A 56,795-nucleotide genomic window follows, 5' to 3' on the forward strand; every position below is an offset into this window, starting at 1 on the left:
GGTCTGACCAGTTTTTTTTCAACAATTCTCTAAAAGCCTCTTGACAAAAGACTTACAGTCTTAACTTGTCACCAATGCATAATTACAATTTGTCCCACTTGTTTAAAGTCGCGAAGCAATCTCCATTCTTCGGGATTGGTTCACTCTACTCCGGTGCATTTGCAATGACCGAAAGCATCCAGAATACAAGCCCCTAGATTCATTCCTTCGGAGACTCAGAACCCAGAGATAAAAAACCTGTATCCGATGAAACTTTCCCCCCTAATTTATCTCGCGCAAGTCAGTCGATTTTAGATTTTAGATTTTAGATTTTAGATTTTAGATTTTAGATTTACCCCACAGATAAATCTGGGAGCTTGAACTAGGGTCTAAAATTTTTATCTTTCCACGACTTAAGTCGGGAGCTTGTATCCGTTTTTGGGCCTTGTCAATGCTTCAATTCTAAAATCTAAAATCTAAAATCTAAAATCGATTGACGCCTGATACTGAAATTAGCCTCCAAACGATCGCCCTTCCAACCGCCAAAACCGATAAGAAGTGTTAAGTTAGTAGTTAGTTGTGTCGATCGCACAGAAAAAAAATGCCTGAACTACAAACCGATACATACCAAGACCTCGACCCGCAAGTCCTCTCAAAGCCCGTTGTTGTCGGTCTGGAAGAGGTAACAAAGGTTTACGGGATTGGCGACCTGGAAGTTCGCGCTTTAAACGGCGTCAGCTTGACGGTAAGACAAGGAGAATATTGCTCGATTATGGGCGCGTCGGGTTCCGGCAAATCTACAGCTATGAATATTATCGGCTGTCTCGATCGACCTACGAGCGGCAGTTACTACTTAGACGGCGTAGATGTCGCCCAAATGCCCGAATCAGAATTAGCCGGAATTCGCAATCTAAAATTAGGTTTTGTCTTCCAACAATTTCACCTGTTGCCTCAATTGACAGCATTAGAAAATGTCATGTTACCGATGGTTTATGCCGGCATTCCCGCAGCAGAAAGACGCGAACGCGGAGTAGATGCTTTAACCAAAGTAGGCCTGGAAAGTCGGCTGCAAAACAGACCGAATCAACTATCAGGAGGACAGCAGCAGCGGGTTGCCATTGCTAGGGCTATTGTCAACCGTCCCGTGTTGTTGCTGGCTGACGAACCGACTGGTGCATTGGATACAAAAACTACTCAAGAAGTAATGGATATTTTTACCGAATTCAACGAAAACGGCATGACTGTTGTTATGGTAACGCACGAACCGGAAGTGGCCCGCCAAACTCGTCGCGTTGTCTGGTTCCGCGACGGTAAAGTTATTCACAATAATCTTAATCCCGCAGAGCTTTCACACGCTGTATTTTAGTATAATAGTCCGCGAAAAGTGAAAAGAAAATTAGGCGATTGAAATCGCTTCTAGACAAACGAAGTCCGCCTACGCGGACTGAAGAATCAAGAGGGTATGAGTCTTATGCAAGAGGACTTTAGCTATTAGACAGGGGTTTTCAACCCCTGGCGGACTAATAGACAAAACGCCTGATATGTGATTAATGAAAAGCACTCGGAAAAGCTTCCCAAACTCGATCAACAAAATCTCTAAGTTGCCGAGATGCGATCGCACCATCCTTTTTCTCAGCATCCAGAGAGTGCAACTCAGTCAAAAGCGAAATTACCTCAGTATCTAAAGCCGCCCGAAACAAGCTCAGCGGCCAAAGCAAATCAGCACCATCTCGCAAATCGGATAAAGTGTATTCTGCCGATAAATCCTTCCCCGACGCCGATACAACTAACATCAAAGGGCGCACCCAACAAATTTGACGTGCCTCAACCACTTGGATCACCTCTGAATGCAGGCACGCATCTCCACATTCTAAACTGACAATTTGACCCGGCTTAAAGTTCAAAGCACAATCCATTAATGCTCACACTTAATACAGACAAGACAAAGCAGCGAAATAAGTGCTGTATCTCTCTACAGCACCCGAAAACATTATATCATAATTTCTTTTTCTTTCTTCCTTCTTCCTTCTTCCTTCTTCCTTCTTCCTTCTTCCTTCTTCTCAACTTTCATCAAGCTTTTTAAGATCCATTTCGAGCTGGGCACTCAACAATCGTGCTTCTTTTTTACCACCGCCACCATTGGCATAATCCGCCACGGAAATCGGAGAACCGATCGCAATTTTTACCTGAGCACCCCATTGAGGAATCCGCGGGCGATAGCGGATACTCATCGGTACAATTTTCACGCCCAAACCCGGTTTGCTCAACTCTGCTTGCATTGCCAAACGCGCCAATCCCGGCTTAATCGGATGAACTTCGCCATCCTGAAAAATGCCGCCTTCGGGAAAAATCACCAACATTTCCTTGTCGAGGAGTAGTTCCACCCCATAACGGAGACTGCCAATTGCCGGATGCTTGAGATCCACAGCAAACCCCCCCAAATGTCTGATGAACCAACCTTGCAGTCCTTTGACCTCATCAGCAGTTACCATAAACCGCAAATCGCGTCCAGTCACCTTCTGTCCAGTTGAATAGGGCATCATCAGGGCATCCCACCGGGAGCGGTGCGTAGGGGCTAAGATGACAGGCCCGTCTTTCGGCAAGTGCTCCTGTCCGGTTATCTCAATCTTGCCAAAATGAAACGGTAGGACAACATAGTGACCTAGCGGATAGAGCAAGGAGGTTAACCAAGGAGAAACGCGAGAGGTATTAGATGCTACCTTGGCAGGCATTGGCTTCACTAGAGATGATTTACTGGACTCAACGGCGATCGTGGCGGTGTGGGGCATAGCAATTAAGCTGCTTGATCGAGATCTAAAGTCTAAAGTAAGGTGTTGGCCAAATCTTTAGTTTTTGGATCGGGACACTTTTGCTATTGGCCTTGTGCCGATCGAGCGATCGCGCCCGCAAGAGATAATCTCTAACAGGTAAAACCTCAACCAACCGGACAGCAATAATGCAGAGCAGTCTGCCACCTCGAAAGCTTGAGCGGGCCATTACGGATCTATTATTTCAGTTAAAGGATCAATTTCGATTAAACATCGCCCCCAAGAAAGTAAAAAATTTTACCTGTTAATTTTTCCGGCGCGCTTCAAACCAAGAAAGCAACTGATCGCGGCAAACAGACTCCATAATACCGCCGAGCACCTCTAAGCGGTGACACGAATGCGCGCTATCGGGAATATTAGCCGCAGTCCGAATCGTGCCTGTTTTCGGGTCATCTGCTCCGTATACCAGCAAACCAATCCGAGCTTGGACGATCGCACCCGCGCACATCGGGCAAGGCTCCAGCGTTACGTAGAGCGTGCATTGGTTGAGATGCCAGTCTTGCAAAACTTTGCCGGCCGCCCGCAAAGCCAAGATTTCAGCGTGAGCAGTCGGATCGCAATCTCGCTCTCGCCGATTTTGCGCTTCGGCAATCAATTTGCCAGTACCGTCAACAATGGCAGCACCCACAGGTACTTCACCAGCATCACCCGCTGCTTGCGCCAGTTCCACAGCCCTAGTCATCCAGCGTTTGTGAATAAAATAAGTAGTCTCACTAATAGCCAACGGCTCAGCTTTATAATTCACGTCATACCTAAGTAACAGAAAAACTTAAGATCGATATAGAAAGTTACATTACAGCTTAATCGAGAGTCTTTAATTATGGACACCACTACGATTACCACTGAAATTGTTGAGCTGTTGTGCCGCATTAGTCGGCAAAAGCTGCGCGAACAAGATATCACTCCTTTGGTAGTGTTTCTGACGGCTCTAATTTCCATCCTGCGCGGAGTGATGATTATTGACAGGACGATCGCAGTTGAAGAAGAAGAACGCCTGCAAAAGACTCTCAAAGCCTTTGCCAGCGGCGACCGCGATCGGGTAGAACTAATTCAGCGCCTTGTCAAAGGAGTATCGAAACAGCAGGTTTACTTCAACCCCACGGAATTGCTAACCCTGACAGCTTTGTTCTCAGAATCAGAAAAACTGTTGCTCATCGGTTCCGGCTACGAAATGTCAGCGGCCGACGGACACATCGACCTGCGGGAGCAAATGTACCTACAGTCGATCGCCAATCGGCTCGGCCTCGACTCCAGACACATTGCAGTCATAGACACTTTATTTACGAAAGAAGGAACCCTCGACTCACAAGCTTTTGCCGAAGTTCAAGCTTTACTCGATCCCAGCGAATTCGAGTCCCGCGATCCCGTATTTGGCAAAGCAGCAAAGCACTTGCTGAGTATTTTACTCCGCAAATAATCCACCACATATAAATTTTGGAGCAGTAAAAGTCCTGAGAAGAGTTCGAGGATTTGACTCTGTGTCCATTTGAGATGGGAAGTGGGCGCTCTTACCCTCAAAAACCGAGTTGTTTTACCCCTAGCAAGAGCGCTGCACCGAGTATGTTGGTGAAAAACCAGGTTTCTGCCTAAGTCGCGCTTTATTTTTTTGGCAAGAGTCGATCGACCCTTGTATCCCATTGAACCGAATCAATCTAAAATCTAAAAGCGACTTGTCGCTGCCTTGATAGACCCAGCTTGGTGTCAAATCTAAAATTGATTGATTATGCAAATTGAATGGCAAACCGCCAAAACCTACGAAGACATTCTCTATCACAAAAGTGGTGGCACCGCCAAAATTACCATCAATCGACCTCACAAACGGAACGCTTTCCGTCCCAAAACAGTTCTGGAACTGTGCGATGCCTTTACTGATGCCCGCGAAGACACAAAAATCGGCGTTGTCCTGTTCACCGGTGCGGGACCTCATACAGACGGCAAATACGCCTTTTGCGCCGGCGGCGACCAAAGCGTGCGGGGTTCGGCGGGATATGTAGACGAAGGTGGCATACCCCGGTTGAACGTGCTCGACTTGCAGAAGTTAATTCGATCGATGCCCAAAGTTGTAATTGCTTTAGTTGCAGGCTACGCAATTGGAGGGGGTCACGTTCTGCACTTAATTTGCGACTTGACGATCGCTGCTGACAATGCTATTTTCGGACAGACCGGCCCCAAAGTCGGCAGTTTCGACGGTGGTTTCGGAGCTAGCTATCTCGCCAGAGTTGTCGGTCAGAAAAAAGCCAGAGAAATTTGGTTTTTGTGTCGCCAGTACAGCGCGCAGCAAGCCCTAGAAATGGGTTTAGTCAACTGCGTCGTGCCCGTCGAACAACTAGAAATAGAAGGGATTCAGTGGGCTGCGGAAATTCTCGAAAAAAGTCCGATCGCGATTCGCTGCTTGAAATCCGCTTTTAATGCCGACTGCGACGGTCAAGCCGGTTTGCAAGAACTGGCGGGAAATGCCACTTTGCTGTACTATATGACGCAGGAAGGCGCAGAAGGCAAACAAGCCTTTTTAGAAAAACGGCAACCTGATTTTAGTCAATATCCTTGGCTGCCATAGCTGGATGGAGAAATCAGTTTTTTTTATCAACGAAATGGGGTCTAAAACCCTGTCCTTCTAGGACGGCTTTAATTTCTTAAATCCCTTCCTAAAAGTGAGGCAATTTCTAGTATACTAGAGTAGTCAAGGTTAAACTCCTTCGCCATCGTGTATAAAAACAGTTAACGACACACTTTGGCGCGTAAACCGGGGGACAAAGAGCGGCGAAAACTCTATAAACAGCTAGGGGCTTAACACAGTTCCTTTAACCAGAGAAACAAACTATTTAGTCTTGTTAAGTAGGGTAGGGCATACCCGAACTCTAGGTGAATATCCTAGTACGCTTTTGGAGATAGACCCTCTGGGGTGACTGCGAATCGGGCTCGTTAATTGGTAGGCTTTCTACGGTTAAAAAGTTTGAGTATTGCCGAAAGGACGCAACATTTTAAGGTCAGTCGCTGAATTAAGAATCCCTGTCCTTTAGGTCAGGGAGTGTCAAGCGCTCATATTAAAGTAGATGCTGCTGATTTTTATGAGTTAGTAAAGCCAAATGCACGCGATCGTCCAAAAGTGTCAGTATGGATACCAGTTCCCAAAAAGAATGAAACTGCTTTGCCAGATCCAAACCATGATAGTCATCAGTGATTCCCCAATCGAAAATCGAAAATCGAAAATGGTATGAGCAGCAGGGCAGCCGACGAACTAAACTGAGACTGCTGCAGCGGATTTTTCAGTTAAGGTTGTGCCTGTAAGCTGGCCGGCATGGCGAGCGGAAAGAGTGACGGTGGCATCCTGCAGCGTCAGAGTCGATTCTTGCCACAGTCCAATTTCTTCTATGTTTTCCCAAGATGACCTAAAAGGCGAAACCGCTAAAGCACAAGCTTTCCACTGACTTTGAACCGGGCCGCCTAGTAAAGCGCAAACACCCCCGCGTCTGCCTTCAGGGGTATAGTGACGGCAGTGACCACAAGCTGAAGTTAAAGGTGAAGTTAAGGAGGTTTGCATAAAAGTTCTTAGGGAAATCATTTTCATCTCTAATTCTCCTTTGTAGAGCTAGCAGGTTTTAGAGCATCCCAACCTTTATGCTGTCTGGGTTTTAGCGATCCCCGAACCAGAATTAAATTTTATAATTTATTTATAATCTCGTTATATATAGAAACAATTAGCTCGGTCGTTGCTCATTGTATAGGTAAAAACATAGGTTAAAAGTTTATAAAGCCGTTAGGGATCAAGAAAAAGTACAAATGCCCAACGAGTATGAGAGGTTACAAACAAGCGGTAGCTCAGGATACAAAAATTGGCTGAGAGTGTCGGTAAGCACCCTCCGGGAAAGAGCAAGAATTAAGTTTTCCAATGAAAATGAAAAATAGCTGCCGGCGATCGGGCCCCTGTTGCATTGACGCCAAAAGTAGCTAATCATAAAATAGGCAAGTTTTCAACCTTCATGTTTATCTCTACAATCAACATATTAAAATTAATTCAGAGGCGGTAGGAGTTTTGCTAATGAGTAAGCGTTCTTCGGTTGAATCCCCAAATCATCAATCCTCTTCAACCCCAATCAACCCTGCTTTGCAAGCAGTCCTGGGGAGTCTAGATGTAAACCTAGAAGCAGAACTGACAACATACAGAAGGCACAGGAGGCGCGCCGAACAGTGGGTGTCGCCCTCAGTTCGTACCGGCAAGCAAACAGCCACAACCGAGCAACAGCTAGCCCAAAATTTGGCGCCGGAGACTGCGGAAGAAACCCAGCAGCCGCTATCGCTGCCCCTATCCCTTGCCGGCACTCAGGGCGATGCCCCGCTAGCAACTACCAGGGGTGGCACAAAATTATCTAGCAGTGCCTTCGCACCCAACAAGTATCTCGAATCAAGCGAAAAACTGATCGAAAGTTTGGACGAGTCAAAAGCTGAGCCTACGGTAGAACGCAGTTTAGCCGCCAGTTTGTTAACTCCCTTGGGACTGAGTTCGATGCTGCTGTTTTTGCTGTCATGCACAGCTTTGGGCTACGCAGTCATGTACCCGTCAAATCTAGTTAAGATTGCCGGCCTGAACCGTTTGCTCGATCGCACCTCACCCTCTCCCAGCAACAGTCGCGCCTCTACTGCCATCTCTGATACCAGCACCAAGGAACTGCCGAAAGCTCCAAATCTGGTATCCAAAGAATTTGTCGAGCTAGATTTGAGCACTCTCAGCAATGTCCAGCCGACAGTCAGCCCGATTCCTTCCCCGTCACCAAAAGCATCAATCCCGCCAACTCCGCCAGCGCCTCCGGGCCCTGGCGCGGCTGTGCCGATTCCTACAGAAGACGGCAACCCCGCCAGAGGTAGGGAACAAGGACTCAACAATCTGAGTACGGCTTTGCTTCCCACTCCCAGCCCCAGCGCCGCCCAGCCAGTGCCGACACTGCCGACACTGCCTCCAACACCCTCCCCAGCCCAGCCAGCCGCCGCATCCCCAGCCGCCGCATCCCCAGCCGCCGCATCCCCAGCCGCCGCATCCCCAGCCGCCACACCCCCGCTGGGAAGACCTGCACGGGCCGCCGACGGTTTCTATTACGTTGTCACCGATTACACCGACGAAAAATCGCTGCTGCAAGCCAGAACCGCTGTTCCCGATGCCTACGTGCGAAACTTCTCAAAGGGTGTCAAGATCCAAATGGGGGCTTTGAACGATGCTGCCTCAGCAGAACGTTTGGTGAAAGAACTCCAAGAAAAAGGGGTGAAGCCACAATACTATCAACCATAAATTAGGTAAAGGGTGAAAAACTTTAACTAAATTGTTAGACAAAGCTAGACAATGATGAATGTTTTGTCTAACACAAAATTGGTTTTGTAATTGTCAATTCCCTGTCCTAAATCTAAAATTTAATAAAATCGGGAGACGGGCAAAATGGGATTATTCGATCGCCTATGGCGAGTGATTCGAGCCAATATTAACAGTTTGGTCGGGGCTGCCGAAGACCCAGAAAAAATTCTGGAACAGGCTGTAATGGATATGCAGGAAGATTTAGTGCAGCTTAGACAAGCTGTGGCAGGAGCGATTGCAGCTCAAAAACGCACTGAACGCCAGTGCTCCCAAGCTGAGTCTACAGCAGCAGAATGGCATCAGCGGGCGCAGCTAGCTTTGCAAAAAGGCGAGGAAAATTTGGCGCGGGAAGCTCTGACGCGCAAGAAATCTTATCAAGAAACGGCAACGGCGATGAAAGCCAGTCTCGGACAACAGAACGCTGTTGTGACTAAACTTAAAGAAAATATGCGGACGCTCGAAAGTAAAATTTCCGAGGCAAAATCTAAAAAAGATATGTACATTGCCAGAGCTCGATCGGCTGCATCGTCGGAAAGGCTTCAAGAAATGATGGGCAATCTCAGTACCGGCAGCGCTTTGAGCGCGTTTGAACGGATGGAAGAGAAAGTCATGCAGCTAGAAGCTCGCTCCGAAGCAATCGCAGAACTCGGAACTAATGATTTAGAAAAGAAGTTTCTCTCTCTCGAAGGCGCCGACGATGTGGATACCGAGTTGGCCGCGATGAAAGCACAACTGCTTCCGGGCAAGAATACACCCAAATTGCCGTCGAGGGAGCCGCCCGCATCCTGAACCCCGGCAACAGAACAAGAGTCGGGACGAGCAAAAACTTCTCAACAGCCTAGCTAGAGATGGCTCGAAGCCTGTTGGGGAATTCCCGGATCGAAGTTAAACTCAAGAGGTAGGTGCATGAATAAGCTTGCCTGCATCACATTACTCGATCGCTTTAAACTGGATTTATCTGTCTGCAAAAATTGCCAAAAACTAAATCGCACTAAAAATCTGACCAGAGTGAATTTCACAACTGCGGGCTAGGGCTATCAAGCCTTCTTGCCGCCTACTTCGTACACCTCACCCAGGAAAAATAGCATTATGGGATTATTTGACCGCATTAGCCGAGTCGTCAAAGCCAATCTTAACGATCTGGTAAACAAAGCTGAAGACCCGGAAAAGATTTTAGAACAGTCTGTCACGGATATGCAGGAAGACTTGGTGCAGTTGCGTCAGGCCGTTGCCAGCGCGATCGCCACTCAAAAGCGTACCCAGACTCAGTACAATCAAGCTGAATCTCAGTCTAACCAGTGGCAGCAGCGCGCTCAGCTAGCCCTGCAAAAAGGAGACGAGACTTTGGCCAGGGAAGCGCTAGTTCGCAAAAAGTCTCACGCTGAAACGGCGGCTACGCTGAAAGCCAGTCTGGATCAGCAATCGGCTCAGGTGGAAAGTCTCAAGCGCAACTTGATCGGTTTGGAGAGCAAAATTTCCGAAGCTAAGACTAAGAAGGATATGCTCAAAGCGAGGATATCCGCTGCTAAAGCTCAGGAACAGCTCAACAATTCCATTGGCTCCCTGAATACTGGCAGTTCAATGGCGGCTTTCGATCGCATGGAAGAAAAAGTTTTGCAGATTGAAGCTCGCGCGGGGGCTTCGGCAGAACTGGCGGCCGGCGGCAGCAATTTAGAGGAACAGTTCCGCTTGCTCGAAAGCGGCGGCGATGTTGACGACGAGTTGGCTCAGATGAAAGCTCAACTTACCGGGGGTTCTGTGTCTCAAGGTCAATTGCCTGCAGCGGGTAAAACGGCAGCAGCTAGTAGCTCGGAGTCGAGCCCGGTGATTGATGCTGAGTTGGAAGAATTGCGATCGCAGCTCAATAAAATGTAGTAATCTCTATCAAAATTTACTTATTTCTCAGATCGCAGGTTTGATAGAATGCTCCGCCGACCTACAGGACTAGCTTGGGAGGTCGGAGTTTTTTTGACAAATTCTCCTATGCACAGATTATGAATTATGTCAACTATATTTATATTGATTTAAGGAATTAAGTGTTTAAAAAGTGATAGAGTAATTTTATTCCTTGCAAGAGGGCTAGCTTGGGAGGTCAATCGATTTTAGATTTTAGATTTTAGATTTTAGATTTTAGATTTTAGATTTTAGATTTTAGAATTGGCCCCACGGATAAATTCCGGGGGCAAGTTTCATCGGATACAGGTTTTTTATTTCTGGACGGATGAATCACGTGGCGGGTATCCTGGATGCTTTCGGTTAGAGTTTTTTCAGTAATTGTGAAGTACACAAACTAGAGTTGCTGTCAACTATCTTTATATTGAGTTAAGGAATTAATTGTTTAAAAAGTGATAGAGTAATTTTATTCCTTGCAATTGCGTCGGCTGCGCCCGATCGTAAGTGTAAATAACTATCAAATATGGCTAATCTGTCATGCCCGTGCAATTTTCTAGAGGCTTTTGTAAAATCAAGTTTTTCAAGGCATTAGCACTTGGTTTTTCAATTGCAGCTATTTGCCCCGCACTGCTATCAGCTCTAAGTCTTGGCGCGTCGATGGTTGCTACCGACTCAGGGGTGCAAGCGCCAATTGTGCAGGAGAATTTACCGTCTCAATTCAAACTAGATCAAGAAACAGCAGACGATCGCGATCGGCTTCGTGATTTATACTCAGGTTCAGAATTAAATAGAGACAGTAAAGAGCAAGAAAATAGCATCCCGGAGTTCGATCAATTGACCCAAAGTGAGGCCCCAGAAACTCTCCCTCAATTGCCGAACCGAGGAGAAAACAGACACGAATTGCCGATTCCCAACCCGCGGCTGCCAAATCCGCCTCGTCTCCCGTAACCCGCGCCACCAGCGCTCTTGCTTTCAACCGAACAGCTTTTGCCGCCTGCTGTTCCCGCGCCGACACAGCCTCCAGAATTGCTAAGATTCCGGGTACGATAAAAGTCGATCGATTTGAAGTAGTTGGCAGTTGACTTACCGCGAGCCGATCGTGCAAAATCCGAGAAGAGAAATCGCGATCGGTATTGGTACCCGCAGCCGAGAAAGCGATACATCTTTGCTGGGAAAGGATTTTCCGCTGTCGCCGGAAGCAGATAATCGGGGCAGAAATCGGGTTGCGGTGCTGAGGCTGTTTCAGGATTTTACTCAAAGGGGAGAGAGATGTCTTGGCGGCGCGATCGCAGTTCTGTCAGGGAGTGGCAGCATTTGGCGCTACGGTGAGCAGCAGCAGCCCTGACAGTCGATTTTTGATTTGGCGGGGTCAATTGCAGTACGTGCGGTTGTTGGTTCCTGAGAGGCTGCTGGTGGTGCGATCGGATGTGAAATTGGCTGGGGCAGAGCTTTTGTCGATCGAACCATTCGGTATAGGGGACTCAGACACATTGCGGGGCTACCGTCAGGAGGCTTTGCTGGCCGATAGCGGGATTTGTGATTCAGCCGAGTTGCGGTATCCGATGCAAGCGCACCCGCGACAACCAAGGAGTTTTGCAGGTGACGGCGTTTGTGGATTTGGGCAATGTTTGGAATCCCAGGGAAAGCGCGGTTTTGGAAGCGAATACTTTGCTGTCAGCGGGATTGCGGCTGCGGTGACTGTACGGCGAAAGGTGGAATGCTCGCAGAGGCTGGGGAATTCCTTTGATTGATATTAAGTCGAGTAACAGGAGTTTACAAGAGCGCGGGCTGTATTTTGCTCTATAATTCAAACCTTTTTAGGAAAGCAGTCGTTTTGCCCTTGGCGGAACTGAGCAATTCCGCTATATAGTAATAAGTATCATTTGGCACTCCTCTGTAGATGCCAAGAGTGTATTTTACTGATAATCTTTAAATTAAACTATGTCTAAGGTGCGGTTGCTACTTTTAAGTTCTTTTGCTTCCGGTTTTGGGCTTTGCTCAATCATTTTGGCGATGTTTACGATGACTTCCCGGCTGTCGTTTATGTCGTTTTTTACATTTGTTTTAACTTTGGTGTTTTTTGGAATTAATCTGCTTTTTGCTTTGCATTATTATACATCGCTTACTAAGCAATTGAGTGTTAAAAATAAAAGGAAAGCGAGAATTTAGCGGTTGTGAAGCAGAAGCAGAAAAAGGGATGGAGAGTTTTTTATGGAATTTGAAGGTAATCCAGAAAACGCCTCTGGGTTGAGACAATTATCTAGCTGTCAGCCATAATTATTTAAAGTCTAATTATTTAGGAGGTGCGATCGTGGTTATAACTCAAACCAACCCGCCAAATCTTCCAGATGGGACAAAGACTCGCTTGACTCCAGATGAATACCGGGCGATCGAGGAAACAGCCGAAGAACGTCACGAATACTGTAACGGAGAGATTATCGCTAGGCCAGGAGGTTCAGAAGTCCACAGCGCGATCGCCTGTAACTTGTTAATTTACTTGGGTTTTTTGTTGAGAGACACCGATTTTCGCTTGTATAACAGCGATTTGCGGGTTTGGATTCCAGAACATCGGTGCGGAACCTATGCTGATTTGATGGTCATTAATGGTGAACCGGAATTCAAGGGCGATCGCACGGATGAAATTCTCAATCCTTTATTGATTGTTGAGGTTCTTTCGCCCTCTACTGAAGGCTACGATCGAGGTGAAAAGTTCCGAAAATATCGCTCTCTTGCTAGTTTTTGTGAATATTTGCTGGTTAGTCAAGCTGAACCCTACATTGAACAATATTATAATGGCGATCGCCCAAGTAGCGATCGTTGGCAATGGCAAGTTTGCGATCGGCTCGATCGGGCGATCGTCCTGCACAGTTTAAATATAGAACTTCCGATGTCTGAAGTCTACCGCCGCATTAGTTTTCAAGGGCGATCGGGTGACACTTCTAATGAAAGTTAACAATGCTTGTGCTGCACTCTTCTCAATTTCTACATCAATTGCATAAAAGAATTCACCGCATCATATTGATCGGCTATTGGCGAATACCACTCTAGCGATAGCACATCTAGGGCTGGCAATTAATCAGCTAGTAATATAGAGATAACTTCTAGGAGGCTATAAAGATGACAAGCATACCTAACGAACAAACAGCTATCATCCGTACAGAAAGAGGACTAGCGATCGCAGGTACGCGCATCACTATCTACGACATCATGGACTATGTGACGGCTCAATATTCGCCTAAGTTTATCAGAGGATTGTTCGATCTTACAGAGGAACAAATTAACGCAGCTTTAGCTTATATTGAGGCAAATCGCGCTGATGTTGAAGCTGAGTATCAAATGGTTCTTAAGGAAGCTGAAGAACTGCGGCTGTACTACGAAGAAAAAAATCGCGATCTCATTGCTCGAATTGCCGCCCAGCCACCAAGACCCGGAACGGAAGCTGCTTGGGAAAAACTGCGAGCGGCTAAGGCCAAGTTTAAGTCGGAGCTATAGTTTTTAATACTAAAGTATGATAGAGTTAATGTATCATAAAATCCTTAAATACTATGCTCAATATAGTGTTTTAAAAGTGATATCCATGTTAAAAGAATTAAAAACCATTACTCTGGCAACTTGTCTGGTATTAGGAACAGCTAAACTGGGTTCTACTGCACCTCTACCAATTCCTAATAATCAAGGGGATTATACGGGAAGATATTATCATACTTATTGGGAAGTAGTAGACCCAGACCCAAAGGGGTTAAATTGTCGTATGAACTCTTCTTTTGAAGAATTTATGCGTGTTGACAACCGCACTCCCTTTGATGTTTTTAATTGGTCTGTAGTTGTTGTTTTAAAACAGGGACAGCGTTTTGAAAGCTTTCCTGGTAATGCTGGTGTTACTTTCCTTGATACCAGGGGTTTACCGTGGCTTTTTGTAGGAAAAAACTACACTGCTGGTGGGGCGCAAGGTTGTTTTATTCGCGCTAATAGTCAATTTGTCAAACCAATACAGATGTCACCGACTCGCGTACAACCTCAAGCGAGTCAACCGCTCACAAGTTCCACGGCACTACCGATGAAGCTTGGTTTTGACGAAGGATTTGGATCGATTGTAGTACCAGAAAATGATACCACAGCATCGGCCTATGGAGGACGCTTAAGGCGATATGATGTTCACATTGCTAAAATGTTTGAAGTCACTCACTTTATGTGTCAGGAGGGGACTTTAACACCCGGTATTACATGGAATTACGAGGCTGGAGGTGGCACGATTAATATGGGAAGTTTTGAAATAACCTGCCGACTTGCTAATCAAATAGTTAGTGCCTATGGTTTAGGTAAATCGGAACCTACGAATGTGAGTTTTTCGGGTGGTGAAGTCGGTCGCCCCGCTGTCAGAAGTTTCAACATTCCCATCCTAGATATTACAGGTGATAAAGTACCACGCTGGGTGAGTTTTGTGCAGGGATTTCAGCCAGTGAGGAGGTAGGGCAATTTTATCAAAGCTGACCCTAGTAACTTGGATTTCAGCGGGTTAGACTGGAATAAAGTTGACTTCAGCCAGCAAGACGTACAGAAGCTAGTCAATTCTAAGCTAAATCAGCATGATTTAATTAACTTAATCAAAAGCGCTCCTAATCAGGTAAATCTTAGTAAGGACCAATTACTAGGGTTAATTCAGCTACATCTAAATAACAGCGCTTTATGGCGAAGTTCCACCCTAAATAGTCAAGACTTACTAAATTTACTAGCAAACAAGTTGAGTGCAGTAGACTTAAGTGGGGTTGACTTACAAAAAGCAAACTTTACTGGTAGCAACCTACAGCAAGCTAACCTGAGTGGTGCAGACTTGAGGCAAGCAAATCTTAACGGTGCAAAAATGCCTGATGGAACTCTCTATCGACGTTAGTTTTACCTAGTAGAGCGCGTCACCTGCTATAATCGCTCTGTTTGTTTTATCGAAAATTAATCTAAAGGTGACGCATCGTACTAATACTGGTTATTCCTTACTCTTCACTATTTCAGGAGAAAGAGGTGGAGAAACAGTGCAACCACCGCCTAAAGGATTTAAGGGGGAATTTAAAAGTATTCAATTAGCTGGCGGGACAAAAGGTTTTTTTTAGAATGGTTGTGGTGCTTATTATACGGTTTGAGTTGAAGGGCAGTATCCAGTTATGTTCTTTGAATAAACACATATTTTGGGTACTTCACTTATCTAATAAGTCTTGTATTTTGTTGTATTTACCTAACACCTCATACAGTTCATAATTAAACTGGATTTGAGAAAATCTAGTTTAATCCTCATATGTCTTAATTAATTCACCCGTTAAGAAAGAATAAATTAGGCCACATATCAAACCTATCATAAGAAAAAACCAAATTACACTAAATATCATAAATCCACAGACAGCTAAAACTACTATAGATAAGTAAATTTGGATCATGCCGGGAATAGCTAAAGAAACTAAAAATAGTATTAAAATACCAAATAGAGTTAGACAGCTATCTAGGAAGTTTTTCAAAGCTAATTCTCTCCAGAATTCCAAATTTGATTGTTTTGTTTCCCTAATTATATTGGGTGATATTAATATTTAACAACTTAAAACGGTCGGATTTAGCACCCAAGTTTTCTAACTATCCTTAACCAATTTAGTAGAAGTTGGTATAATTCAGTTGACAAAGTAGGATTTAGTAGGATATAGTACACTCAACCTCACTCAACGCTGACCCATGAATGTTGAAGATGTTGTACAATGGGCGAATAATTCGATTTTTGATAAAACAGGAGAACATCTTACACCCCTAGAGGAAGCAATAGTGACGGGTGTTTGGCAAAGACAGAAATATCCTCAAATAGCTAAAGAGTTTAATTGTAGTGAATCTCACGTTAAAAAAGAAGCGGCTAAGTTATGGGAAAAGTTGCGTGAGGAATTAGGAGAAGATCTTAATAAATTTAACTTTCGTTCCAAGTTAGAGAAAAAATATCGTGTTTCTCAAGTTGCCCATAGGGGAGATTGTTTACAAATTGATAATGTTAATATTTGCGGTGAATTTATACAAACTATCAAAGATACACAAACCCGATCGCCCAATCCCCCAGATTCTCCCCAAAATCAAGCCCGATCGCCCATAATCGATTTAACAGACGCACCCGAACTCCCTTACTTTTACGATCGCACCTCAGAACTCTCCACCCTCAAACAATGGATTTTGCAAGTCCACACCCGCTTAATCACCATCTACGGCTTAAGCGGAATTGGCAAAAGCGCGATCGCCCTCAAACTGATCGAACAAGTTCAAACCGAATTTGATTATATTATTTGGTTAAGTCTCACTAACACACCCACACTTTCAACCGTCCAAACCGAACTCAAGCAATTTTTTGGGCGATCGCAACAACCCCCATTACCCACAATCATCGATTATTTTCGATCTTCTCGCTGTTTAGTAATCCTTGATGACGTACAAAATATTTTTAAAAGCAGTCAATTAGCAGGTCAATATTTAGCAGGCTATGAAGATTATGGCAAATTTTTCAAACAAATTGCCACATCCTCTCATCAAAGTTGTTTAATCCTCCTCAGTTGGGAAAAACCCAGAGAAATTACTGCTTTAGAAGCAGTAAACCTCTCGACGCAAACCTTAAACCTCAAAGGGTTAGGAGAACAAGCGGCAGAAATTCTCAGAGAAAAAGAATTAGGAGATGAGGAAAAATGGTCAGACTTGATCGGCATTTATCAAGGACATCCTTCCTGGCTAAATATCATCGCTGCTACAATTTTGGAATTATTTAACGGTAGCGTTTCCCTATTTTTAGCAGATGGAACAGCAGATTTATTTTTAGGTGACTTAGAACCCCTTTTAGAATCTCACCTAGAGCGTTTATCAGACTCAGAAAAAAAGGCGTTATACTGGTTAGCCAGTCAAAATGAAGCTGTAGATATTTCGCGACAACCTGCTGATAGTGAATTATCCCAATCAGAATTTTGGCAAGCCATACAATCCTTAGCCCGACGCGGCTTAGTGGAAAAAGTGTTAGTCGGAGGGCGATCGATGTTTTTTCTCAATCCCGTATTCAAATCATACATTCATTGCAAGTTAAATATTATATAACCTATGGGTAATTTCACCCGATCGCAAAGCAATTAAACCAGAGAATTACTCTTTTCTATTTTACATCGATCGCATAAAAGCATTCACCGCATCATATTGGTCTGCCATCCGCGAATAAAACTCGATCGATCGCAAATCCAAATCCGGCAACAGTTCACTCTTACTCACCAACTCATATCCCGTTGGACGCAAACAATGAACCGAAATTACCCCATCCTCCCAAAACCAAACCTCCTGCACACCCACCCGACGATAGATTTCCAGCGTATCAATTCCACCACTCGTCACTGTTATTTCGATCGCCAAATCTGGAACTGACTTGCGCGTACCCAAACAATAAGACTCATCTGGTTCCTTCCGTGCACCCAACTCCTTCATCCCGATGGTTGTACTACCACGCGCATAAAAACGAATGTCTTTCGTCCGCATATAACTTTCTAAAAGTTGACCTAAAGTTTTTTTAGGTTCTTCATGTTCTTCAGATAAAGGAGCCATAATTTCTAAACACCCATCCAAATAAGTTAAACGCGCCCCAGTGTCCGCCAAATCAGCATCCAATTTTTCCAGAGTCTCCCATGTCACGTTTGACAGGAAAGCCGCACCTGTACCCAATCTTGCTTTAGAAATTGCGACAACCATCTGACTTACCTTTTACGATCGCTCTTCCATAATATACGACTTCAAAAACTTGCAGTCTATCGTCATACTAAATCCGGCTGTAATATTCTATTCTTTAGCCCGCGAAGGCGGAATTCGCTTGTGTAGTAACGATTTCAACCGCCGAGTCTGATTGTTACCAAAAATATTTTTCCCCAAAAAAAAGCGCCTTTATTTCTAGGAGCGCTTGCATGTCAATCAAAAGCTAAAACTTAGCCATTGATAGAAGGAGCAACCATTGCTACTGGGTGGTTTCACCAGCAGCCAAATCAAGCGGGAAGTTGTGAGCATTGCGCTCGTGCATCACTTACATACCCAAGTTAGTGCGGTTAATCACATCAGCCCAAGTATTGATCGCACGACCTTGAGAGTCGATAATCGATTGGTTGAAGTTGAAGTTGCTAGGTCGATCGAGATGACAGCTTAATTATGCCCGCACCAACTCCAACCGATATCGATACAAAGCCACAGGATGCCCCCCAGCCGCAAAATAATCCGGGTCTTGCGGCGACAAATAAATCGCTGTCACCTGATCCGCCTCAATTCTTTTACTCGCAGAATCGCCATTTTTCCCGCCTCCAACAACTCGATAAGCCGTTGTTGTTTCCACCTCGTTTAAATAAATATCAGACTCTCCCCGAAAAATCTGCTGAGAAATCTCTGTAGACACAAACTCGCGAGGATTCGGCGTCTCAGTTCCCCGACTGGTAACAATCGAAATTAGTTGGCGTTCCCCTTTCAAAACAGTAATTTGGCGGTTGGGATTCGTCGGATCGACTTTCACCGAAACTACGCCACGATCGCCTAAATAAGCCTTAGCAATATTCAAACCGTTAAAAGTGCGATCGGCTACAATCTTTTGAGCCTTTTTAAGTGTATAATTAGAAATTAACCCAAGATTTTTTTCAGGTTGAAATCGCACTTTAAATAATATCGGCTGCTGCAAATACTGGCGGTTGCTTTCAAACCCAGGCGTGACAATATTTGGCGCTAAAGGAGCGGCTAAATCTACCAAAGTGCTAGCAACATTCCAATTCCCCGCCATCCAGTCGGGATATACCAAATCTCCCTTAGCTACAGCGATAGGAGGCTTGCTTTCCCAATTCGGAAAACTTGATATGCGATCGCCCAAAACCCCCGCCCTCGCACCGCCACCCCACAGCAACACCAGCAAAACCAGACAAAAACCCCAAATTACCTTCATACCCAATTACATTCAAACAACTAATTTTCTGTCTCTCTTTCTCTTCTTTATCTCTTCTCTGCGTTCTCTGCGCCCTCTGCGGTTCATTAATTCAAAAATTAGACAACAAACGACTTAAACATCATATTTTATACCATTTTCATAAACACGCAAGATGCCTGTTGCACAAAAATAAAAGTTCTGCTTGTGGGGAGTAGGGGTTGGGCATCCTACCCGCCCCCAATATGCAATTCAAAGGTGGAAAAGCCGATTTTTTAAAGCGCCTCAACAGGTGCAGGTTCCCAAACCTCCCCGTATTTTTCCTTCAATTCGTGCCAGTTTTCCACCTGTCCGGGTTCGTATTCCCCCGGCTTTCCCCACTGCAAAAACGCGCTCAAAGCAGCCTCATTTTGTTCGTCCAGAAAACGAATTGCATAAGTAGTGAAATTGCCTCTTTTCGCCTCACCCGTTTCAAACTTCACCTGTTTGATTTTGTCCATATTTAGGTGAAACTCAAATATTTCGGCGTGCATATTGGCATACTTTCCCTTCGGCAACTCCGCATAAAACAGCTTGTGAATTGAACCGCGCACTTCCAGCACAGCCGCGCTGCTAGTCACGATTAAACGCAGCGTGCCCAATTGTTCGCAAGCTTCCAAGAATTCTTTCAGATTAGGCATAATTTAATTTGGGAATTGGGTATTGGGAATTGGGCATTGGGCCGAAGAGCCTTGGGCATTGATTATTGGTAATGAAAAATAACAATAACTAACAACCAACAACAACTGACTAATGACTAATGACCAATGACTACTGACTACTGACTACTGACTAATGACTATGTTTCGTGCAGTTCGTAAGCAGCGACTATCCGCTGCACTAGAGGATGTCGCACCACATCCGCCTGAGAGAATTCGCAGAAAGCAATGCCCTCAACGTTGCGTAGAATGTTTTGGGCGACTGACAATCCCGACTGTTGGTTTGGCGGCAAATCTGTTTGAGTGATATCCCCTGTTACTACCATTCTCGATCGAAAGCCCAGACGAGTCAACACCATTTTCATCTGAGCCGGCGTCGTATTTTGAGCTTCGTCCAAAATTACGAAAGCATTGCTGAGAGTGCGCCCCCGCATATAAGCTAAAGGAGCTACTTCGATCAAGCCTCTTTCCATTAAATCGGCCATTTTTTCAGGGTCGATCATTTCTTGCAGGGCGTCGTAAAGCGGGCGCAAATATGGATCGACTTTTTGCTGCAAATCTCCCGGCAAAAACCCTAATTTTTCGCCAGCTTCCACGGCTGGTCTTGTTAAAATCAGCCGTTCGTACTGCTTGCTCAAAAGCGCTTGCACGGCGAAAATAGCAGCTAGAAATGTTTTGCCAGTACCAGCGGGGCCAATGCAAAATGTCAGGTCGTGCGTGCGTACTGCTTGGACGTATTGCCGCTGCTTGAAGGTTTTGGCTCTAATTTCTTCGCCGCGGCGGGTTCTGGCGAGAACATCTCGCTGCAAGTCTTGTAAATCGCCTTGGCGGTTGGTATCCAAAGCTTGGCGCGCCGTCTGGATTTCAACTCCGGTAATATTTTTGCCGGATTTCCAATAGTCGGAGAGCGATCGCACTAATTTATGACACAATTCTACTTGAGTTTTTGTGCCCGAAATCAGCAGTTCTTGCCCTCGCATTACCAGGGTAGCACCGGTTTGCTTAGAGATCATTTTCAGGTTTTCTTCTTGATTACCGGCCAGCGACATTGCACTTTGGGTGCTCGGTAACTCTATTGTTAGTTTTTCATTCATGCCAACATAATCTCCTCCAAATAAGCAATTAAAAGTTAACAACTAAACGTTCAACCAGTCACTATTTGCAAACAAAAAGACGCCCGTTACTAGGCTTTACCTAGTATCTAAAGCGTCTTTTAGATTTAGCTCCCAAATGAGTTTGGTGCTTGAGGCACAAATCAAATCTCCCTTCTATTAAGTCAGGCAATTTTAGATTTTAGATGTGAAATTTTAGATTTTAGATGAACCTGATGCCGCTGACATTTGAAATTTAAAATTTTACATTTGTTTCCGATCGCAAAACCGGCAATTTCAAACCAAACGGGGCTTGTAATACAAACTCTACAACAGGCAATCTAAAATCTAAAATTCTTTCTGGGTTCTGCAGTTAGTTAATAACCGGGAGTATTTCTGCTCGTTCTAAACGTAGGTGTGTTAGTACGGCGAGGTTGTTCTCTCGGAGTTCTGCTAGCCAAGGGACTCGGCGACGGAGGCGGCGTCCGGGGTCGGAAGTCGCCTCGCGGCTCGCGCGAGCCACGATCTGGGCGATCCCGATCCGGGCGATCCCGATCCGGGCGATCCCGATCGCCCCTGGGCGGGCCAGATCCACGATCGCCCGCTTCGCCATCGTATATATCTAAGTAGAGGGACTGACCAGCCGTCTGCGCCACCGCTTCGAGCGTAGTTCTAATCGCCTGAATATTGCGTCCGCCCCTACCGTAAACCCGGCCTTTGTCGGGATCTTCAAAAGCCAGCCTAACCCAGACCCGCGATTGGCGCGGGTGCAGTTCGCAATCAACCCGCAAAGAGCCGGGGGTCTCTAAAAAAGGCCCAATTAAAAACTTAACCAGTCCAGCATAGTTGGGACTAGCTGACTGTTGCTGTGCTGGATTCAACGTTAGCTCCGGCTCCGACTTGTTCAAATACATGGGCTTTTCTCAAGATGTCACGCACGGTGTCAGTTGGCTGAGCGCCTTCTTGCAGGCGCTTGACAATCGCTGGAACATCCAGCCGGGTTTCGTTATTTCTGGGGTTGTAATAGCCGAGCTCTTCTAGGGGACGGCCGTCGCGGCGAGTAGAACTGTTCATCGCTACAATTCGGTAGCTGGTCTCGCGTTTTTTCCCGTATCTCTTCAATCGCAGTTTGATCATCTTCTTGCACAATAGTCTTGTTCCAATTCTAAGCTATTTTGTCAGTGCTCCTTCCCCGAACCCCAACTCAACCCCTATTTCTTAACCTCCGACCAAAATATCGCTACGATTTGCTGCCCCCAAGGCAGGTCTGGCGCCGTCAATGTGCGGTGTAATTGCTACTGGCAAAATCGATGCAGTTCCCCACTGCTGCACCAATTTTTGCAAAAATATATCTTGCTGCTCTCTCAAAGAGTCCCAATCGGTGCCGCGATTAATAATTGCAAACCAAACTAAACCCCGATCGCGCGTGGGTATGGCTCCCGCCAAAGCAATCACCGTGTCCAAAGTACCAGTTTTCACCACAGCCGATCGCGGAATGTGTCGGTATTCCAAAGTTCCTTTATCGCGCCCGGACACCGGAAACAAGTCAGCAACTGTCAGCCCAGTCGTCTGAAGGTTGCGCGCGATCGCCTGCATCATCCCACAAGCCGCCCTCGGAGACATCTGATTTTCCACTCCCAATCCCGAACCATTAACTAATTGAAGTTCCTCCTCCGGCACCCCCGCGGCCCAAGTCGCTTGCTGCTGCACTATTTTTGCCCCGCCCAAATCGTCGGTCAGCATCTGAGCCATTTCATTGTCGCTGTGGACGTTCATCTGCTTGAGAATTTCGGCTAAAGGGAGCGATCGGCGCTTCAGCAGCAAACGCCCCGAAGTCATAAATTTCTCAGCAATGACGCTGCCGGCAACCGTTACTTGCGGCTTTCTAGTTCCCGGAGCCATCTTAGAATACATTGCCACCACGTCCGCAGGCCAATTACTACCCTCAAGAGCTTGCCGCAGTATCTCCCCCGCCACCAAAGGATCGGACTGATAATTCATGCGGAAATTGCCTGTCACCACCAAATTCCCCGCCACACGATTGATACCCATTTGATTGAGAGCATTGCCCACGGCGATCGCCTCCTCCCACACAAACAGCGGATCGCCCCCGCCGCTGACCACCAAATCCCCCTGCAATACACCATTCCTAATCGGCCCCGTTCCCCGGAACCGCGTTTCAAACTGATAATCCGCGCCCCAAGTTTCCAGCGACGCTAGAGAAGTCGCAATCTTAGTCAGCGAAGCCCCAGGCATCAGCGTCTTGCCCTGCTGACTTACCAGCGGCATCATTCCCGCTTGCACCCAAATTCCCTGATTGCCCTCAATCAAGTTCTTGTCTTTCAACTCTTTTAAATATTCCCGCACTGTCGCTTCTGCTGGCAAGTCGGGATTTGCCGCATTTATTCGCCCAAAAGCCAAATCTTCGGCCACCACTAACCCGGGTATCCCTCCCCGCCAAGCCAGCACTGACGCAGCATTAGGCGCGGCACTGCCTACTCCAGCCATGTCCAGCCACAGAGACATCATCCCTGAGCTAAATAAATCCAGCATTTTTTACTCCTAAAGTCAATCGATATTAGATTTTAGATTTGAGATTAAAGAATTGAAGAAAGCGCTCCCACTGATAAATCCGGGGGCAAGTGATGAGGATGGGGAGCTTTTTTTTCGCTCCACGGATGAATCCGGGGTTTCCGGACTAAAGTGCTTGCGGTCATGTAAACTATTTCATTGATTTTTTCAAGATGCCGTCAAAAATAGTAAAGTAGTGACAAAACAAGTTCTATCAGAGTAGTCGGAAATAAGAATTGTCCGATCGCCCTAGCGAGCGGATTTTAGTTCTTTATTCAGACTTGTGGATTCAAGATCCTGACCGAAAGACGAGACGCAAGCCCCGGGCTACCGACATGGGGATAAGTCGGTAGCGGTTTCAACCGCCGTGTATAATCAGCACAAGCGAAAAGTGAGTAGGAATAACATAAGAGCGCATTGAAGTACCCTAGTATGGAGCAATCCCAGCAACGGACAGATCCAACTAGATTTGGAATAGTTAAAGGGCAAATAATGGCAGGGTATGGAGCGTTCAAACTTAAACATACGAAGGCCTCAGAAAGTATACGCAATCTCAGCTTTAAGCTGTTTGAGTGAGTAGAGGGATACTTGAATGTCCCGTTGTCGCCTTGATTGGTGGGCAAGAATCCCCCGGCTTTAGACGTGGGGAGGTTCAATTCCTGGTAGAATTTTTAGTGTTTCTCAAACATTGGTCAATGGGATCGACACGCGCAAGAATTGCAATAGACGCTATGGGTGGGGATCATGCCCCCGCCGAAGTTGTAGCTGGAGCGCTTAAGGCACAAGAAGAATTAGGCGTAGAGATTTTGCTTGTGGGCGACCCACAGCAAATAGAAGACTCGCTCCGGCAACAAGACGCGATCGGCCGCGTCTGTACAGGTCAGCTAGAAATCGTTCCTTCTGAAGGAACGGTGGAAATGCACGAAGAACCTTTGAGTGCCCTCAAACGCAAGCCCAACGCTTCGATTAACGTAGCGATGAACTTGGTAAAGCAGCAGCAAGCTGATGCTGTGGTGTCCGCCGGTCACTCCGGCGCGGCAATGGCTGCTGCCCTGCTCAGGTTGGGTCGGCTCCCCGGAATCGATCGCCCTGCGATCGGTGCGGTTTTGCCGACAATGATACCGGGCAGCTCTGTACTCATTCTCGATGTTGGCGCTAATGTGGACTGCCGCCCCAAATTTTTGGAGCAGTTCGCTCTTATGGGAACTATTTACAGCCAGTGTGTGCTGGGTGTCGCCGAACCTAAAATCGGCCTGCTCAACATTGGCGAAGAACCTTCTAAAGGCAACGACGCAGCCGTGCGAACTCACCAGTTATTGGTGGACAACCCGAACATTCCTTTTGTGGGCAATGCCGAAGGCCGCGACGTGCTGTCTGGGAAGTTCGACGTGATTGTCTGCGACGGGTTTGTCGGCAACGTGTTGTTGAAGTTTGCCGAAGCGGTGGGCGAAGTCGTAGTCCAAGTGCTTAAGGAAGAGTTGGTCAAAGGACTCCAACATCAAATTAACGACCCTATGCTGCAAAAAAGCTTGCAAGGATTCAAGCAGCGGGTAGACCACGTTGAACACGGCGGCGGTTTGCTGTTGGGCGTTGCTGGAGTTTGCATTATCAGCCACGGTTCGTCTCAAGCTGCTTCAATTTTCAATGCCATTCGTTTGGCGAAGGAGGCTGTTGACAACCAAGTGCTGGAGCGAATTCGATCGTCCAATAACCAAAGCGCTCTGGAACAAGAAGCTGTGAACTAGAGGCAGTAAGTAGGAATTAAAAATTAAAAATGTAAAATTAAAAATGTCAGCTTAAACCAACTGTTTTGCTTAAAAAAAAGTAATTTCAGCAGTTTAAAAAATAATTTTAATTGGTAGTTTTTAATTTTTAATTTCTCTATCGAACAGCGAGTAAATGGAGAGGAATGTTGCAGCAATCAGGGTACGGCATTGCCGTCACGGGTAGCGGTTCTTGTACACCGCAGGTTTCGCTGGATAATAACGGTTTGAGTCAGATAGTAGAAACGAATGACGAGTGGATTGGCGCGCGGACGGGTATTCGCTCCCGCAGGCTGGCGGACGATCGCACTTCTTTGTGCGATTTAGCCACAGAGGCATCTCAAAAGGCGATCGCCATGGCAGAAATTTCGCCGACAGATATCGATTTAATTATTTTGGCGACTTCGAGTCCTGACGATTTGTTTGGCACTGCGAGTAAAATTCAATATCAGTTGGGCGCGACAAAAGCTGTGGCTTTTGATTTGACAGCAGCTTGTTCCGGCTTTGTTTTTGGTTTAGTTACAGCCTCGCAGTTCATTCGGACAGGGGTGTATCAAAATGTTTTGCTGATCGGAGCAGATATTTTATCTCGCTGGGTAAATTGGTCGGATCGAGGTACTTGCATTCTTTTTGGAGACGGTGCAGGTGCGGTGGTATTGCAAGTTTCAGAAGTCGATCACTTTTTGGGATTTGAAATTCGCAGCGACGGCACACAAAATTCGTCTCTCAATTTGGCTTACAAAGCCGAGTCAAAAGAATTAATTGAGGGCGTCAGCGTCGCAGTTGGCGGATTTGAACCCATCACAATGAATGGTCAAGAAATCTATCGCTTTGCCGTGAGAAAAGTGCCGGAAGTCATAGAAAAAGCTATGTTTCGGGCAAATGTCAGCGCTGCGGAAATTGACTGGCTGTTGTTGCACCAAGCCAATCAGCGGATTCTCGATGCAGTTGCCCAAAGGCTAAAGATTCCCCCCGAAAAAGTAATCAGCAATTTGGCAAATTACGGCAATACCTCCGCGGCTTCAATTCCCCTTGCCTTAGACGAAGCCGTGCGTCTGGGTAAAGTTAAAGCGGGCGATACTATTGCTGCTGCTGGTTTCGGTGCAGGTTTGACTTGGGGGGCTGCGATTTTTAAATGGGGAAGGTAATACCATTTTCGATTTTAGATTTTAGATTGGGAATTACTGAGGAACTATGGGTTTGGAGCTGGTAAAGCAGTTTCATTCTTTTTGGGAACTGGTATAATGTTTGGCGGCTTTAAACTTTGGCTAATGATTGTGGGGAGTGCGACCGTTGCATAATACAAATCCTTTAACAAGCCATACATAGGGCAAGGGGCGCAGCCGTACTCCCTCGGGACAGGAGTTCTTGACAAGCCCGCCCTGAGATTGAAAATCCTCTATTCTTCGATCGACTTTCCCCGGCTTGAAGGTTAAAAATTTTGTTACGGCTATTAATTAAATTAAAGTAGCAAAAAAAATATAAACCTGGTTAAAATCGCAATTATATGTTATAGTTGTGAGTCGCGAGTAGATAGTTCGTTAACCGAAAGATAGCGGATACCAGCGAGCGAAGTTAGAAGCGGGAAAGAAAGAATTTTTGCAATCACCAATTAGCAACCACCAATTAGCAGATTACCGGAAAAATGACTAAAACAGCATGGGTATTTCCCGGACAAGGTTCCCAGGCGATCGGGATGGGTGCAGACTTATTAAACTTGCCAACAGCCAAAGCCAAATTTGAGCTCGCTAAAGAAATTTTAGGCTGGTCTGTCCCGGAAGTTTGCCAAAAAGAAGAAGCAAAACTATCTCGGACGCTCTACACTCAGCCTTGCTTGTTCGTAGTAGAAAGTATTTTGGCCGACTTAGTGCGAGAAAAAAGCGATCGACCAGCGGTAGTTGCCGGTCACAGTTTAGGAGAATACGTTGCCCTCTACGCAGCAGGCGTCTTTGACTTTGAAACCGGATTGCGCTTAGTCAAACGCCGCGCCGAACTCATGGACACTGCCTCCGGCGGTCAAATGGTGGCTTTGATCGGGTTCGACAGGCAGGAACTAGAACTGCAAATTCAATACAGCCGAGACGTAGTGCTGGCAAACGACAACAGCGAAGCACAAGTCGTGATTTCTGGAACGCCCGCAGCAGTAGAAGATTTGCTTGCCAAAATCAAAGTCAAACGCGCCGTTAAATTGAATGTTTCCGGTGCATTTCACTCTCCCCTGATGGCCGGGGTGGCAGCCGAATTTCAACTAGCCTTAAAGTCTGCCAGGTTTTCCGATGCTAAAATGCTAGTGCTCTCGAACGCAGAACCGTCAGCCACTACCAGCGCAGCCACTTTAAAGCAACGGTTGACTCAGCAGATGACCAAAGGCGTGCGCTGGCGAGAAATTTCCATGCAATTGCCCCAACAAGGAATCGATCGAGTAGTGGAAATTGGCCCCGGCAAAGTTCTCACAGGTTTGATCAAACGGACTTGTCCCGATTTAGCGCTGGTAAATGTTAGCAGTTTTGCAGATTTACCAGCTTAATCTATTTTTAACCTGTGATCAAATCGCAGGCTGTAAAATTCAGAGTTAACAGGCTCTAAGATTGCCCAAAAATGAATCGCACAACAGGCAACTCCGAATATTGGCTGTTGTGCAAATTGGGGATAGACGATCCAGACAGTTAGAAAATATTAATCAAAAATCTAGAAATCGATCGACCTGACGGGGCGATCGACAAATCCTGATATACACTAGGCATAAAAACCAAGCTTAGGAGCGCGAATTAAATAACTTACAATTTTAATTGTTATTGTGGGATGGGCGTCCCGCCCGTCCACTCATGACGGGCGGGACGCCCATCCCACTTTCAAGAGTGGAAGTTATTTAATTCTCATTCCTTATCTGGTACTTATTATGAAAAAAGTCCTTTACTGGTTGATGGGCGACAAGGCAGGCAGAACCATAGTTGGTGCCTGGAATTGGATGTGGGGACTGCCCGTAGAATCCGGCGGCCCGGTGGCGGTGGCGGTAGCCGAAGAGTCGCTGCGATCGATGCAAGAATCCGTGCAAAAGCTAGCAGCAGCAGTCTCCACCCAAGTTGCAGCCTACCAGCGCGCCAAAACGAAATATGAAGAAAAAGTTAGGGAAATGCAAACCGTAGAGCGCCAAGCCATCACAGCCCAGCGCAACGGCAACGAAGAAGCAGCCCGCTTGGCAATGGCGAAGGTAATTCAGACAGAACAAATTCTGCCGCAATTAGAATCCCAAGTAAAACAAGCCGAACAATACGTCAACGCTTCCAAAGACAAGCTAAATCGAGAACGGATGAAGCTGGAAGCTTACAAAACCGATATGCAAAATATGAAAGATATGGCCGAGATTAACGAAGCCCTCTGAGCCATATCCAAAGTCAACAACGACCTCAGTATCGATTCAGCTCGATCGCAATTTGAGCAAGCCAAAAACGCCGTCCACGGCCGCAACCTCAAACAGCAAGCTTTAGCAGAAATATCTGAGAACCCCCAAGAAAGACTTCAGGCAGAATTAGAAAATATGACCTTAGACGATGAAGTTAATCGCAGGCTACAAATGTTAGACGACTCCAACAACAAAGAACTTCCCAGCTAAGGACAATTTTATGGCTAAGAGCGGGCCTCCCCCCATAGTTTTTATCCTGTTATTTCTCTTGCTAGCCGGTGGTGGCTGGTTCTTTTTTCTCAACAAACCAGCGTCGCAAGATGTTAGTAACAATCCCCCCACTCCCACACCCGCAGGCGATGTCGTCCCACTTCCCGTCGCGCCAGTAGTCGGCGGTGCTTCGCCTGTTGCAGCTAGTTCCTTTGCACTTCCAGCTTCCGTACCTGCGGGCACGACTGTCAGGATTCAAGGTTCTACCAGTATGGTGACAATCAACCTCAACCTTAAGAATGGCTTTCAAGCGAAGTTTCCTGGCACTAGAGTTGATTCCAAAGCTAACGGTTCTGCAAAGGGAATTCAAGATTTGCTCGCAGGAACAGCCGATATTGCTGCGGTATCGCAGCCTTTGACGGCTCAAGAACAAGGTCAGGGTTTGGCAGCGGTGCCTGTTGCTCTAGATACGATCGCCCTTGTAGTCGGCGTGAACAACCCCTTCAAAGGAGGTTTAACCTCGGCTCAAGTTCAAGATATTTTCAAGGGAAATACTCAAGACTGGTCGAAAGTCGGCGGCCCGGCAGGCCCGATTAAAGTAATTAACAGACCGGCAGTTAGTGGCACTCACCAAACGTTTAAAGAACAAGTGCTCGGAGGTGGCGAGTTTGGTACGACGGCAAATATTAGTACGCTCGATCGAGATGCAACAACTCCTCTGCTGCAAGCTTTAGGCAATAACGGTATTGGCTATGCGACTTTCGCTCAAGTAGCCAATCAGAGAACAGTGCGCGTTGTTCCCGTCAACGGTGCGACGCCGGATGCGGGTAACTATCCTTACAAGCGGCCGTTGTACTACGCCTACAAAAATCCTCCCAGCCAAGCAGTTAAGGATTTCTTGGGCTACGCAATTTCTTCGGAAGGACAAAAAGCCATGCTGGCTGGAAATTGAGCCTTTGCAAAGTTTTGACATTCAGGAATTCGCCAGAATAAATTCTGGCGCTACACAAGCAAAGTCCGCCTGCGCGGACTATATTCTTCAGTCCGCGCAGGCGGACTTCGTTTGGCAAGAAGCGGTTTAAACCGCCGAATAATCTCAAACGGACTCGATCTGATAGGCTAATATTCGATGTAATTTAAAATCTAAGGTTTTCTGTGAGCAAAAGTCGCGAACCAGTCGAAAGTTTACTTCTCTACTATTTATTCAAATGGTCAATTGTCAGCCCGATGCTGCACCTGTACTTTCGGGGCCGCATCTACGGTGCAGAAAATGTTCCGACAGAAGGGCCGCTGGTGGTAGTCAGCAATCACGCCAGCGATTTTGACCCGCCGATTTTGTCTAATTGCATGAGGCGACCGGTCGCATTTATGGCAAAGGAAGAGTTATTTAAAGTTCCTATTTTGAAGCAGGCAATTACGCTTTACGGTGCTTATCCAGTCAAGCGGGAAAGTGCCGATCGCAGTGCAATTCGATCGGCGATCAACTCTTTGGAAAATGGCTGGGCGACGGGTGTATTTTTGCAGGGAACTCGCACGCCAGACGGCAGAATTACTGAACCGAAATTAGGTGCGGCGCTGATAGCTGCTAAGGCAAAAGCGCCGCTCTTACCTGTTAGTTTGTGGGGAACTCACGCGATTTCGTCGAAAGGTTCGGGAATGCCGCGTCCGGTGCCGCTGACGGTGCGAATTGGCAAGCTAATTGAAGCGCCCGGTTCCTCGGATCGCGAGGAGTTGCAAGCGTTGACTCAAAGATGTGCGATCGAGATCAATGCGATGCACGATTTGGGGCGCTGATTTGCTTGGAGGATGTTTTGTATAACTTACGAAGAAAGCTGGTTTGATAGATAAAAAACATCGTTACAGGTTTGTAGTGAGAACGAAGAATCCTCGTTACAAACCTATTTTATTGCGATTGTACGATGCCTCTGACATAAGCGACAGCTAAAGGGGAAATTTTTTCTGTAACTGTTGCGATAACTTGGCGATCGAAGTCAGTCCAAACTCTGGGGCGATCGAACATACAAGGCTGCAAAACCCCCCACAATAAGCCGTCAGCACAAAGGTGAGCGTGGATCAAAGCTCGATGTCCGAACTCTTTGGCTTCAAAATCTTTGTTGACAACTTCAGGATTCGCTGTTTCAACATCCTCAACAAAAATCGACGGTTCAGTTCGCAAAGCTGCTGCAAACAAAGGGTCTTCTTCCCCTAAAGATTCGGGTTCTTTTTTCCATTCCGCGTCGCCAATCTCTGGAAAGTTCGAGTTGCGACGCCAGCAGTAAGGTACTCTGCCTCTTTGCGTTTCAGGATTGCGGAGGTAGAGAAAGACCCGATCGCAATTTAACACCTCGCCTAAAGCCGGCACCAAAGCCGAAAAAACAGCATCCGGCGTTTTGCTGTCACTCAAAATTTTATCCAGAACTTGCGGCAGAATTTGCTCGGTCATTAACTTTAGCTTTTGAATTTCATCTATTAATTTTAAACTACTCCTTCTCTTCTCTTCTCTTCTCTTCTTTTACGCATTTGTCATCAGTGTCTTCGCGTTTCGTTAAATCGCTAGAGGAGACAAGTTTTAAAACCAGAGGGAATGGAAAAAATTTAAAACTTGCTCAATGCTTTCCTTTGTTTATTCCATTCTGGCTGGGCTGAAGTTAGCACCCGTATAACCGGTTGTCAGCCAAAGAATAGCCCTAGCGCCGTCGCGAACAGCTTTTTGCATCGGTTCGGGGGTTCGCCCAGACGGAACTGCCACAGGCTTAAAGGTAATGCCTCGACTACCGAGTACGATTTCGCCGATAATCTGAGCTCGCCGCATATGATCGTCAGAAGTGATCAGATACACGCTCTCAATCCCTCTAGCTTTCAATTCATCTACCAGGGTGGTAAAATTTGTTACCGTATCCACCGCTCTGTAGTCTAAGTGCAGGCGATCGGACTCAATTCCCGCTTCTGAAAATACCCATTCCGCGAACTCAGGATTGCTCCCAGACGACACCCAAATTGGCAATTCAGGGTGATCCTGAGCAAATTTGGCGGCAAACACCTCTCGCTCAGTAGCCCCACCTAGAACTAACAAAGCTTGGGGTCTCTGAAATTCGCTCTTAACCTGCTGATAGCCCAACCAACACGCCATCAAAAGTCCTACTAGGAACCAAAAACTGCGTGAAGTGTTCAAACGCTTGTAACGCTGCGTGTTTGAATTGATTCTTAACCACATCTAAACCTATAAAAATTTTATGTAACTGACAAAGGAACCATAACAAAAAATACCGCACCTATAGCCCACTAACAGGAATTAAAAATTAAAAATTAAAAAAGGGTCGGCGGATCATAGGATTTTAGATTTTAGATTTTAGATTTTAGATTTTAGATTTTAGATTGACTCTACGCTTGTGGTGCGGCTTCAATGGGGGATTTTAGATTTTAGCTTTCAGATTTTATACCAATCGCCTTGGCGGTTGGTATAAAATCTGGGAGCCAATTCCTTAGCGGATATGCAAAAAAGAGGGGCAAAACTTAAGCTTTCCCCTCCTGCTGTTAATTTTTCTTGATTTTTAACGGGACTGGCCGGGTTCGAACCGGCGACCTAGCGCTTCAGATTTGTGTGAGTTTCCCCACTCTCTGGACTATACCTTCACCATATGCTTGCAGCTTTTAGGTGGTGACCGTCTAGTCTCTAAACCTTCCTGATTTCCATATAGGCGATTGTTTAATCGCCCTGAACTCAGGCTTGGCTTGGTATTGCCTTAGAGTCATAGGAACCCATAAACTCTTTAGGTTTCACCAAATTTGACCACATTCACTCCTAGAGTTTCCTCGCAGGGTGCCCGATTCTTCAGGAGGCGCTTGCTCTATCCATCTGAGCCACAGCCCCAGTTGCTAAACCGTTTTGATTATAGCAGTTAATGTCGATTTTGAATTTTTTATTTTGGATGATTAGCGATCGCCAGTTGCGAGTTTCGCAGCGATGCGGGCCAAGTTTTCTGCTGCGGTGAGTTTACCAGCACCGTAACAGGCGCGCTGTCTCCATGCGGTGACGGGGAGATGTCCGGGGGGAGCATCTTCGTTGAAGGAGAGCTCACTGTAATATTTCCAATTTTCCTTGACTCGCCAGCCGACTCGATCGCAAAATTCAGTATAATTTGCCCCGGTACTTTCCCAAATCTGCTGCTGCACGCTCAACCCGAACCGCCCGCTGCTGTATTGTTGCCAAAGTTGGTCGATCGTGCGAAGGTCTGTAGGAGGAAAACTGTCAATATCGGCTGCACTCAGCCAGCCTTCGTCTTCTCTGACAGCGATTTGCAGCAAGATTTCCCAAGTGTGTTCATCAGCTTTGCGCCATTTTCCAGTTTCTAATAGCTTTGTCAGTTGGCGGTAGTCCATCCCCACTTCCGAGATAGCCGCAGTTGAGTCAGGTATGGCGCCGATTTTGTCTTCTAGTCGCAGTAGAGTGCTGACAATCAATTCGGGGTTTAGTTGCTCGAGGCGGTACAGAACCCCTTCTAACTGAGATTGAATGTATGTGCGGGCGATCGCACCTTGCTGCACTTCCCCCTGCAACTCATCAAATTTAGCTAACCAATTTTGTTGATTGCGGGCCAATTCCCACATTTGTTTGGCCCACTGCAATCTAACTTGTTCTTTTTTTAAATAAGTTTTGGAAGGCTTAGCACGTTGCGGGTAGGGAGTCAAATCCCAGCCGCAAATCGAGCAAAACTCTGCTTTTTCTTCTATGTATTCAGCACCGCACACTGGACAGTTAGACATATTGCCATCAATTCGGTTGCCAAGTAATTATATGACATCTGGTAAATTAACCATAATTCGATTAGGTACACACTTTGCAACCTACAATTACAGTTTATCTGTACTAATGTTCGCTTTTCGCACCCCAAACTTAGAGTTAATTATACCGCTCTAACAAGGCAAGCGAATAGTAAACAAACTGCCTTGGCCCAACTCTGATTTTACCTCGATCGTCCCGCGGTGAGCTTCGACTATTTGGCGGCAGAGGTGTAGTCCCAAACCTGTACTGGACTTCTTATGAGTTCCCGAGCTAAACCTTTCAAATAACTTTGCTTGTTCGGTGGGAGAAATGCCGGCACCGGTGTCTTTGATGTCTATAATTACCCATGCCAGCGGTTGGTTTTTGAAGCTAGTATAAGCAGGGGAATTAGCAGCTTTTAAGCTGACATCTATTGAGCCGTTGTCGGTGAATTTAATTGCATTTCCGATTAAATTTGTCAGCAAACGGTGTAGCTCCAGACGATCGCCCGGATACTTCGCAATCGGTGCACTTTCTGCACTTTCTGTCAAGTCTAAATTTACCGACAAACCTTTAGCATCCGCTAGGGGAGCTAGTTCTTCAGCTACCTCAGTAATAAGCTGGCGCAAGTCCACGGCCGCGAAACTTAGGGATTTGCGGCCTGCTTCGTAGCGATATACTTCCAGCAACATATTTACCATCGCGATCAGGTTTTTGTTGCTGCGAACCATCGTCCCGAAAGCCTCGCGCATGGGAAGGGAAATTTCTCCCAAAGCTCCCTGCTGCATTAAAGTTAGCATTCGATCGGCTGCTACCAGGGGTGTTCGCAAGTCGTGAGCGAGTCGGGAGACAAAATCTTCGCGCTGGAGGGCGATCGAATTGCGCTCGTCTACGCTGTGTTTTAGCCGCAGGAGCGATCGAACCCTCGCCAGCAGTTCATCCATTTCCACTGGTTTGCGGATGAAATCGTCTGCTCCCATGTCCAATCCCTGCACTACGCTGGCACTGTCGTGAGCAGTGATCAGCAAAATCGGCATAAAGGGCAATTCCTTATTTTCTCGGATTCGTTTAGTGACTTCGTAACCATCCATTCCCGGCATCATCACGTCTAGCAGTACCAAATCCGGGGGTGACTTGTCAATTTGACTCAAGGCCGAAAAGCCGTTTTCTGCCGTGCTAATTTCGTAACCTTCTTCTTCCAGGATTGTCTGCACCAACAAAACATTATCTGGTGCGTCATCTACAACCAGAATCCGATCGGCTTTTGTGGCATTGGGAACAGATAAATAACTCATTTAATTGCTAGCCTGGAAATATTTTTTCAACTTTAATATGGTATCCAACCTATGATTTCACATTTTTACACTTGTTAACTCTGTCATAAGGAATATCTCACAACTTTATCAAATCTTTTTACTTTTTATCAGTCGGATGTAATATAATCTACTACTTAGTTGTCATCGTATGCACACCGTCCCAATCATCGGGCGGGGGTACTTCCAAATAGCTCAGGGATCGGTCGAGGTGAACTTCCACAGGTCGATCGCTGGGTCGCATTGCTAAAGCCGCTTCAAAATAACTAATAGCTTTCTGAAAATTTCTAGCAATATAAGCATCCCTACCGTTACTATAAAGTTCCAAAAACCGAAGGGTTTCCCCATCCATGGGTTCAGAACTATTTTGCAGCAACTCGTAAATACCCACTGGCTGATTTTTGCCCTTAACTCGCACCTTGTCTAACTCTCGCACCCAAATTCCTTCTCGACACAAACTGTATGTAAATTCGCTCAAAATTATATCGCATCCGTACTCCTTTGTAAGCTGTTCCAATCGCGAACTCAAATTCACCGCATCCCCAATTACCGTGTAATCCATGCGCTTTTGGGAACCAATATTTCCCGAAACCACCTCTCCGGAACTAATTCCAATTCCGAAGCGAAATGGATCTTCGCCGGGGCGAGAATCATTAAACTCTTTCAAACGCCGGCGCATATCTAAAGCCGACTGCACCGCCATCCAACCGTGGCTTTCCGGGGGATTCAGCGGCAGGGGCGCGCCGAACACGGCCATTAAAGCATCGCCGATAAACTTGTCTAAAGTGCCTTCGTAGTGGAAAACGGCCTCCACCATCGTCTCAAAATATTGGTTCAGCAGGGATACCACATCGGAGGCTCCCAAATTTTCGGTCAGCGTGGTGTAGCCACGAATGTCGGAAAATAAAATAGTCACTTCTTTGCGTTCGCCCACCATCAGGGCGCCTTCACCCAAGGCCATCACTTTATCTACGACTCCAGGAGTCAGGTAGCGGTACATCGTATTTTTCATCCGCTTTTCGTGGCTGATGTCTTCGAGTACCACTAAACCGCCGCGCACGCCGCCCTCTGGATTGATCAGCGGGTTGACAGTCAAATTCAAACTACGTTCAATTAGTTTAATTCGAGAGGCGGGGATGGGCAGCGGACAATAAGGGTGATACAGGGCAGAATTTCGCAGCGCAAATAGAGATTGGGCATTAGCTAATTCTGCCAGCGCTACTTCCTCAGTCCACGCGCTGTTTTCGCCCCAAGCGTAATATAAATTAGGGTCAGTGCGATCGGGCACGGCCAAAATATAACTTTCTTCTTGTTCTTCTTCTTCTTTTTGTTGGGAATTTAGCGTTTTTTCTACCAACAGTCCCACCGTTAAACTTTGTTCGGGAACGTAATGTCTGGCAGCATGGTTGAGACTGTCTTCGAGTCGAAATTGCAAATTTTCGATCGGCACAACTTCCCAAACATAGCGATTCACCAGTTTATCTTCCCAGATCTGGGGATTGTGTTTGCTTTTAGCTTGATTTACCGGACAGCCCAACAATTCTAGGGCTGCTTCGTTGATAGTTACAACTCGCCCCTGTAAATCGGTGGAAATTACTGCATCTGAAAGACTTTGCAGCATATCTTTTTGATACTGCTTTTCCACCATCACGTTTTGAAACAGTTGAGAATTTTGCAGCGCCATTCCCGCTTGGGAATTAAACGCTCGCAAAAACTCTTCGTCGGAAGGGGTGAAACTACCTTGGTTCTTATTAATTAGCTGAGTCACCCCGATCAGCTCACCTTTAGCGTTATGCACCGGCATACACAAGACAGTCCGAGTGCGGTATCCCGTTTGCCCGTCTGTAGAGGGGTCAAAGCGGGGATCGTCGTAAGCCTCTGTAATATTTAGAGGTTGACCGGTCGAAGCCACGTAGCCAGCAATTCCCTTATTAGCAGGAATGCGGAGATCAACCATCGTTTTGCCGTCAGCCTTGGCGACTTTTGTCCAAAGTTCGTTGGTTTCCCGATTTAACAAAAATAGCGTGCTGCGATCGGCCTGCATCAAGTCGCGAGCTTGATCCATGACAGAGCGCAAAGTTGTTTCCAAGTCAAGACTTTGACCCAAAGTAGTGGTGGCTCTCAACAGTGCGGCAACCCCTCGCTGGTTGCGGGCGACGACGTAGAAAGACTGACAGCTTTCGAGAATAATCCCGATCGAATCTGCAAAAGCCTGGAACTGCTGTTCGTCTTCCTCGCTAAAGGGGGCATCGCCAGCTTTATTTAACAGTCTGACCACCGCTACGGGTTCATGTTGGCTCTTGCTGCTAAAAATCGGCATACAGAGGATGGTCTCGATGTGGTAGCCCGGTGGTTCGTCTACTTCGGTATTAAAATACTCGTGCGATCGAGCTTCGGCGACATTGATCGATTTTCCGGTTGTTGCTACGTAGCCTAAAATGCCTGCATCCATCGGCAAGCGCACTTCTACATCTTCGCCCGTAAGTGGATCGACTGTTTTGTGCCACAGTTGATTTTTGTTGGAGTCAACCAAAAAAATTGTTGTCCGGTCTGCTTGCAAAATTTGACCAATTTTCACAGTGAAGGCATCTAAAAGTTGCTCTAAGAGACTTTCGAGTGCTTCATTGTTAATCAGGTCCATCGCCCGGATAAATTGCTGAAATTCAGCCGTGATAAAGTCCAGCAGGCACACTAATTCAGGAACTGGCAGGCTCTTAACACGGGAGGTCAATGCCCCCATAAAATTGACTTGAGTCAGTGTAGCCAGAACGCTACCAGTATTGGAGAATGTCATGATTAACTGCTTGCTCAGAGGGGTAGACTGACCGCAGGTCGATCTGCGCGAGATTCGGCGGCGGTGCAAACTCTTGAATTTGTTTGCAAGCGCATCGGCACTCGCTTGTCGCTTTGATGAATCGTGAGTTCAAAAGTGGCGCACGCAACTTCAGTTTGCTTGTTATGTATGCTCGATCGATCTTTTTTCCAACCTCGATACTGATGAGGGTTCGTCAATTCAAGCTGAACTGGAGTTCGCAAAACAGAAGGCCTGAAAATTAGGTGACAGGCTTTAGTTCGATCGACAGTGCAATGTAGATTTGACGTTCTGTGCTCGGCCCCAGCGCGCGGTGTTACTGTTTTAGCGCACTCGGCGACCGTATCCGGTCAGGTAAAGGGCGCTATGAAAGCAGCGCGCAAGGCATTCCTACAGAGCTTACTCATAGTTTAATGGTAAACGCAACAGCAGGATAGCGACGGTAATTTATGCAGCAAAAAAGTTTGATCGGTCTTTGAAAACATCCCTATTCAATACCAACTGACGATCGAACAGCGAAGCTAAGCTGACGGTGATGTTTAAAGGTGCTACAGATCCTGACATTTAGGCCGCTCTGGGCATGGACTGGGCAAACACCACTGATTGATAGTACCGCTGGAGTTGTGCGGCGGCGGCGGCCCAACCCCAGCGTTCAGCTTCTCGGCGAGCGTTATGGCGCAGGGTTTCCCGTTCTTCGGGATTCGCAAACAGACGCTTGGTGGCAGCCAGAGCTCCTTCTTCGTCGGCTGGGTCAAATAAATATCCGTTAACACCGTCGGTGACGATATCGGGAATTCCGCCGCTGCGCGCCGCCACTACAGGCGTCCCCGCAGCCATTGCTTCTAGGAGCACTAAGCCCAGGGTTTCGGTGCGGGAGGGAAAAATGAAGGCGTCGGCAGATGCGTAAGCTCTTGCGAGTTCTTGCCCCTTGAGGTAGCCGACAAAATTGGTGGGTGTACCGGCAAAATATTGTTCAAGGGTTTGCCGATGCGGGCCGTCTCCCACTAAGGCGAGGCGGGCGTCGGGAATTGCTGCGAGGACTGGTTTGATGCGTTCGATTTCTTTTTCTGCACCGAGGCGGCCGACGTACAGCAGCAGGGGACTGTCTGGGTTATTTTGAGAAAGGCGCGATCGCATTTCTCGACTTGCCAATTCCGGGACAAACATTTCAGTATCTACGCCCCGCTGCCACAAATCTACTCGCTCAATGCCGTGGGTTCTCAATTCTTCCACCATTGCTGTAGAAGTACACAAATTCAGTTCTGCTTGGTTGTGAGCACCTTTGAGCAATTCCCACAATAAAGGTTCGAGGACTCCAAAACCGTAATGGTGCAAATATTTCGGCAAATGCGTGTGGTAAGAAGCCAAAATTGGAATGTTGAACTTTTTCCCGTAATATATACCGCCCAATCCCAAAATAGCGGGATTGACAACATGAATAATATCCGGTTTAAACTGCTCTAATTGGCGACCGACAGCCGGAGAAGGAAGTGCCATTTTCAATTCCGGGTACATCGGCAAAGGCAAGCCCTCCACACCGTAAACTCGGGCGCCTTTGTATTCTTTAATCCCGTAATCTGGAGAAAATATCAGAACTTGTTCGCCCGCGCGCTGCAAGTGATCTACAGTGTGAATCAGGCGCGTCACAATGCCATCTATTTTTGGCAGAAATGTTTCAGTGAACAGAGCAATTTTCATAGTAAATTGTTTAGGAAACCGATAATCGTAGTTTCTGGGAGATGTCAGGGTCGGTAACAGGATACAATGTCTCGCAGGGGGTAAGTAATTGCGAGCTATAGCCTCCTTTATATTGATGCTGTTGCTGCACGAATTCTGAAATATCCTCGATGTTAACAATCCATTCTCGCGCGTAACTGGCTAAAACACTGCCGCGCAAACCCAGTTGAATTGCCCGCCGTTCCAGTTTTGCTCCACTTGGGTGATAATCCGGGTCCCATTGCAGCCGTACAGCCGAATTTTTAACAGCTTGTTGCCATAATTTTTCGCTGCCATACACGGCTGGAACGAACTTAGAATAGACAGCGGATGCTAAAATTTCATCAAAAGCCGATCGCTTCAGCCAAATAGCCAGAATTACTTCTTGTCCGGGTTTTGTTCCCCATTCCGATCGATACATCATCCATAGAAAATTGGGCTTAATCCAACTCATGCGATTCAGACTAAATTCCCCACCGAAATAACCTTGTTCCGCTGCAAAAAGACCGATCGCCGGACGGTAAGCTTGGTACACTACAACGGTATTTTCGTCAAATTGTGCCAGAATGTGACGACCTGTTTTCGGCCATTTACTTGCCTGGTTTAAGTATGGTTCGGTTCGCAGATTCATTGCCACTAATTACGATCGAGATTTTTCTGGGGGCAACATACAAATTCCGTGAATTCCGCTCGATCCAATTATCCCACCTCAAAGCAATCCCACACCTTCGGCAAAGCAATTAATTCTGTGAATTTCCTGTGCAGTTTTAGCAATTAATATTTCCCTTTCCCCAGCAGCCGGTGATTCGCTAACTCGGCGGTAATTTTGATTACTCGCCGTTAGTGCCGCCCATTCCGGTATTAAATAATAAGAACGAACTGCACTCGCTGAAAATCCCGGCAGAACAACAAAAAGCAACAGAATAATCGTGCGAATTTCTACAGACAGCATTTATTCCCAAAAAGCCAGCAGTAAAAACCTAATGGAATTTTTTAATTAACCGCAGAGGACACAGAGGACACAGAGAAAGAGATAAAAAAGATAGATTATCGTAATATACAGCAAACTCCATTCAGAACTTGCGAACCCTTCTCCTCTCTTCCCTTCTTTTCTCTTACTTCGCGCCCTTCGCGCCTTCGCGGTTCGTTAAAACGCTCTTTCCCCGCAGATAGAGGCCAGAACTTACTTCCAAGAAACCTTCGGCAAAATCTGGTTTTTATCGACACGGTGCTGATATTTTGTCGCAAAATTCAGCAGAGAATCGAGCAGGGAATCTGAGAGATAGTGCGGTTGCAAACCCAGGTCTAGCAAATTGGTGTTTTTGGCATTGAAATAATGTTCTTCTTTCTCGACTCTGGGATTTTCGATGTTGTTGATTTCTACTTTTAATCCCATTGCCATGCCTGCTTTTTGCACCAAGGAGGCTAAGTCGCCGACGCTGAATTGTTCGGTGAATTGGTTGAAGACGCGGAATTGTCCGGCTTCGGCGGGGTTGGCTAGAGCCAATTCCACGCACCGCACGGTATCCCGAATGTCTAAGAAGCTGCGGGTTTGTCCGCCACTGCCGTAAACGGTCAAAGGATGACCGATCGCAGCTTGGATGCAAAACCTGTTCAATGCTGTACCGAATACTCCGTCGTAGTCCAAACGGTTGATCAACAGTTCATCCATGCCGGTTTCATCTGTGAGCACGCCGTAGACTACGCCCTGATTTAAGTCGGTGGCTCTTAAACCCCAGATTTTGCAAGCAAAATGGATGTTGTGGGAGTCGTGGACTTTTGACAGGTGGTAGAAACTGCCTGGTTGTTTGGGATAGGGTAGTGTATCCTTGCGACCGTTGTGTTCGATCGTGATGTAGCCTTCTTCAATGTCAATATTCGGCGTGCCGTATTCGCCCATTGTCCCTAATTTCACTAGGTGACAATCGGGGAAGTCTTCGCGGATGGCGTACAGCAGGTTGAGTGTCCCGACGACGTTATTGACTTGGGTGAGGACTGCGTGTTCGCGATCGATCATTGAGAAAGGTGCCGAACGCTGTTCGCCAAAATGGACGATCGCCTCTGGTGCAAATTTTCTCATGCTTTTGCTGAGAAAATCGTAGTTGGTGATGTCACCGACGAACAAGTCGATCGACTTGCCCGTTAAATCTTGCCATCGCTGGAGTCTTTGCTGAATCGGTGCGATGGGAGTGAGGGTGTCGCTGCACAGTTCCAGATCCCAGTGCCGCCTCACGAAGCTGTCGAGGATGCCAACTTCGTAACCTTTGTTAGAAAGGTAGAGTGCGGTTGCCCAACCGCAATAGCCATCGCCACCAATAACCAGGACTTTCATAAATCAACGGTGAATCTTGCTTGCCAATACTGGGTTAATGTACCAGGTATTGGTGCATTCTGAACCTTTAATAAGCGCGTGTTCGCCCAGGAAGGACTCTGTTTTTTTGGATTAACCCGGAATTTCGTCGGCGAAACTGGCCCGGCGGGTGAATTCAAAGGGGCCAGCCTGGGCTCCCCAGACGTGGGCGTCGGTTTCTGGGTCGCGCCCGCGATCGTGGCTAATAAATTTGTCTTGGTCAATCTCGAATTCGCTGTCTAGATAGGTTTTTTTGCCCTTTCTGACCACCATGCAGCCTTTTCCGGGTTCGACAGACCCTTTGAAGCTGTTGCCCGTCCACTGCGTAATAAAGGTGCAGCCGGGAAGTAGAGTCAGTTGTTCTTTTTTGATTTCTTGCAGCCGTTGCGGGTCGCGGGCCGCGCCGTAGAATTGTTCTTCGTTTTCTATGGCATAATTTTCGATGTCGATTCGATCGCCCACTGGGACTAATTTCAAAACTCGGACTCGGTACGGTACGTGCAGTTCAATATCGTAGGCTTGTTCTAGGTACAAGCTGATTCCATCCAGAACTTCGATCGGCAAAGGTCTCATGCAGACGCGGATGTGGGCGAAGAATGGCGGGTTTTCAAAGGCTTGGGCTTGGTTGCTGAAATCGGCGGCCATCCAGCGGGCGAGGGTGACGATATCTGTGGAATGAGACATATCGATTTTCGATTTTAGATTTTAGATTTTGGATTGGGGGAGTAGAAGTTATTTTAGGGGAAAGGGCGCATCAGACGAAATTCTGCGACAATTATTCAGAGTTTGAGTGTTAAAAACCCCCTATGGTCGCCGCGTCATTGCCATCACAGCATCAACAGTAAGCTCGGGTACAATACTTAAAGTTGGTAAAATGTCTGCTCCCGAACAAACTAGGGGTAGGTTATCGCCCTGCCATACCCAAACTTGTTGGCGAGATAAATCTATTAACCATGCTAATTGCGTTCCATTGCTAAGGCAAAGGAGAATCTTATTCTGCAAATCTAAAGTGCTTTGATTTGGCGATCGAATTTCAATCAACCAATCTGGCGCTCCATCAAACGGCCCGTCTTCATCAGGAAGCCGATCGCACGCTACGATCGCGATATCTGGCACTGGTGAATGGGGAGGTACCAAGCAGCGCAATTCTGGGACTGCTTCAAATCTATCGGTACGATCGTTTATATAGTTAACCAAGTTGTTTTGCAGTCGCGAGTGAAACAGAGTTGGCATAGTTTTTTGAACTGCCCGCCCTGCAATCAATTCCCATGCGGGCGAAGACTCAATATTTGGTTGAGCGAGAAACTCTTCTAGTGAATGTGTTGCAATGGAATGAACCATGTTTTTTTACCGGACTTCACTGTGCTTGTCACGCGCAAAACTCTACTGCATTATACTGCAAAATCAATGTCTTTTCTTCTGACAACTCTCGAATCTTTAGTCGAACTCGCCTCATTGGTGCGCCCTCAATCTTCCAAAACCTCAACCAAATCTTCCATCGTCACGTCGAAAGCACGGGCAATTTTGTAGACAGCAGAAAGATCGACTGTGTTTAAAGCATCGCGCTGAACGTAGCTTCTGACAGTGTTGTAATTAACTCCGGATCGATCGGCAACTTGCTTTAGTGTCCAACCCTTTTGCTCAGCTAGTTCTCGAATCCGCAGTCTAACGTATCCCATGTTTTAACTTGACATTGATGCGTATGCAACATATGATATCTATGTACACTGAAAACGATCGCCCTCCTAGCCTCGAAAACTTAAGGGCGATCGCATTCTCTACCAAACCCCGCAAACGCGGGGAAAGATGATTCTATGATACCAACATCAAGGCCCAAATTAAACACTCATCCCTGGTGTATCGTGTGGCAATTACCAAATATGCAGCGATTGGTGGTTGCTCGGTTCCACCGCCGGGGCGATGCGGAGGGATACATACAGATTTTACGGCGGTTGTTGCCGACTACTAAACACGCGATCGTTTTTGATACGACAGGGGCTGAGAAATTGCCACAAGTGCGATCGACTCAATGAGATTGAATGTTTTAATTAATCAGGAGCGATCGAATTTTATAACAAGTGCGATCGCTCCTTCATTAAATCCACTTAACAACGGATAAGCTACAATATTTCAAGAGTATCTGAGAGCTTCGATCCCTATGAATACTCAATTAATGGTAAAACCTTCTTCTTTGATGCCCCAAGGCATCAAAATGGTAGAATTTGGGAATATTTACTTATTCAGATTTACCGACGATCTCCAATCTCGCATGGAAGAACTGCTAGAGAGAAAAAGACTAGATTTGTTAGCTGTCGATGAAATTCCAGAATTAGCTGGCATCATGGAACTCTCCCGAATTTTTACCTTGATTAACGCCCAACTTTCCACTCAAGCTAAATGGTGTCCGATCGCACTCGACAATTTATACGACAACGAGCTAGATATCTCTGCGAATACTGCCACTCTCCCGAATATCTAAGCCCAGAGCGCTTTACCATAGATCATCTCATGCCCAAATCTATCGGCGGATCTGATGACAGTGAAAATTTAGCATTAGCTTGCCGTCGCTCCAACGAACGCCACTACAATTTTACCAACGGAATTGACCAGGAAACTCAGCAAGAATGTTTATTATTTAATCCTCGTCAGCAGCAGTGGTCAGAACATTTTATCTGGACTGCAGATGGTCTAAATATTGTCCCTAAAACTCCCATAGGTCGAGCAACTTGCAATCGGCTTGACCTTAATGATGAACGTTATGATCAAGAGGATTCGATTCGGCGATCGCGCAGGTTTTGGGTAGAAGGTGGTTGGCATCCACCTGCTGAAGATGCTCGTCAATTAGAATAAGCACGATCGTTCAACCCAAAAGTTTTATGAAATCAAGCACTTGCCAGATCGATCTACAGATAAAACTAGAGATTTTTCGCGCAAATACTTCGCCCAAACGATACTGTTACCAGAGGTTTTAAACCTCTGGTAACAGTATCTAAAGTAGCAAATTAGATGAGTTTGACAGCCCGCAGACCAAACATCAGCACTGTCGCCAAGCCAATCATGCCGCCAAAAATCCCAAAATAAGTTATTGCTCCGCTAAGAGTCATTGCAATTTCTCCACAACAATCAATAAAAAGACATTTGACACTCCCCAGCCTTAATGGGTGGGGATTCTTGGTTCACTGATACACCTTAAAACTCTCTATCCTTTCGGCACTACTTAAACCAAAAACCCGGTCAATAGAACTAAGTTTCGAGTCTAATTTAGAGGAGTCCCAGCGGGCTTATCTCCGCAAGCTTTAGAGGATTGCTCCCCTTGTTTCCGTATGCCCTACGGTACAACTTGAATATCAAGTATTTGATTTTGCCCTTTAACGGGTGCTCATTGGCTACCCTAGCTCTGTTTATCGTGGTTATCGCCATCCACTACGCATTACTACTTCCTATCCTGTCAAGTGGGGACACCCCAGATTTATATTGTCTTGTGATAGCGGTTTTTCAGCCTGTGCTATTTCTAGTATGCCATACTAGAGCGACACTATATCGACATTAATCCGTCGAAGTGACGGGGTTTTCAACCCAATTTTCTGATAATCTAAAATCTAATATCTAAATTAGATAAATATGCAATCCATAATTAAAGTTGACTTGGGGCCACAATCTTACAATGTTTGCGTGCGATCGGGCGGTTTAGACCAACTCGGCAGTCTGATGGGCGATCTAAGTTTGGGCAAAAAAGTTCTGCTGGTGTCGAATCAGTCGATTTTTCGGCAGTACGGCGAAAGAGCAACCGCAGCCCTCGAATCAGCCGGTTTGGAAGTCAGTAGCTGCATTTTACCACCGGGAGAACAGTACAAAACTTTAAATTCGGTGCAGAAGATTTACGGTGCGGCTTTGGCAAACCGTTTAGAACGTTCCTCGACAATGGTGGCTTTGGGCGGCGGGGTGGTTGGCGATATGACGGGTTTTGCGGCCGCGACTTGGCTGCGGGGAATTAATGTCGTGCAGGTTCCGACTTCGCTGCTGGCGATGGTTGATGCTTCTATTGGCGGCAAAACGGGGGTAAATCATCCTTTAGGGAAGAATTTAATCGGGGCTTTTCACCAGCCACGTTTGGTTTTGATTGACCCGGATGTACTCAAAACTCTGCCGGCGAGGGAGTTTCGTTCGGCGATGGCGGAAGTCATCAAGTACGGGGTGATTTGGGATGCTGAACTTTTCGGGAAGTTGGAGAATTGCAAGCGTTTGGATCAAATGCGCTATGTGAAGGCGGATTTGTTGGCTGAAATTTTGAGCAGGTCTTGCCAAGCTAAGGCTGAGGTGGTTAGCAAAGATGAGAAGGAATCGGGTTTGCGGGCGATTTTGAATTACGGGCACACCATTGGTCATGCTGTGGAAAGTTTGACCAATTACAAGGTGATCAATCACGGGGAAGGAGTGGCTATCGGCATGGCTGCGTCAAGCCGATTGGCTGTGGAGTTGGGAATGTGGGATGCTGAGTGCGATCGCCGCCAGTCTGCTTTAATTGAAAAAGCGGGTTTACCTGCCAAATTGCCGGCGGGTGTGGATGTTGAGGAAATTTTGCATACTTTGCAACTGGACAAGAAGGTGCAGGATGGCAAGGTGCGGTTTGTGCTGCCGGTGCGCTTGGGTGAGGCTGCTGTGAGCGATCGGGTGGATGGGGATTTGATTATACAAGTTTTGAAGGAAATGCTTTAGATTCTCGTTTTTGGGGGTGTTTAACCGCCGCTGAACGCTGATTCACGCCGATCGCCCAAGATGTTTTTTCTTTCAATCGGCGATCGGCGGTTGAGTTTAGGATTCGCTGGATCGCGAATTAATTTCCTCCAAGATTTTCTCTACTCTGTTAGCAGCTTGAGTTCTACCTTGCTTGATAAATAACTCCTTAGCTTTTTTGAGGCTGGCTACCGCCTCCGCTTGGTTTTCCTTGTCTCCTTGCTGGTACAAACCGACTCCTAAATTGTTTAAAGCATCGGGATATCGATCGTTAATTTTAACGGCTTGTCTCCACTGAACAATTGCCTCGGGCAACTGCCCCTGACTTGCCATCGCCACGCCTAAATCGTTGTGAGCTTTGGCGTGCTTCGGGTTTACTTCAATTGCTTTTTGGAATAGAGCGATCGCATCGCTCATTTTACCTTGGCCCGACAGCATAGTTCCCAACTTGTAATAAGCATCCGCTTCTTTGGGATAGCGAGCGATTAGTTGCCGGTACAAAGCTTCGGCATTGACAGCATTTCCTTGACCGTAAAGGTCGTTGGCAGTTCTCAAACCCACGGTGTAGCCTTTACCTACAACTTGGCACTTTTTCTCGGAGTTGCCTTCCTGCTTGCAAATCCTGAGTTCGTCTCCCTTCATCTCGTAGGACATAACTTCCCGAACAGCAGGGCCTCGGCGCGGGGGCTGCAAGTTCTGCGACTGCAAGTTTTGCGAGAGTTGCAGGGCGATTGTCTCAGCCCCGGCCGGTTCGGCCACTGCGACACTCCAGATTCCTGCACCCACCAAAATGCTTGGGGCAATCCACCTCAAAGGTTTTAACCAGGGAAACTCTCGATCGTTTTTCATGTCTTTTGTCGAAACGTGTTGTTGATATCCTGGGTTTCACTAGGGCCGTAAGAGTCGGAGCCGATGGGGCCCACCCGATGAAATAGTTAGTTATTAACAGTCGAGATATTTTAGCACTGCGGGGCCGAGTTTGAGTTAAATTAGAGTAGAATTTCGATCGATTCTCAGTCAACCTTAGCAGGAAAATAGAAATGGGGCAGTCTATTCTTACCATGCTCTTTGCGCTCATCCTCGGCTACGCTGTTAACTCAAGCGTCAAAATAGTCAGCGGTGGCGACGAAGCTTTAGTGGAACGTTTGGGTCAATACAAGCGCACCCTCAAGCCAGGATTCCACTTTATCAGTCCCCTGGTCGAAAAAGTCGTCTGCGTGGACACAACCCGTGAAAGAGTTTTAGATATTAAACCTCAGTCAGCAATCACGGGAGATAATGTGGCTCTAGAAGTCGATGCCGTGGTGTATTGGCGGGTTGTGACTTTAGAGAAAGCTTATTATGGAATAGATCAAATTGAAAATGCGATCGCCAACTTAGTTTTAACCACGTTTCGCGCTGAAATTGGTCGATTGCCAATGCAAGACATCTTGGGTTCCCGAGATGACATGAATAAAAAGTTACTCAAGAAGTTAGACGAAGCTACTCAACCTTGGGGCGTCAAAGTAATTCGCGTAGAAATTCAAAGCATTACACCTCCGAAAAGGGTGCAAGAAGCTATGGAATTGGAGCGCGCCACTAAGAGCGAGTGGCAAGCAATGGTCAATAAGGCGATCGGCACTAAGGAGTATATGAGGCTCTTAGTTGAAGCTTTAGACTCCCATCCCAATAGCAAGCAAGTTTTGAATTACTTAGTAACAGAAAAATACTTGGATGCTCAACAAAAATTGGGCGAAAGCGACAATGCCAAAATTCTGTTTATGGACCCCAGGAGCATGACGGAAGCTTTGGGCGAGCTGATGGGTTCTATGCCCGATGTGATTCATTCTGAGGGCGGGGAAATGAAAGTTATTGATACTCCCACTTCTCAAGACTGATTTCTGAAGATAGCGTCGGCAACCAGACAAACATCGTGCATTTCTCTGACATCGTGAACTCGCAAGATATCTGCCAAATTTGCGATCGCACCTGTACAAGCCGCCGCTGTCCCCCAAACTCTTTGTTTCGCTTCTGGCTGATTCAAAATGTGACCGATGAAGCTTTTTCGCGATACTCCGACTAAAATCGGACAGTTTAAAACACGGAATTTTCGCAACTCTCGCAGAATTTCTAAGTTTTGACTGTAAGTCTTGGCAAAGCCAATACCAGGGTCGAGAATTATTTGAGATTTGTCAATCCCCGCAGCAACTGCCGCCGCAATTCGACTCTCGAAAAATTCCCCAATTTCCCCGATTAAATCCCGATAATCTGTCAGTTGTTGCATCGTCTGGGGAGTTCCCCGAATGTGCATCAAAATTATTGGCACTTTTAACTGAGCAACCGTTGACAGCATTTCTGAATCAAAAGTAGCTCCCGAAATATCGTTAATTATATCCGCTCCCGCCTCAACCGCAGCTTTTGCAACCTGCGCTCTGGTAGTATCTACCGAAATAGGAACTGAGCCAAAAATATCGGCTTTTTGTCGCAGTATTTGTACTACAGGTATAACGCGATCGATCTCATCTCCTAATGATATTTCCACTGCACCGGGCCGAGTAGATTGACCGCCAATATCAATAATATCAACTCCACATTTTACCATGTTTTCCGCTTGCGCCAAAGCAGATTCTATGGTATTGAAATCTCCGCCGTCACTAAAACTGTCAGGGGTTACGTTCAAAACGCCCATTAAATAAGTGCGTTTTCCCCACTCGAAAACTTTATTTCTAATGGTAATTTTTTCTGGGTTATTTGTCATAAATTATACTTTTTGGCAGGCGGGACAACCGTCTCACAATAATTTCATCTTGAGAGTGTTGGGTTTCGTTCCTCAACCCAACCTACACTATCAACTTTTAATTCAACCAAAACTCAACCAGCTAAAAACAGTATCAACTGTCAATTCTAATTCAATTTTATCAATTATTGGCAACCGAGCTGCACCTTTGTACAGTTCTACTTTTTGTCCTGGAAATACTGCCAAAATACTCTCTTCTTCTGGATCTAGTAACCACCCCAACTCAGTGCCGTTTCGCGAACAGTGGAGTAAGTTACTCAGCACTTTTGTTTGGCTTTGGTTTGGAGACAGAATTTCTATCGACCAGTCAGGATTAATGTCAAAGCGGTTAGCAATTCTACCCGACGGCAAAAAAGGAATTCTTTCCCATCGGAATACTGCTACATCTGGCACGATTGATGCGCTGCCAAAAGTGCAGCGCAACTCGGGAAAAGCATTGGCAATTTTCCGAGTTTTCGCTACTTGATTGATAGTCTTGCAGAGTTCACCTTGAAGTACGCTGTGTTCACCTTGAGGCATCGGCTTCTGAATGATTTCTCCCTCAAGAAATTCTGAGGCCGGTTCAGTTTCAGGAAGTTTGAGGAACTCGTCTAAGGCGGGTTTGGGTTTAACGATCGCAGTCATAGGTTAATTCTCCCGATCCGAGAAACACTGAACGGCACATCACAATTGTAGGCGATCGCTGTTTAATTCCCGCTGCCTTGTTCCAATTACCAATTAACAATTACCAATTAGCAATTAGCAATTACCTAATTACTGATAATTGACAATTCGATCGAAGCTAGCAGCTTCCAAACTCGCACCGCCTACCAGAACCCCGTCAATCTCAGGCATCGCCATAACTTCATCAATATTCTCCGGTTTAACAGAGCCGCCGTACTGAATTGGCACGCCCGGATTAGTCAATTTACTGCGAATCAAACCAATAACTCGGTTAGCTTCCTTAGCTTCGCAAGTATCGCCAGTGCCAATGGCCCAAATAGGCTCGTAAGCAATGACTAACTTATTTTGGTCAACATCAACCAAATCTTTTGCCAACTGAGAAAAAATGTGAGCTTCAGTTTCGCCTGCATCTCGCTGCTGCTTGGTTTCCCCAACGCACAGAATCGGAATTAAATCGTATTTCTGAGCCGCTTTTAGCCGCAAATTCACCGTTTCGTCAGTTTCCCCAAAATATTGGCGTCGCTCGCTGTGGCCGATGATGACATAACGGACACCAAGTTCACTAAGCATTGGCCCGGAAATTTCCCCAGTAAAAGCTCCAGACTCTTGCCAGTGAACGTTCTGAGCACCGAGTCTAATCCGGCTGCCGTGCAAATTTTTCGAGAGGACAGCCAAGGAAGTGAAGGGAACGCAAAGCACGACTTCCCGTTCCTCTGGGGTTTCCGTCAGGCAGGACATGAATCCTTGAAGAAATTCTAGGGATTCAGTCCTAGTTTTGTACATTTTCCAGTTGCCAGCAATAACTATTTTCCGCACGGGTGACTCAGTAGCTCTGTGAACATCAAAATCAGGCAACTTATAGTTTAAAGCTTTAGGGTACATTTCGAGCCCTTATTGCCCAAACTCGATGCGAGCTTGCTCAACTAAGTCAACGGTGACGACTTGGGTTTCGGCTTCGCGCGCCAAGTGTTCTATGCGGACGCGAGCTTGTCCCCGGACAAAGTAGGGAATATTTTTCAGCTTCGCCTTGGCTTCTGGCGTCCATTTTAAATCATCGGAAAATTCGGAATCGGGCATGGCGTTTTGAGCGATCGACTACAAGCCTTCATGGATCTGGCTTTGATGGAAAGCCTGGATGTATTAAATTTACCACGAGTTGCGATCGGCCCACACCTTCTCACTCGGCCTTAAATTTGTTGCCTAAAATAGCCGACGCTTCTTGTAAAAGCTGATTCTGCTCTTCTCGAATTGCCTCCAACCTTGTCAAAATATTAGCAAGTCGTTCTTGAGACTCCAAACTGTTTGATGCAACTCCCCTCAATTGTAAACCTGAATTATTTTTGTATTCGGGATTCTGTGAAACTAATGAGTTTACAGCCACTCCACCGACATTACTTACAGATTTAGAGCCGACACTCAAAACCCCTTGCATAAATTTTCCAGGGCTTTGCAGAACAAATAACCATCCTCCAGCAAAAAATCTACTTAAAGCCTGAAAAAGACCCAATATAATGAATACAAATAGCAGTATCACTGCTAAAAATATCAGCGGATGACTCACCAACCAGAAGACTACAGGGTGAGAGTCAATCCAATCTTTAACAGTACCATTGATAGCATTTTTGATGGCATCTGAAGCGGCATCGCTCATATTTCCCGCCTTGTTAAGGCTATCTTCTAATGAAGCCTTAGCCTTTTCTGTAGCTTGATTTACACTCTCTACAGCTTGGCTAGTGCTTTGATTCAGAGTATTGAGCGCAGAGTTAGTAGTTTGATTAATAGTTTCTTTAGCAGTTGCCGCGGACTGAGAAACAGCATTAACAGCTTTGTTGGTACTTTCACTGACGCGACTAACTGCTTGATTCGCAACTTCCGATATAGAAAGTCTCGCTTTTTCGGTTTTATCCGCTACAGTACCTAAAGCATTGTTCGTAACTTGATTAACAGTATTAACGGCAGAATTTGTAGTTTGAGTAAGAGCTTCTTTTGCCTGAGACGCAGTTTCGTAGAGAGAATATTTAGCTTGTGCTGTTGCTTCTGAAGTAGAATTCACTGCTTTTTCGACTTGCTCAGTCCAAACTTCTTTCGTTTTTTGAAAGCTTTGAGAAAAATCAGGCAGTGCTACTTCCATAGTCAGTGAGCTCCATTAAGTTAATTTACTGTTTCCAGTGATTATAGTATAGCTTCTATTTTTAATAGTGGGACTTTAGCCCAAAATAGAGTGAGAAATAGAGCTAAGATATATAGAGTCAACTTTTGAGGTTAGTGTCTTTCCTGATGGAATCTGATGAGATCAACACTTGGGACATCCATGATCCCATGCTTTGAAAGATAGTGTCAACGCTTTGACGATGTGTTTCCTACTCAAGCCCAAAGACAGGAGTTTAGACACTATTTGGGGCGATTATTGGGAGAAAGCAGAGAAACAACCTATCCGAGAGCGCGCAAAACGCTATAAATGTTTCTTAACAAAGCTTACGCCTTTTTGCAGTCAGAGCTGCCTGGTGCGAACAAACGCTCAACCAAGGGCGAATCTATACGGGATCGTGTGACCATCAGATGTATTCCCCAAAAATAGCTCGGACGATCGCTCGTGGGACGGAGGAATTTGATGCACCCGAAAAAGGCTGAATTAAGTTGAGAAATATAGCATATTATCCCACGAGCGATCGCGGGATAACAGGCGATCGTTCGTCAAAGCTCGCTCGGCGTTGTAAAAACTGTTTAACGCCCCAAAAATAATTACATATTTACAAAAATTAGCGCAAGTTACCAGACTTTATATCCCCAAAAAAAGCGATAAATTTTAAGTAGACTGTGGCTGTTAGTTTAACAAACCCGACACTCCCTATAATTTTGTTGCGGTCGCTTAGCTGGTGTATAATTTATGACATATTGCTCAATTTTTCACTTTCCATCCCAAGCTCAAAATATGCTAGGCTAGAATGTTTCCAAAGCTTGAGATACACCATGACGTATGTATCAATCATTAGAAGAGTCAGCCATTTCAACTAACCCATCTACGGAACCGTCCTCTCTAATTCTGATTGTGGATGACGATGCCTTGATGCGTTTACAACTTCGACTGTATTTACAGAAGGAAAAATACCGAGTGGCCGAAGCTACGGATGGGTTGACAGGGCTAGCAGCTTATGAGGAAGTACATCCAGACTTGATCCTGCTAGATGCAGTGATGCCTACTATGGATGGTTTTGCTTGTTGTCAAAAATTATCTGAAGTGCCTGAGAGCGATCGCCCACCTATTTTGATGATTACTAGCTTAGAAGACAAAGAATCTGTCGATCGAGCGTTTGCAGCGGGAGCGGCTGACTATATCACTAAGCCCATTCACTGGGCTGTTCTGCGACAGAGAGTACGACGGTTGATTCAGCAATTCCATTTGCAACAGCAACAAACCCTACTTTACAAACAGCTAGAAGCCGCCAATCGACAATTAAAATACCTCGCGTCAATTGACGGTTTGACTCAGATTGCCAATCGCCGTCAGTTTGACCAACAGCTAGAGGAGGAGTGGCGACGCATGACGAGGCAGCAAACTCCTTTGTCACTGATTTTGTGTGATATAGATTTGTTCAAGCCTTACAACGATACTTATGGACACCAAGCAGGGGATCTATGTTTAAAGCAAGTTGCGGCAACTCTCAATCGCAGTATTAATCGAGCTGGAGATTTAGTAGCACGTTATGGAGGTGAAGAATTTGTAGTGATTTTATCCGACACCGAGCTTGAGGGAGCCGTCCAAATCGTTAAGCAAATGCAGGATCGCATCCAAGCTTTAGCAATAGTCCATAAGAGTTCTCCGCATCATTGCATTACGCTCAGCTTCGGTATTACCAGTGTGATTCCTACCCAAGAGAGTCGGCCTGAAACTTTAATTGCTGCTGCCGATGCAGCACTTTATCAAGCCAAAGACAAAGGTCGTAATACTTTTTGCACCAAGATTCATACAGTCAATGAATTCACCCGTTAAATCATCAGGGTAAAAACTATGCCTCTCGTCATTTGGAAGGATTGCTTAATAATTGTTATTCCAAAAATTGGCCACCACCATAAACAATTGATTGAGCAACTCAATACCTTAGTGAATGCCATGTTGGCAAACCGTGGCAAGGAAGAAATAAAAGGTATTGTAGATTTTTTAGACTTGTACATAGCACAAAAATTAGAGTTTGAAGAATTTTTTAGGCAAAGATACAAATGCCCGGTTGCATCTAACAATGCAGCGGCGCATACCAAATTTATTAAAGCACTGAGTGAAGTTAAACAAGAGCTGAAAATCAAAGGATCGAGCCTTTCGTTAGTCATTAAGCTTAATGAACAATTGCTATAGCAATCCTAAATCATTTGTAAAAATATGTAGGGGTAGTGCTACCCCTACTCCCCGTGCCTACCCCAACCAAGGCGGGGCAACCACGGGGGGTTTGCCCCTACAAGAATTACACGAATCATTTAGGATTGCTATAGATTGGTTCGTGAACCATATTAAAAAAAGTCGATCGAGAACTCAACTCCTACATGAGTAAGCCTTGATTTTAGTCTTAAAGCCTAAATAAGCGGTTCTGCGACCTTCATGGAAACTGTCAGGGAAATAACGAGAGTGCCTCTACGAAGATTTTTTATCAGAATCAGTTCATATTCAGCAAGTAGCAATTCTAGAAGTTTATGGGAGGGTCGATCTGAGTGCGTGATCAAAGATGGTTTGGCGCGATCGCCCTTCTCACTGCTGCCGGTTTTCTGGGCAACCATTGCAATTTGTCTCTTTTCTTTGGGGTTGATTTCCTCTTTGGCAGTATTCCCATACTAATTATTACTTATTACTTCGGCTGGGGCTGGGGAGGCTTGGCTGGTCTAATTGCAGGCAGCTATACTTATATCCTTTGGCATCATCCATACGCCACGATTATTTTGGTGATGGAGACTCTGTTTGTAGGGTTTCTTTGCAAGAAGTGCAAACAGCCAAATATCCTTTTATTCGATGGGATTTACTGGTTCTTAATTGGAATGCCCCTCGTTTGGGTTTTCTACGGTCAAATGATGCAGATGGATGCGAATCAGGCTATCCTCGTTATGTGCAAACAAGCAGTAAACGGCATTTTCAATGCCTTAGTTGCCAGTTTAATCATTTCCTATGCGCCGATTTATCGGTGGATTAGTGCTTCAAAATATATCGCCCTTTCTTTACAACAAACAATTTTTCATTTGTTGGTAGCTTTTGTATTTATTCCAGGAGTGATACTATTAGTTTTTGATGGTAGGTACTTTGTTAGTCAAATCCAAACCACGGTGCAAACGGAGTTACAAACCAACGCCAAAACTATCACTAGCGCCATATCTAGATGGCATCAGCGACATCTCTTAGCTTTGAATACATTAGCTGAAGAATCGCTCATACCTGAAGCCACCACTGCTGCTAATACAGGGATTCAATCATCCGAACAGCTACAACAACAAATTAGCCTGATCGAGCAGTTGTTGCCAGATTTCGACAAAATTTATGCTGCCGATGAATCGGGAACAATTTTAGCGGCTTCTTCTCCTTTTAATCCAACCCGTCGGCGGTTGCTCGAAGAAAGCAGAGAACATAAATATCTGATTACCCTGGCTCAAGAGCGATCGAGACCTTGGATGACTTCTATCCACAAAGATTTATTAATGGATGAACCTCATGTAGGATTAAATGTTCCCCTGCAAGTTCAAGGTCGTTTTATTGGAGTGATCCACGGTTCATTAGGATTGAGCAAGATAAAATCTCTCTACATTTTCCAGAGAAACAATCAGAAAGTTCGCATTACATTGCTAGATCAAAACAACAAAGTCATTGCGAGTAATCAATCCGACCAAAAGCTTTGGACCAGTCTTGAGGAGTCAAAGAACGGCAGCACTCGCACCTTAGAGGGAACCTTGCAGCAGTGGCTTCCTAGCAATGGCAACAATCCGATGATCCGTTGGAAAAACTCTCTGTATATAGAGGAATTTACAATTAGCTCCGAGCTGGACTGGAGAGTACGCTTAGAAATTCCAGCCGCTCCCTATGTAAAAAAATTACAAAATCGTTACAAGGCTGACTTTAGCATTCTACTCGTCATCACAATGTTGGCATTTTTGTTTGCCACGCTGGTGAGCGAACGACTGGTAAAGCCATTATCCTATTTAGCTATTGCGACTACTGACTTACCCAACAAGCTTTCAGAAGAAACATTTGAATGGAAACATAGCTCTGTTACAGAAATCAATGAGCTTGCTAGAAATTTTCAATTGATGGGAATCGTGCTTAATCAAAAATTTAGGGAGATTAAACACGCCAACGCTACATTAGAACAGCGGGTTCAAGAACGAACACAAACATTATCCAAAATCAATCTCTCCCTGAAAGCTGAAATTAAGAGACGTAAACAAGCCGAAGCTGAACTAAGAACAAGAGAGGCGGCGATACGAGCTTTATATGAAGTCACTGCTACCCAAAATCTCAATTTTGAGCAGCGCATCCAAGCGTTGATTGAGATGGGATGTCAGAATTTTGGGCTAGAAAGTGGCATCTTGGCTCGTGTGCAAGATAATACTTATGAGGTGATGGTGGCGCGATCGCCCGATCGAGTCCTGAAACCAGGTGATGTCTTTGATATTAAGGAAACTTTGTGCTGTGAAGCTTTAGACACAAATGAACCCCTAAACATCGAACATATAGGAATCTCCAAATGGCATTACCATCCTGCCTATCTTGCCCTTGGCATAGAAGCTTATATTGGAACACGAGTGTTAGTTGCAGGCAAAGTCTACAGTACCCTCAGCTTTTCTAGTAAATCTCCCCGTGCAGACAGCTTTAAATCTGCCCATGTGGAATTATTGAAGCTGATGGCTCAATGGATTGGTAGTGAAATTGAACGGCATCAGGCAGAAGTCGCTCTGCAAGCGAGTGAAGAGCGGTGGGAACTCGCC

60 protein-coding genes and 2 pseudogenes (1 of these 62 running past the window's edge) are annotated in these 56,795 nt (G+C 46.0%); 28 read left to right on the forward strand and 34 right to left on the reverse strand.

Annotated features, from left to right (window positions below; all coding sequences use genetic code 11):
* Positions 1 to 580: 580 nt before the first annotated feature.
* The gene (locus tag QUB26_RS05915) at positions 581 to 1,345 is read left to right on the forward strand and encodes an ABC transporter ATP-binding protein (RefSeq protein ID WP_333317096.1); all 765 of its coding nucleotides are present in this window, start codon (positions 581 to 583) and stop codon (positions 1,343 to 1,345) included.
* A gap of 181 nt (positions 1,346 to 1,526) precedes the next feature.
* Here the strand turns inward: QUB26_RS05915 and QUB26_RS05920 are convergent, their stop codons facing one another.
* From QUB26_RS05920 to tadA, 3 genes are all read right to left on the reverse strand, one after another.
* The gene (locus tag QUB26_RS05920) at positions 1,527 to 1,883 is read right to left on the reverse strand and encodes a hypothetical protein (protein WP_333157116.1); all 357 of its coding nucleotides are present in this window, start codon (positions 1,881 to 1,883) and stop codon (positions 1,527 to 1,529) included.
* 156 nt (positions 1,884 to 2,039) lie between these two features.
* Positions 2,040 to 2,768 (reverse strand): lysophospholipid acyltransferase family protein, encoded by a 729-nt coding sequence (locus QUB26_RS05925; RefSeq protein ID WP_333317099.1) that lies wholly within the window; start codon positions 2,766 to 2,768, stop codon positions 2,040 to 2,042.
* A gap of 283 nt (positions 2,769 to 3,051) precedes the next feature.
* Positions 3,052 to 3,552, reverse strand: a complete 501-nt coding sequence (tadA, locus tag QUB26_RS05930; protein WP_333247373.1) for a tRNA adenosine(34) deaminase TadA — start codon at positions 3,550 to 3,552, stop codon at positions 3,052 to 3,054.
* A gap of 75 nt (positions 3,553 to 3,627) precedes the next feature.
* On the opposite strand from tadA, the gene QUB26_RS05935 reads away from it, so the two are divergent.
* Together QUB26_RS05935 and menB are read left to right on the forward strand one after the other, a co-directional pair.
* On the forward strand, positions 3,628 to 4,224 hold the full coding sequence (locus QUB26_RS05935) for a TerB family tellurite resistance protein (RefSeq protein WP_333233117.1): 597 nt from the start codon (positions 3,628 to 3,630) through the stop codon (positions 4,222 to 4,224).
* Between the two features lie 306 nt (positions 4,225 to 4,530).
* On the forward strand, positions 4,531 to 5,364 hold the full coding sequence (gene menB, locus QUB26_RS05940; RefSeq protein WP_015176244.1) for a 1,4-dihydroxy-2-naphthoyl-CoA synthase: 834 nt from the start codon (positions 4,531 to 4,533) through the stop codon (positions 5,362 to 5,364).
* 681 nt (positions 5,365 to 6,045) lie between these two features.
* On the opposite strand, the gene QUB26_RS05945 is transcribed toward menB, so the two are convergent.
* Positions 6,046 to 6,375, reverse strand: coding sequence for a hypothetical protein (locus QUB26_RS05945; RefSeq protein ID WP_333317101.1), 330 nt, complete (start codon positions 6,373 to 6,375; stop codon positions 6,046 to 6,048).
* A 471-nt stretch (positions 6,376 to 6,846) separates the two neighbouring features.
* Here QUB26_RS05945 and QUB26_RS05950 point away from each other — a divergent pair, with 471 nt between their 5' ends.
* Complete coding sequence (locus QUB26_RS05950) at positions 6,847 to 8,088, forward strand: hypothetical protein (protein ID WP_333317103.1); 1,242 nt, start codon at positions 6,847 to 6,849, stop codon at positions 8,086 to 8,088.
* Between the two features lie 144 nt (positions 8,089 to 8,232).
* Complete coding sequence (locus QUB26_RS05955) at positions 8,233 to 8,937, forward strand: PspA/IM30 family protein (protein WP_333317105.1); 705 nt, start codon at positions 8,233 to 8,235, stop codon at positions 8,935 to 8,937.
* A gap of 53 nt (positions 8,938 to 8,990) precedes the next feature.
* On the opposite strand, the gene QUB26_RS05960 is transcribed toward QUB26_RS05955, so the two are convergent.
* Positions 8,991 to 9,167, reverse strand: a complete 177-nt coding sequence (locus tag QUB26_RS05960; protein ID WP_333057771.1) for a hypothetical protein — start codon at positions 9,165 to 9,167, stop codon at positions 8,991 to 8,993.
* Positions 9,168 to 9,237: 70 nt separating this feature from the next.
* On the opposite strand from QUB26_RS05960, the gene QUB26_RS05965 reads away from it, so the two are divergent.
* Positions 9,238 to 10,023 carry a PspA/IM30 family protein gene (locus QUB26_RS05965; RefSeq protein WP_333057772.1) on the forward strand — a complete coding sequence of 262 codons (786 nt, stop codon included), beginning with the start codon at positions 9,238 to 9,240 and terminating at the stop codon, positions 10,021 to 10,023.
* Between the two features lie 736 nt (positions 10,024 to 10,759).
* Here QUB26_RS05965 and QUB26_RS05970 read toward each other — a convergent pair.
* A complete protein-coding gene (locus QUB26_RS05970; protein WP_333246410.1) occupies positions 10,760 to 11,146 on the reverse strand; it encodes a hypothetical protein in 387 nt (128 codons plus the stop codon).
* Here QUB26_RS05970 and QUB26_RS05975 point away from each other — a divergent pair.
* The 7 genes from QUB26_RS05975 (at position 11,141) to QUB26_RS06005 (ending at position 17,136) form a co-directional block, all read left to right on the forward strand.
* Entirely contained in the window at positions 11,141 to 11,386 is a 246-nt protein-coding gene (locus tag QUB26_RS05975; RefSeq protein WP_333251279.1) for a hypothetical protein, read from the forward strand. The two genes, QUB26_RS05970 and QUB26_RS05975, sit on opposite strands and share 6 nt — an antisense overlap.
* Positions 11,346 to 11,792, forward strand: a complete 447-nt coding sequence (locus QUB26_RS05980) for a ShlB/FhaC/HecB family hemolysin secretion/activation protein (RefSeq protein ID WP_333246414.1) — start codon at positions 11,346 to 11,348, stop codon at positions 11,790 to 11,792. The genes QUB26_RS05975 and QUB26_RS05980 overlap by 41 nt, the downstream gene beginning before the upstream one ends.
* A 560-nt stretch (positions 11,793 to 12,352) precedes the next feature.
* Positions 12,353 to 12,994, forward strand: coding sequence for a Uma2 family endonuclease (locus tag QUB26_RS05985; protein ID WP_333246416.1), 642 nt, complete (start codon positions 12,353 to 12,355; stop codon positions 12,992 to 12,994).
* A gap of 164 nt (positions 12,995 to 13,158) precedes the next feature.
* Positions 13,159 to 13,533 (forward strand): DUF433 domain-containing protein, encoded by a 375-nt coding sequence (locus tag QUB26_RS05990; RefSeq protein WP_333246418.1) that lies wholly within the window; start codon positions 13,159 to 13,161, stop codon positions 13,531 to 13,533.
* Positions 13,534 to 13,618: 85 nt separating this feature from the next.
* On the forward strand, positions 13,619 to 14,512 hold the full coding sequence (locus QUB26_RS05995) for a hypothetical protein (RefSeq protein ID WP_333317107.1): 894 nt from the start codon (positions 13,619 to 13,621) through the stop codon (positions 14,510 to 14,512).
* A gap of 270 nt (positions 14,513 to 14,782) precedes the next feature.
* Positions 14,783 to 14,932, forward strand: coding sequence for a pentapeptide repeat-containing protein (locus QUB26_RS06000; RefSeq protein WP_333246422.1), 150 nt, complete (start codon positions 14,783 to 14,785; stop codon positions 14,930 to 14,932).
* An 821-nt stretch (positions 14,933 to 15,753) separates the two neighbouring features.
* Positions 15,754 to 17,136, forward strand: coding sequence for an ATP-binding protein (locus tag QUB26_RS06005; RefSeq protein ID WP_333246423.1), 1,383 nt, complete (start codon positions 15,754 to 15,756; stop codon positions 17,134 to 17,136).
* 60 nt (positions 17,137 to 17,196) lie between these two features.
* Here the strand turns inward: QUB26_RS06005 and QUB26_RS06010 are convergent, their stop codons facing one another.
* The 8 genes and pseudogenes from QUB26_RS06010 to QUB26_RS06045 form a co-directional block, all read right to left on the reverse strand.
* Positions 17,197 to 17,775, reverse strand: coding sequence for a Uma2 family endonuclease (locus tag QUB26_RS06010; RefSeq protein ID WP_333246425.1), 579 nt, complete (start codon positions 17,773 to 17,775; stop codon positions 17,197 to 17,199).
* A gap of 230 nt (positions 17,776 to 18,005) precedes the next feature.
* Positions 18,006 to 18,196: pseudogene (locus tag QUB26_RS06015) on the reverse strand (photosystem II q(b) protein); the annotation flags it as partial.
* A gap of 24 nt (positions 18,197 to 18,220) precedes the next feature.
* Positions 18,221 to 18,997, reverse strand: coding sequence for a DUF6816 family protein (locus QUB26_RS06020; RefSeq protein WP_333246823.1), 777 nt, complete (start codon positions 18,995 to 18,997; stop codon positions 18,221 to 18,223).
* 254 nt (positions 18,998 to 19,251) lie between these two features.
* Positions 19,252 to 19,656, reverse strand: coding sequence for a ChuX/HutX family heme-like substrate-binding protein (locus QUB26_RS06025; protein WP_333057403.1), 405 nt, complete (start codon positions 19,654 to 19,656; stop codon positions 19,252 to 19,254).
* Positions 19,657 to 19,814: 158 nt separating this feature from the next.
* Positions 19,815 to 20,768 (reverse strand): PhoH family protein, encoded by a 954-nt coding sequence (locus QUB26_RS06030; RefSeq protein ID WP_333246821.1) that lies wholly within the window; start codon positions 20,766 to 20,768, stop codon positions 19,815 to 19,817.
* A gap of 374 nt (positions 20,769 to 21,142) precedes the next feature.
* Positions 21,143 to 21,646: a KH domain-containing protein gene (locus QUB26_RS06035; RefSeq protein ID WP_333057401.1), complete on the reverse strand. Its 504-nt coding sequence runs from the start codon at positions 21,644 to 21,646 to the stop codon at positions 21,143 to 21,145.
* Positions 21,618 to 21,902 (reverse strand): 30S ribosomal protein S16, encoded by a 285-nt coding sequence (gene rpsP, locus QUB26_RS06040; protein WP_006633724.1) that lies wholly within the window; start codon positions 21,900 to 21,902, stop codon positions 21,618 to 21,620. The genes QUB26_RS06035 and rpsP overlap by 29 nt, the downstream gene beginning before the upstream one ends.
* A gap of 81 nt (positions 21,903 to 21,983) precedes the next feature.
* Complete coding sequence (locus tag QUB26_RS06045; protein WP_333317109.1) at positions 21,984 to 23,318, reverse strand: D-alanyl-D-alanine carboxypeptidase; 1,335 nt, start codon at positions 23,316 to 23,318, stop codon at positions 21,984 to 21,986.
* Positions 23,319 to 24,031: 713 nt separating this feature from the next.
* Here QUB26_RS06045 and plsX point away from each other — a divergent pair.
* From plsX to QUB26_RS06075, 6 genes are all read left to right on the forward strand, one after another.
* Positions 24,032 to 25,081 carry a phosphate acyltransferase PlsX gene (gene plsX / locus QUB26_RS06050; protein WP_333246817.1) on the forward strand — a complete coding sequence of 350 codons (1,050 nt, stop codon included), beginning with the start codon at positions 24,032 to 24,034 and terminating at the stop codon, positions 25,079 to 25,081.
* Positions 25,082 to 25,245: 164 nt separating this feature from the next.
* Positions 25,246 to 26,247 (forward strand): beta-ketoacyl-ACP synthase III, encoded by a 1,002-nt coding sequence (locus tag QUB26_RS06055; protein ID WP_333317111.1) that lies wholly within the window; start codon positions 25,246 to 25,248, stop codon positions 26,245 to 26,247.
* A 497-nt stretch (positions 26,248 to 26,744) separates the two neighbouring features.
* Complete coding sequence (gene fabD / locus QUB26_RS06060) at positions 26,745 to 27,626, forward strand: ACP S-malonyltransferase (protein ID WP_333177985.1); 882 nt, start codon at positions 26,745 to 26,747, stop codon at positions 27,624 to 27,626.
* 270 nt (positions 27,627 to 27,896) lie between these two features.
* On the forward strand, positions 27,897 to 28,481 hold the full coding sequence (locus QUB26_RS06065; protein WP_333317113.1) for a hypothetical protein: 585 nt from the start codon (positions 27,897 to 27,899) through the stop codon (positions 28,479 to 28,481).
* 241 nt (positions 28,482 to 28,722) lie between these two features.
* A complete protein-coding gene (locus tag QUB26_RS06070; protein WP_333317115.1) occupies positions 28,723 to 29,664 on the forward strand; it encodes a phosphate ABC transporter substrate-binding protein in 942 nt (313 codons plus the stop codon).
* A 203-nt stretch (positions 29,665 to 29,867) separates the two neighbouring features.
* On the forward strand, positions 29,868 to 30,506 hold the full coding sequence (locus QUB26_RS06075) for a lysophospholipid acyltransferase family protein (protein ID WP_333245199.1): 639 nt from the start codon (positions 29,868 to 29,870) through the stop codon (positions 30,504 to 30,506).
* A 109-nt stretch (positions 30,507 to 30,615) separates the two neighbouring features.
* On the opposite strand, the gene QUB26_RS06080 is transcribed toward QUB26_RS06075, so the two are convergent.
* The 13 genes from QUB26_RS06080 to QUB26_RS06140 form a co-directional block, all read right to left on the reverse strand.
* Positions 30,616 to 31,155 (reverse strand): GAF domain-containing protein, encoded by a 540-nt coding sequence (locus tag QUB26_RS06080; protein ID WP_333317118.1) that lies wholly within the window; start codon positions 31,153 to 31,155, stop codon positions 30,616 to 30,618.
* 180 nt (positions 31,156 to 31,335) lie between these two features.
* Positions 31,336 to 31,926: a YdcF family protein gene (locus QUB26_RS06085; RefSeq protein ID WP_333057390.1), complete on the reverse strand. Its 591-nt coding sequence runs from the start codon at positions 31,924 to 31,926 to the stop codon at positions 31,336 to 31,338.
* 719 nt (positions 31,927 to 32,645) lie between these two features.
* Positions 32,646 to 33,476 carry a GUN4 domain-containing protein gene (locus QUB26_RS06090; protein WP_333317120.1) on the reverse strand — a complete coding sequence of 277 codons (831 nt, stop codon included), beginning with the start codon at positions 33,474 to 33,476 and terminating at the stop codon, positions 32,646 to 32,648.
* Between the two features lie 150 nt (positions 33,477 to 33,626).
* Positions 33,627 to 34,769, reverse strand: coding sequence for a hybrid sensor histidine kinase/response regulator (locus tag QUB26_RS06095; RefSeq protein WP_333245208.1), 1,143 nt, complete (start codon positions 34,767 to 34,769; stop codon positions 33,627 to 33,629).
* A 151-nt stretch (positions 34,770 to 34,920) separates the two neighbouring features.
* Complete coding sequence (locus QUB26_RS06100; RefSeq protein ID WP_333317122.1) at positions 34,921 to 37,581, reverse strand: GAF domain-containing protein; 2,661 nt, start codon at positions 37,579 to 37,581, stop codon at positions 34,921 to 34,923.
* Positions 37,582 to 37,595: 14 nt separating this feature from the next.
* A complete protein-coding gene (locus QUB26_RS06105; protein ID WP_333302840.1) occupies positions 37,596 to 37,823 on the reverse strand; it encodes a hypothetical protein in 228 nt (75 codons plus the stop codon).
* Positions 37,824 to 38,163: 340 nt separating this feature from the next.
* A complete protein-coding gene (locus QUB26_RS06110) occupies positions 38,164 to 39,297 on the reverse strand; it encodes a glycosyltransferase (protein WP_333317125.1) in 1,134 nt (377 codons plus the stop codon).
* 10 nt (positions 39,298 to 39,307) lie between these two features.
* On the reverse strand, positions 39,308 to 39,946 hold the full coding sequence (locus QUB26_RS06115; RefSeq protein ID WP_333245215.1) for a DUF4291 domain-containing protein: 639 nt from the start codon (positions 39,944 to 39,946) through the stop codon (positions 39,308 to 39,310).
* A 78-nt stretch (positions 39,947 to 40,024) separates the two neighbouring features.
* Complete coding sequence (locus QUB26_RS06120) at positions 40,025 to 40,267, reverse strand: hypothetical protein (RefSeq protein ID WP_333317126.1); 243 nt, start codon at positions 40,265 to 40,267, stop codon at positions 40,025 to 40,027.
* A 231-nt stretch (positions 40,268 to 40,498) separates the two neighbouring features.
* Complete coding sequence (locus QUB26_RS06125; protein WP_333057384.1) at positions 40,499 to 41,647, reverse strand: NAD-dependent epimerase/dehydratase family protein; 1,149 nt, start codon at positions 41,645 to 41,647, stop codon at positions 40,499 to 40,501.
* A gap of 111 nt (positions 41,648 to 41,758) precedes the next feature.
* Entirely contained in the window at positions 41,759 to 42,349 is a 591-nt protein-coding gene (locus tag QUB26_RS06130; RefSeq protein WP_333057383.1) for a chromophore lyase CpcT/CpeT, read from the reverse strand.
* Positions 42,350 to 42,469: 120 nt separating this feature from the next.
* Positions 42,470 to 43,006: a Uma2 family endonuclease gene (locus QUB26_RS06135; RefSeq protein WP_333245224.1), complete on the reverse strand. Its 537-nt coding sequence runs from the start codon at positions 43,004 to 43,006 to the stop codon at positions 42,470 to 42,472.
* 125 nt (positions 43,007 to 43,131) lie between these two features.
* Entirely contained in the window at positions 43,132 to 43,344 is a 213-nt protein-coding gene (locus QUB26_RS06140) for a helix-turn-helix transcriptional regulator (protein WP_333245227.1), read from the reverse strand.
* A gap of 135 nt (positions 43,345 to 43,479) precedes the next feature.
* Between QUB26_RS06140 and QUB26_RS06145 the strand changes: the two genes are divergently transcribed.
* The 3 genes from QUB26_RS06145 (at position 43,480) to QUB26_RS06155 (ending at position 44,515) form a co-directional block, all read left to right on the forward strand.
* Positions 43,480 to 43,698 carry a hypothetical protein gene (locus tag QUB26_RS06145; RefSeq protein WP_333245230.1) on the forward strand — a complete coding sequence of 73 codons (219 nt, stop codon included), beginning with the start codon at positions 43,480 to 43,482 and terminating at the stop codon, positions 43,696 to 43,698.
* A 125-nt stretch (positions 43,699 to 43,823) separates the two neighbouring features.
* On the forward strand, positions 43,824 to 44,144 hold the full coding sequence (locus QUB26_RS06150; RefSeq protein WP_333245232.1) for a hypothetical protein: 321 nt from the start codon (positions 43,824 to 43,826) through the stop codon (positions 44,142 to 44,144).
* 29 nt (positions 44,145 to 44,173) lie between these two features.
* A complete protein-coding gene (locus QUB26_RS06155; protein ID WP_333245235.1) occupies positions 44,174 to 44,515 on the forward strand; it encodes an HNH endonuclease in 342 nt (113 codons plus the stop codon).
* A 152-nt stretch (positions 44,516 to 44,667) separates the two neighbouring features.
* Here the strand turns inward: QUB26_RS06155 and petL are convergent, their stop codons facing one another.
* Positions 44,668 to 44,769 (reverse strand): cytochrome b6-f complex subunit PetL, encoded by a 102-nt coding sequence (gene petL / locus QUB26_RS06160; RefSeq protein ID WP_006633742.1) that lies wholly within the window; start codon positions 44,767 to 44,769, stop codon positions 44,668 to 44,670.
* Between the two features lie 517 nt (positions 44,770 to 45,286).
* On the opposite strand from petL, the gene aroB reads away from it, so the two are divergent.
* The gene (gene aroB, locus QUB26_RS06165; RefSeq protein WP_333245238.1) at positions 45,287 to 46,381 is read left to right on the forward strand and encodes a 3-dehydroquinate synthase; all 1,095 of its coding nucleotides are present in this window, start codon (positions 45,287 to 45,289) and stop codon (positions 46,379 to 46,381) included.
* A gap of 96 nt (positions 46,382 to 46,477) precedes the next feature.
* Here aroB and QUB26_RS06170 read toward each other — a convergent pair whose 3' ends face one another.
* Positions 46,478 to 47,248 carry a tetratricopeptide repeat protein gene (locus QUB26_RS06170; RefSeq protein ID WP_333317128.1) on the reverse strand — a complete coding sequence of 257 codons (771 nt, stop codon included), beginning with the start codon at positions 47,246 to 47,248 and terminating at the stop codon, positions 46,478 to 46,480.
* 191 nt (positions 47,249 to 47,439) lie between these two features.
* Here QUB26_RS06170 and QUB26_RS06175 point away from each other — a divergent pair, with 191 nt between their 5' ends.
* The gene (locus QUB26_RS06175; RefSeq protein ID WP_333057376.1) at positions 47,440 to 48,276 is read left to right on the forward strand and encodes a stomatin-like protein; all 837 of its coding nucleotides are present in this window, start codon (positions 47,440 to 47,442) and stop codon (positions 48,274 to 48,276) included.
* Here the strand turns inward: QUB26_RS06175 and folP are convergent.
* The 5 genes from folP to QUB26_RS06200 form a co-directional block, all read right to left on the reverse strand.
* On the reverse strand, positions 48,267 to 49,136 hold the full coding sequence (gene folP / locus QUB26_RS06180) for a dihydropteroate synthase (protein ID WP_333317130.1): 870 nt from the start codon (positions 49,134 to 49,136) through the stop codon (positions 48,267 to 48,269). The genes QUB26_RS06175 and folP overlap by 10 nt on opposite strands.
* Before the next feature lie 102 nt (positions 49,137 to 49,238).
* Positions 49,239 to 49,799: a Uma2 family endonuclease gene (locus QUB26_RS06185; protein WP_333245244.1), complete on the reverse strand. Its 561-nt coding sequence runs from the start codon at positions 49,797 to 49,799 to the stop codon at positions 49,239 to 49,241.
* Positions 49,800 to 49,928: 129 nt separating this feature from the next.
* The gene (gene tpiA, locus QUB26_RS06190) at positions 49,929 to 50,654 is read right to left on the reverse strand and encodes a triose-phosphate isomerase (RefSeq protein ID WP_333245260.1); all 726 of its coding nucleotides are present in this window, start codon (positions 50,652 to 50,654) and stop codon (positions 49,929 to 49,931) included.
* Between the two features lie 75 nt (positions 50,655 to 50,729).
* Complete coding sequence (locus QUB26_RS06195) at positions 50,730 to 50,915, reverse strand: PCP reductase family protein (protein ID WP_333245247.1); 186 nt, start codon at positions 50,913 to 50,915, stop codon at positions 50,730 to 50,732.
* A gap of 100 nt (positions 50,916 to 51,015) precedes the next feature.
* On the reverse strand, positions 51,016 to 51,969 hold the full coding sequence (locus QUB26_RS06200; protein ID WP_333245249.1) for a hypothetical protein: 954 nt from the start codon (positions 51,967 to 51,969) through the stop codon (positions 51,016 to 51,018).
* 156 nt (positions 51,970 to 52,125) lie between these two features.
* Between QUB26_RS06200 and QUB26_RS06205 the strand changes: the two are divergent.
* The 4 genes and pseudogenes from QUB26_RS06205 to QUB26_RS06220 form a co-directional block, all read left to right on the forward strand.
* Positions 52,126 to 52,302 (forward strand): annotated as a pseudogene (locus QUB26_RS06205) (IS701 family transposase); the annotation flags it as partial.
* A gap of 513 nt (positions 52,303 to 52,815) precedes the next feature.
* Entirely contained in the window at positions 52,816 to 53,829 is a 1,014-nt protein-coding gene (locus QUB26_RS06210; protein WP_333317132.1) for a PleD family two-component system response regulator, read from the forward strand.
* A gap of 18 nt (positions 53,830 to 53,847) precedes the next feature.
* Positions 53,848 to 54,189 (forward strand): hemerythrin domain-containing protein, encoded by a 342-nt coding sequence (locus tag QUB26_RS06215; RefSeq protein WP_333317134.1) that lies wholly within the window; start codon positions 53,848 to 53,850, stop codon positions 54,187 to 54,189.
* Positions 54,190 to 54,539: 350 nt separating this feature from the next.
* Positions 54,540 to 56,795, forward strand: the 5' end (the start) of a protein-coding gene (locus QUB26_RS06220; protein WP_333317136.1) for a response regulator. 3,762 nt of this gene lie beyond the right edge of the window; 2,256 of the gene's 6,018 nt are visible here — the first part of the coding sequence; its start codon is at positions 54,540 to 54,542; its stop codon lies beyond the right edge, outside the window.

It is taken from the genome of Microcoleus sp. B4-C1 (assembly GCF_036705285.1).
Lineage (GTDB): Bacteria > Cyanobacteriota > Cyanobacteriia > Cyanobacteriales > Microcoleaceae > Microcoleus.

Excerpts from the sequence above, each read along its gene's own strand:
- QUB26_RS05915 (WP_333317096.1), top strand. The coding sequence starts at position 581 with ATGCCTGAACTACAAACCGATACATACCAAGACCTCGACCCGCAAGTC.
- QUB26_RS05925 (WP_333317099.1), bottom strand. The coding sequence starts at position 2,768 with ATGCCCCACACCGCCACGATCGCCGTTGAGTCCAGTAAATCATCTCTA.
- QUB26_RS05935 (WP_333233117.1), top strand. The coding sequence starts at position 3,628 with ATGGACACCACTACGATTACCACTGAAATTGTTGAGCTGTTGTGCCGC.
- menB (WP_015176244.1), top strand. The coding sequence starts at position 4,531 with ATGCAAATTGAATGGCAAACCGCCAAAACCTACGAAGACATTCTCTAT.
- QUB26_RS05945 (WP_333317101.1), bottom strand. The coding sequence starts at position 6,375 with ATGAAAATGATTTCCCTAAGAACTTTTATGCAAACCTCCTTAACTTCA.
- QUB26_RS05950 (WP_333317103.1), top strand. The coding sequence starts at position 6,847 with ATGAGTAAGCGTTCTTCGGTTGAATCCCCAAATCATCAATCCTCTTCA.
- QUB26_RS05955 (WP_333317105.1), top strand. The coding sequence starts at position 8,233 with ATGGGATTATTCGATCGCCTATGGCGAGTGATTCGAGCCAATATTAAC.
- QUB26_RS05965 (WP_333057772.1), top strand. The coding sequence starts at position 9,238 with ATGGGATTATTTGACCGCATTAGCCGAGTCGTCAAAGCCAATCTTAAC.
- QUB26_RS05990 (WP_333246418.1), top strand. The coding sequence starts at position 13,159 with ATGACAAGCATACCTAACGAACAAACAGCTATCATCCGTACAGAAAGA.
- QUB26_RS05995 (WP_333317107.1), top strand. The coding sequence starts at position 13,619 with ATGTTAAAAGAATTAAAAACCATTACTCTGGCAACTTGTCTGGTATTA.
- QUB26_RS06005 (WP_333246423.1), top strand. The coding sequence starts at position 15,754 with ATGAATGTTGAAGATGTTGTACAATGGGCGAATAATTCGATTTTTGAT.
- QUB26_RS06010 (WP_333246425.1), bottom strand. The coding sequence starts at position 17,775 with ATGGTTGTCGCAATTTCTAAAGCAAGATTGGGTACAGGTGCGGCTTTC.
- QUB26_RS06020 (WP_333246823.1), bottom strand. The coding sequence starts at position 18,997 with ATGAAGGTAATTTGGGGTTTTTGTCTGGTTTTGCTGGTGTTGCTGTGG.
- QUB26_RS06025 (WP_333057403.1), bottom strand. The coding sequence starts at position 19,656 with ATGCCTAATCTGAAAGAATTCTTGGAAGCTTGCGAACAATTGGGCACG.
- QUB26_RS06030 (WP_333246821.1), bottom strand. The coding sequence starts at position 20,768 with ATGAATGAAAAACTAACAATAGAGTTACCGAGCACCCAAAGTGCAATG.
- rpsP (WP_006633724.1), bottom strand. The coding sequence starts at position 21,902 with ATGATCAAACTGCGATTGAAGAGATACGGGAAAAAACGCGAGACCAGC.
- QUB26_RS06045 (WP_333317109.1), bottom strand. The coding sequence starts at position 23,318 with ATGCTGGATTTATTTAGCTCAGGGATGATGTCTCTGTGGCTGGACATG.
- plsX (WP_333246817.1), top strand. The coding sequence starts at position 24,032 with ATGGGATCGACACGCGCAAGAATTGCAATAGACGCTATGGGTGGGGAT.
- QUB26_RS06055 (WP_333317111.1), top strand. The coding sequence starts at position 25,246 with ATGTTGCAGCAATCAGGGTACGGCATTGCCGTCACGGGTAGCGGTTCT.
- fabD (WP_333177985.1), top strand. The coding sequence starts at position 26,745 with ATGACTAAAACAGCATGGGTATTTCCCGGACAAGGTTCCCAGGCGATC.
- QUB26_RS06070 (WP_333317115.1), top strand. The coding sequence starts at position 28,723 with ATGGCTAAGAGCGGGCCTCCCCCCATAGTTTTTATCCTGTTATTTCTC.
- QUB26_RS06080 (WP_333317118.1), bottom strand. The coding sequence starts at position 31,155 with ATGACCGAGCAAATTCTGCCGCAAGTTCTGGATAAAATTTTGAGTGAC.
- QUB26_RS06085 (WP_333057390.1), bottom strand. The coding sequence starts at position 31,926 with ATGTGGTTAAGAATCAATTCAAACACGCAGCGTTACAAGCGTTTGAAC.
- QUB26_RS06090 (WP_333317120.1), bottom strand. The coding sequence starts at position 33,476 with ATGTCTAACTGTCCAGTGTGCGGTGCTGAATACATAGAAGAAAAAGCA.
- QUB26_RS06095 (WP_333245208.1), bottom strand. The coding sequence starts at position 34,769 with ATGAGTTATTTATCTGTTCCCAATGCCACAAAAGCCGATCGGATTCTG.
- QUB26_RS06100 (WP_333317122.1), bottom strand. The coding sequence starts at position 37,581 with ATGACATTCTCCAATACTGGTAGCGTTCTGGCTACACTGACTCAAGTC.
- QUB26_RS06110 (WP_333317125.1), bottom strand. The coding sequence starts at position 39,297 with ATGAAAATTGCTCTGTTCACTGAAACATTTCTGCCAAAAATAGATGGC.
- QUB26_RS06115 (WP_333245215.1), bottom strand. The coding sequence starts at position 39,946 with ATGAATCTGCGAACCGAACCATACTTAAACCAGGCAAGTAAATGGCCG.
- QUB26_RS06120 (WP_333317126.1), bottom strand. The coding sequence starts at position 40,267 with ATGCTGTCTGTAGAAATTCGCACGATTATTCTGTTGCTTTTTGTTGTT.
- QUB26_RS06125 (WP_333057384.1), bottom strand. The coding sequence starts at position 41,647 with ATGAAAGTCCTGGTTATTGGTGGCGATGGCTATTGCGGTTGGGCAACC.
- QUB26_RS06130 (WP_333057383.1), bottom strand. The coding sequence starts at position 42,349 with ATGTCTCATTCCACAGATATCGTCACCCTCGCCCGCTGGATGGCCGCC.
- QUB26_RS06135 (WP_333245224.1), bottom strand. The coding sequence starts at position 43,006 with ATGGTTCATTCCATTGCAACACATTCACTAGAAGAGTTTCTCGCTCAA.
- QUB26_RS06140 (WP_333245227.1), bottom strand. The coding sequence starts at position 43,344 with ATGGGATACGTTAGACTGCGGATTCGAGAACTAGCTGAGCAAAAGGGT.
- QUB26_RS06145 (WP_333245230.1), top strand. The coding sequence starts at position 43,480 with ATGATACCAACATCAAGGCCCAAATTAAACACTCATCCCTGGTGTATC.
- QUB26_RS06150 (WP_333245232.1), top strand. The coding sequence starts at position 43,824 with ATGAATACTCAATTAATGGTAAAACCTTCTTCTTTGATGCCCCAAGGC.
- QUB26_RS06155 (WP_333245235.1), top strand. The coding sequence starts at position 44,174 with ATGCCCAAATCTATCGGCGGATCTGATGACAGTGAAAATTTAGCATTA.
- petL (WP_006633742.1), bottom strand. The coding sequence starts at position 44,769 with ATGACTCTTAGCGGAGCAATAACTTATTTTGGGATTTTTGGCGGCATG.
- aroB (WP_333245238.1), top strand. The coding sequence starts at position 45,287 with ATGCAATCCATAATTAAAGTTGACTTGGGGCCACAATCTTACAATGTT.
- QUB26_RS06170 (WP_333317128.1), bottom strand. The coding sequence starts at position 47,248 with ATGAAAAACGATCGAGAGTTTCCCTGGTTAAAACCTTTGAGGTGGATT.
- QUB26_RS06175 (WP_333057376.1), top strand. The coding sequence starts at position 47,440 with ATGGGGCAGTCTATTCTTACCATGCTCTTTGCGCTCATCCTCGGCTAC.
- folP (WP_333317130.1), bottom strand. The coding sequence starts at position 49,136 with ATGACAAATAACCCAGAAAAAATTACCATTAGAAATAAAGTTTTCGAG.
- QUB26_RS06185 (WP_333245244.1), bottom strand. The coding sequence starts at position 49,799 with ATGACTGCGATCGTTAAACCCAAACCCGCCTTAGACGAGTTCCTCAAA.
- QUB26_RS06195 (WP_333245247.1), bottom strand. The coding sequence starts at position 50,915 with ATGCCCGATTCCGAATTTTCCGATGATTTAAAATGGACGCCAGAAGCC.
- QUB26_RS06200 (WP_333245249.1), bottom strand. The coding sequence starts at position 51,969 with ATGGAAGTAGCACTGCCTGATTTTTCTCAAAGCTTTCAAAAAACGAAA.
- QUB26_RS06210 (WP_333317132.1), top strand. The coding sequence starts at position 52,816 with ATGTATCAATCATTAGAAGAGTCAGCCATTTCAACTAACCCATCTACG.
- QUB26_RS06215 (WP_333317134.1), top strand. The coding sequence starts at position 53,848 with ATGCCTCTCGTCATTTGGAAGGATTGCTTAATAATTGTTATTCCAAAA.